Genomic DNA, 57671 nt, shown 5'->3' on the forward strand with positions numbered 1-57671 from the left:
CGGCCCAAATCATCGCGTCCATCGGCAATTTACGCCGTCTTAACGTCGCAACGCCCTGAGAGTCTAGACAAGATTGAATTAACTCAGGTTCTAACACATCTGCTAAGCAGGTGAATTCGGTTAGGCGGGTAATATGAGTACGGGCGAGTGCTTCTGAGAGTTGCATAAAAAATCCGATGACATGAGGTCATCGGATTTTGATCTTTTCAGCGAGATCGTCAAGCGATCTGTCTTAACTGATCGGCATTACAACAAGTGCGTCTATTTTTAATCACCAAATAAGATATTAACCCGCTTCAGAATGCGCAGAAATATTATGTTTATCTGCAGGAATTGCATCCCAACCTTCTTTGATAGTACGTAAAATATCACATACATCATCAATCGCTTTCACATCATTATTTAAGTTAGCTTCAGAAATTCTACGCAACATAAAGTCATATAAATCACTCAAATTCCTAGCTATCTGGCCACCAGCGTCCATATCTAAGCTATTGTTTAAACCAGTAATAATCCCAATAGCTTTGCCAATGTACATACCTTTATTAGACAAGTCATTTTGTTCAATCGCAAGGCGACTTTGTGCTAAACGTTGTAGTGCCCCCGCAAACATAAGCTGAATAATACGATGTGGTGACGCAACAGTAATTTCACTCTCTAAAGACACCTTACGATACGATTGCAGTGATCCTCTCATAAAAACCTACCTGTTTAAATCTATAGTCTCATAAACACTAATCTGGCGCTTATTCTTATTACCTGCATGTAATAATGCTTGCCTATCTGCCATAACAACACTTGCTTTACTTGTGTACTCTTGAGTAAGTTCAAGCTGATGTTGAAGATAATCAACATCTGTCATATTAGCATCAGCCACTAATACGTTGAGTAAAATTTGACGCTCTCCAACCAGTACCTGCAAGTTCGACACCAACTCGTCAGATTGAGGAGCTTCAGCAGGAAGCTGAGTCAGTTTATTTAAAATTTCACTCAAAAGGACATTAAGCTCATCGAGTTGTTTCACTTATACTTCCCTTACTCATTTATAAATTCACTATCGTTTTTTAACAGCTCCAGGAAGCGAATTCAAACGATCAACAAGACCACTGCTCTGTTGATTGAGTTGACCAACGACAAGATCCATCGCATTAAATTGCTTCGTTAAACGCGCGGTTAACTGATCCATTTTAAGCGTAAAGGCTTCTCTTTGATCTGCGATTTGGCTTTGCTGATTGGTATATCCGGTTTGACGAGAAGCAATCAATCCTCGAGACTTGACATAGCTATCTGCAAGATCATTAAAGCGATTAGCAAGCCCTTTATCTGGTGTCGAGAATAATGCCTCAACACTGGCCATATCTTCAGAGATGACTTTATTAAGTTTAGTGTCATCGACAGATAACTTACCATATCTATCTGTTTTTATACCTATATCATATAATGCTATCGAACTGCCGCTATCAGTTGGCACTCGTTCACTCGATATACTTCGGAGTTGCGATTCTATAGAACGGATCATAGAGTCGCCCTGTAATGCAGCTGCTGTTTTTTTCTCTTTATCATAGGACGACATTTTATCAACTGCTGTCGCTAAACTATTGTAGGCATCGACAAAAGCTTTCACATTTGTCTTTACTGCATCATCATCTTGTTCAATTTTTAACGTAGTCGTCTTAGAAACATCAGCATCAGTTAAGTTTAACGTCACACCTGCAATAGCATTTTTAACTTCATTAGTTTGTGAGGTAACTTTCTGATTATCGATATAAACAACCGCATTTTTAGCATCTTGAAGCGTGGAGATATTTCCAGCACCGAACATATCATTTAGTCCAGTTCCAGTCGTGTCATTAGCTATAATACTAATTTGATTGTCTTCACCTGACTTATCTGAACTAAAAACCAAACGACTGCCTGCATCACTGGTAATAACAGTTGCAGTTACGCCCGCATTATCTGGTGATTCATTAACTTTTTTAGCAATCGCAGCAAGCGAATCGGTAGCCGAAACATCAATGGAAAAATTCTTACCATTGATACCAAAATCAAGGCTCCCTTCACCTACAGGTAATGCAGGATCAGCAACGTTTTTTCCAGCAATTTTATGATTTACGGCAAGTTGCTCAACTTTGATACCATAGCTACCGGCTTGTGCAGTTTTGTCTGTTGTTGCTGACAAATAAGTTTGATTACTAACAGATACCTTACGCAGATTGAGGGCATCGCCAGTTTGAAGTTTTTTTAAGGCATCTTGAAACGTAGACAACGCACTTTTTAAGGTTCCCATTGCAGAAACTTTTGCTTTGATGCTATCTTCCGTTTTATTAAACATCGCTTCTTTCGGTGTTTTTTCGGCATCGACTAACACTTTAACAATGTTGCCAATATCCAAACCAGAACCGATACCCATCGCTGTTAATGCCATATAAACCTCTTACTCTTCAACTATCACTACTAGTAATGTGGATATCTACGCCTCTGTTTTCATCAAAAGCCCAGTGACTTCAGATAATTTCTCAGCTAAGGCTAATGCTTCTTCACTCGGCATTTGCCTAATGACATCGCCAGTATCTCGGTCAAGTACAGTCACAACAGCTTGTCCAGAGTTCTCATCAACCTTAAATGCTAAACCTTTACGCATCATAGACATCATATCAGACAACTCTGTGGCAACTTGAGCCAGCTTACTTGGATTCTGTTCATTTTTCGTCACATCTTGTTCCGCAGCCTGTTCAATCGCCGTATTTCGCTTTAATTCTGCATCTGGAGAAGATACTTTTAGCGGCGTTTGAGCTAAATCAACCTTACTGTGAAGCATAGAAGGTGAACTTGCTATATTGATATCCATAGCCATACCTCAGCAAATTTAGTAATAACTTTAAATAGTTACATTAAAATTACCCTATAAAACTACATTAACCTTTAAAGTGGCAAAGGGAGATCCGTCACCGAACCTCCCTTATCACATTCTCACTATTCTGCTTTAAACTACAGCAGTGACAAGGCCACTTGAGGTAACTGGTTGGCTTGGGCCAACATTGCAGAACCCGTTTGCTGTAAAACTTGATTCTTAGTCATTTGCGATGTTTCTTTCGCGAAATCCACATCAACAATTCGGCTCTTCGCATCAGCAACGTTTGCTTGCGTATTCGCACTGTTACTAATGTTATAGGCTAAACGGTTTTGAATCGCACCCAATTTTGCTCTTTGGTTATCGATTGTTTTTATTGCTGCATCAATATTTGTTAGTGATGTACTTCTCTGAGCCGCTGTAGATACTTTAATATCTGATGCCTGTACTTTTATCGCACTGGCAGTTACTTTACCTACCGAAATTGCAATATCCTCACCATTTTGATGACCAACTTGGAACGATTTCCCAGCAGAAAAACTACCATCTAATAATTTGGTATTACCGAATGCAGTAGTATTAGCGATTGCAGTGATTTCAGTAGCAAGTGCATCCAACTCTGACTTAATAGCTGATACGTCAGATGTTGAATTTGAACCATTTTCTGCCTGAATGGTTAAATCACGCATACGTTGCAGCATGTTAGTTTGCTCTTGCATCGCACCTTCAGAAATCTGGGCGATTGAGATTGCATCGTTGGCGTTACGCATTCCCACATCCAAACCGCGCACTTGGCTGTTTAGACGGTTAGAAATAGCTAAACCCGCTGCGTCGTCTTTGGCACTATTGATACGTAACCCACTTGATAGACGTTCCATTGAGGAGGCTAATCCAGTGGCAGAAGAGTTTAAATTTTTCTGTGCTTTTAAAGATGTGACGTTAGTGTTTACTGTAATGGCCATGATTCTTTCCTCTTTATACCTGGCTTGTTAACTTGCCTGTCTACTTAAGCCAGGCGGGTCTTAGTGGTTACAGTATATTTAACGGCAGTATCTTTTTTATCTTTAGATTTTTTTTGATAAAAATTATTTTTTTAAAAAAAAGTTTAATTTTCATTAAGTTAATAATAAGTAAATTTCTCAATAAACACTTTGCCTACTTTCTTAGATGATTCTAGAACAAGTAGGCAAAAGTACTGCACAATCTCTTCACTTATGTAAAATTACCCTAATAGGGATAATGCTACTTGAGGCAATTGATTCGCCTGTGCCAACATAGCTGAACCAGTTTGTTGCAGTACTTGGTTCTTCGTCATAGTTGCAGTTTCTTTTGCAAAATCAACGTCAACAATACGGCTCTTTGCATCTGCAACGTTAGCTTGGGTATTTGCACTATTGCTAATATTGTACGCAAGTCGATTCTGAATAGCACCTAAGTTTGATCGTTGAGTATCAATAAGTTTGATTGCTGCATCAATATTTGTTAATGATGTACTTCTCTGAGCAGCAGTAGAGACCTTCACATCAGATGCCTGAACTTTCAAAGCACTTGCAGTGACTTTAGATACAGTAACAGTGATATCTTCTGTATTTTGATGCCCTACTTGGAAACTTTTTCCCGTAGAAAATGAGCCATCAAGTAATTTTGTGTTACCGAACGCAGTGGAGTTTGCGATAGCAGATATTTCAGATGCTAGCGCATCAATTTCTGATTTGATAGCATCTACATCAGAGGTTGAGTTCGCACCATTTTCGGCTTGTATGGTCAAGTCACGCATACGTTGCAGCATATTGGTTTGCTCTTGCATCGCACCTTCTGAGATTTGAGCAATTGAAATCGCATCATTTGCGTTACGCATACCCACATCTAAACCGCGCACTTGGCTGTTCAAGCGGTTAGAAATGGCTAGACCAGCGGCATCGTCTTTTGCACTGTTAATGCGTAGACCACTGGATAAACGTTCCATTGAGGTCGCTAAACCGCTACTGGAAGTATTTAAATTCTTTTGTGCCTTCATTGAAGTCACGTTGGTATTTACTGTAATAGCCATGTTGAGTTCCTCTTCCTAGTTATACCGCCAAGGCTTGGAGCTTGGCTAAATTTTTAACAATTTATCTTACAGATGGATAGGTACTTGCTTTCTGTTAAATAAAGTCGAACAGGGAAACAGAACCCACCTTACTAAACACGCTAGAGACTGCGTTCAATGCAAGCTGTTGCTTTTCAAATTCCGTAATCGCTGATGCATAATCGAGATCTTCCAAGAGTGATAGCGCTGATGAGTTCACCACTTTCTCCTCGGTATGAGTCTCTTTGTAACTCTCGACAACTTTCAGATTATTCCCCGCCACACTTCTGGCAGAACTAATTTGATTGACGCCACTATCGATGTTATTCAATATCTGTGCCAACTGAGCTCGACCTTGGGGAGTGTTGGCAGAATTAGGGTCTTCAATTAATGCAATCGCATTACTGATCGTATCGAAAATACTGACTTCGGCCTGCGGCTCCATGGTGAAACTATCGCCAGCGCTGGGTTTTCCATCAATTTTAACTTCTATACCATTAAAACTAACTGGATTAGTGGCATCGAAGTTAGCTACGTTTGCGACAGGATTACTTGCAGAATCGAGCACTTGCAAGTTAGTACCGCCAGCACCATTATCAGTGAAGTTAAATGTATATGTATCAGCAACATAAGTTGTAGCATCAGCAATTTTTGCTGTTTTAACGCTAAACTCCCCCTGCTGGCTGGCCAAATAATTGACGCTATAATCACCAAGTCCATTGGGTGCTTTCATAAACGCGCTATCGCCAGGGATGTTTGTCCCCATGGCAACACCCGTTTGTACTAAACTATTTTTGACGCCAGAGTCGCCGCTATACACTATTTTAGGCGGCGTCGAGTTATCAAAAGCAAAAGGTTCTTTATCGGTACTGAAACCAGAGAACATATAATTGCCAGATTCATCCTTACTATTGGCAATAGAGAGCAATTCTTCTAAGCTGCCTTTCATCTCTTCGGCAATCATTTGCCGCTCAGTTCCTGAGAGTGTGCCGTTTATCGCTCGCATAACTTGCTCACGCATAGAGCCAGTTAAATCTTCAGCACTACCGAGTTTGCTTTCTGCCACAGCAAGACGATTTGTCGCATAGTCAATATTTTTCATAAACTGATCGACGAGTGCATTTTTCTGATTCAGATTATCGATACCCTGTGACGCCACAGGATCATCACCAGCAGTATTGACTTTCTTACCACTGCTCAATTGGTCAAGAATTTTGCTGGTCGCCGTTTGCTTTTGCAGCACACTGGTAATGCTTTGATTAAAAATCTGCGCGGATGATAATCGCATAGTTAAATCTCCTAACGCACTGAGGATAATAAGGTGTCAAAAATCTGCTGTGCAGTCGTCATGATCCGCGCAGAGGCTTGATAGGCTTGCTGAAAACGCATTAAATTTGCTGCTTCTTCATCTAAGTTCACGCCCGACTCACTCTCTACTCGCGCATAAGCTTGTTGATACACGGCCTCTGCCGAACCAACACGCACTTCAGCCGCTTTCGTTTTACTGCCTACCTCGAGCTTAGTGTTCTCGAACACATCAGCTAGGGTCGACTTTCCCCCATTCATCACCTTACTTTCGCTCAACTTAGCCATAGCAACAGCATTAGAGTTATCCCCCTCTGCGAAGGATAAATCGAAGGTAAATCTGTCATTGCCTGCAGCCGCTTTGCTGTCAACTTCAAAGGTAAAACCAAAAGCGCTAATACTCGGAGGCGTATAAGGGGCTGCAGCCCCAAGGGATGTTCCCGCGGCGTCGAATGCTTCATAGGTTGGAGGCACAACTGTGGTATCGAGCTTTATCGTCAACTCACTGCCCGTTACAGGGAAATTTGCGGCATTACGATTGCTAATTTGAGTCAACTTCACTTGGGTATTGCCCGAGTTAGCGGCATCTGCAGTAATCTTTGGTGATGCGGCGGCAATGCCTTTAGGGTCTTTCATGACCACTTCAATGCCATTTGAAGCACCTGCTGTCGGGCGAATGGCAAAACGATCGCCAGACGCCATAGCGCCCGCTTTTATATCAATTGAAAATCCAGATCCACCCGATAAAGTCGAGCCAGTTAACGTCAGTGGCGTAATTGCCCCCGTTTTCGAATCTCTAAGCTCATAAGTTGCAGGCGCGGTAAATGACAGTTCGTAGGCACCACCAGTTAATAAACTGGTGTCATCTATGGTGACGCCTAACGTTGCATTACCTGTATTACCAGAAAAACCTGCTGCACGGCCCAAAGACATCATAGGATCGTTGATATCTTTGAAGATATTGGTACCAACTTGCCCATTGAGGTCAATACCTTGTGCTTGCATTTTATTGAAGTTATCAGCCACGCCCAAGGCTAATTGATCGAGCTCATGACCCGCGGGAATTAACGTTTGATCACGATAATCAAAAATGGCCCCTAACTGACCGCCAAGTTTACTCGGATCAACAGTGACACTTTGCGAACCAATACTTGAAGTCAATTGGAGCTCATTCGGAAATGGATCACCCGCTTGGACTCCCATCGTCATAGCAATTTCGCCAGAAACCAACATCACTGAGCCACCGAGCATTACGCTCTTAGCACCATTTTCTAATGGAATAACATTCACTTGAGCGTACTGGCTTAACTCTTGAACAAGTGCATCTTGCTTATCAAGCAACTGCGCATCCTGATTCGGCGACTTCATTAACTCTAGGTTTAAATTTGCCAGTTCTGTACTGATCTCATTGATACGCTTAGTCATACCAGTGATCTGGTCATTGGTCTGATTAAGCTGGCCATTCAAATACGACTGCATCTGATTAAGACTGCTGGCAACTTGCTGTGCGTTTGTTAGGGTCGAACTCCGAATACCCAAATCTGCAGGCAAATCAGCCACACTATTCAGCCCCGAAAACAGGTCATTCAAGCTTTGTGGCACAACTTTACCTACCTGTGAAAACAGCTGATCTAGCTCACTCAATTTACCGTAGCTGGCTTCGGCGGCACTTAACGTTGTTTGGCCAATGCGTAACTCTCTTGCGGCATAGTCATTGTAGATACGCTTAACGTCATTAACGTAAGTTCCTGTGCCATAAAAACTACTACCAAAACGCTGCGATTCAAGAGTCGACTGGGTTGCCACTTGTCTGTGGTAACCAGCGGTATTGGCGTTAGCTATGTTATTACTGGTAACACCCAGTTGCGACTGGGAGGCAAGCACCCCAGTTCGCGCTATATTCAGTAGATCAACGGCCATTAGTTGACACTCCTATGAACAAACAGGGTTGTAAGATTCATCATTTGTCTTCTCCTGGCAGAATTGATTTCAGTTCTTCACTGATCGACTGCATCACTTTAATCACTTTTTCAGCGTATCGAGGATCAGTGGCATAACCCGCATCCTGCAAAGCTCGGATGAATTGAGTAGGGGAAGCGGCCACTTTTTTCGCATCTTGATAACGTTCACCTTCGGCAATGAAGGACACAAAATCGTTAAAGCTATGCTCGAAATCACTATAAACTCGGAAGTCAGCTTTTTGCTGGACAGCAACACCGTGCTCAAATTCTAAGGTACTGACGTTAGCCTTATCACCTAACCAACGACGATCAGCTTTAATGTTGAATAGGTTATGACTCGGCGCACCGTTATTGCCGCGGACGATTTTTTGTCCCCAGCCAGTTTCCAGTGCCGATTGCGCCAACAATACTTCTGGTTGAGTACCTAATGTTTTTGCGGCTTTTTCAGCATGTGGATATAAGGTCGCTAAAAATTCTTCTCGACTACCGAACCTGACAATTTTTTGGGTTTCCCTAAATGCTGCCGTCGGCAAAACTTGGCCGCTAATCACAGGTTCTACCACTGAAAGTGATTGTTCACTCCAGCTCGGCTTAGGCGTATCGATAGCCAGTGAACGATTAGGCGCATCAATGTCCATTGATGAATTTGCATCTTCAGCTCTATCCGGTTCAAATACAGGCCGAGCGATAGCAGCCGGCACACCATGATTTACAACTGTGGGTTCAACCACAGGAGCGGCTGAACTCTGCATAGGCACATTAAGCGCTTTATCGTCGTGGAGCATTTTCATTCCACCATCGTCACGCAATACCGATGCAGGCGTGAAATGACTTGTTTCGGGAGAGAGTTGCTGCACCATCATATCGGCAAGGCCCAATACACCTTTGTCAGATAAATCGACCGATAACTGCTGATCGCGCATCTGCTCGTAAAACTGAGTGTATTGGCTATTGAGTGGACTATCAGACTGAAAAACCGCATTGGCATCGCGCATACTTTTCATCAGCATTTGCACGAAAATACCTTCAAATTGTTGGGCAACCTTTTTCAAGGCGCCCTTCTCATCTTTCTGAGCCTGGGCGCGGAGTGAATCTAGCCCGCCCAAATCAAGAAAATGTGATGAACTTGAAAGCTTTTCCATGATTTTCCCGACAGAAATTAGATGATGATAAGTTCACCATGCAAAGCTCCTGCCACTTTTAATGCTTCAAGTATTGCTAACACATCTGAAGGGGCTGCACCGACTAAGTTAACCGCTCTAACCAGCTCATCCAGCGTAGTGCCTGGATTAAACATAAACATACGGCGGTCACTTTCTGTTGCTGTAATCGTACTATTACTCGTGACGGTTGTTTGACCATTTGCCAACGCGTTAGGCTGCGAAACCTGTGTCGCCTCCGCAATAGTGACAGTCATGCCGCCATGGGTAATCGCCGCAGGGAGTAAGCGTACGTTTTGCCCAACCACTATGGTTCCAGTACGTGAATTAACGATCACTTTGGCAGATTCCTCTGCGGGAACAACATCGAGGTTTTCAAGCGTTGCTAAAAAGGAAACCCGTTGTGATACATCACGTGGAGCTGTTACCTGAACAGACGTCGCATCTAAAGGACGCGCCATATCAGGACCTAATAGATCATTGATCGCATCGGCCATGCGCTGCGCAGTAGAGAAGTCCGAACGACGTAGGTTAAACGTCAAATAATCGCCAGTTGAAAATGGGGTCGCTACACTACGCTCAACAATTGCGCCATTCGGTATACGACCTACAGTTGGCGTATTTTGAATCACCTTTGAACCATCTAAACCATCGGCACTAAAACCACTCACCACTAAACTACCTTGGGCGATCGCATACACATTACCGTCGACCCCTTTCAAAAAGGTCTGTAATAAGGTGCCACCGCGTAAGCTTTTGGCTTCGCCTAAGCTAGATACCGTCACGTCAAGATCTTGACCAGGTTTGATAAAGGCAGGCATATCCGCGTGTACGGCTACCACTGCAACGTTTTTAATTTTCGGTTTGACGTTGTCAGGAAGATTAATCCCAAAGTTTTTGAGCATAGTCATAAAGGTCTGCTCGGTATAACTGGTTTTTTCCCCCGTTCCCGGCAAACCGACCACTAAGCCATAACCAATCAACTGGTTACTACGCACACCTTGCACATTGGCAATATCTTTAATTCGTTCAGCCTGACTAGGTAGAGAAAACACTAGCATGGCAACGGCTAACACCAGTTTATATTTCATGATACGACTCCTTAGAAGGGCCACCAGTCGCTCATAAAGAACTGGCTTAACCAGCCCACTTTTTGAGCATCTGCGAAAGTGCCTGTGCCACTGTATTGGATACGGGCATTAGCCATTCGCGTTGAATCGACAGTGTTATCGGGTTTAATGTCCTGCGAGCGAACGAGACCAGTGACACGAATAAACTCATCACCATTATTGATTGAAATCCATTTTTCACCACGGATCACTAAGCTGCCGTTGTTCAGCACTTGCATCACGTTTGCCGAGATACTGCCATCTAGACTATTGCTCTGATCCGCATCCGATTCACGCTTAGTGTTCATGCTATCTTTGTAACGCAAATCAATTGGCACTCCGCCAATGGACACATTACTACCACCAGCAAAGATGGGATCTAAGCTCATGTCTGAGCCTTTTTTGATCTGATTGCCTGCACTCTTCTTCGCCTGAGTCGATTCCTTCAATACGATAGTGATAATGTCACCGACTTTATGGGCGCGTATATCCGAATACAAGCTAGATGCTTGGCTGTCTTGATAAATAGAGCCAGTTGCGGCAATTTTTGTCGGCGGCGCCTCTGGGTATACCGGCGCGTAAAAGGGATCATCCGCAAGGGGTTTCTTTTGCGTCGAGCTACAGGCTGCAAGCAATAACGCGACGGCCAACACAAGATATCTAGCCATGATGTTTGCCTCTATAAATTCTGAGTCACATAAGACAGCATCTGATCTACCGCTGAAATCACTTTGGAGTTCATCTCGTAAATGCGCTGACTTTCGATAAGGTTCACCAGTTCCTCGGTCACGTTCACGTTAGAGGTTTCTAAGGCGCCTTGACGAATAGCACCCATGCCATCTAACGAAGCGGTACCTTGAATTGGCGTGCCGCTCGCACCAGTTTCCGTATATAAGTTTTGTCCCATAGGATCTAGACCCGATGGATTAATAAAATCCGTCATAGTCAACTGACCCACGACTTGGTTCTCAGCGGTACCCGGCGTTTTTACTGAAACTTCACCCTCTGCTGAAACGGTAATACTGGTCGCATTATCAGGAATAGTGATCGCGGGTTGTAGCAAATAGCCAGAACCTGGAGTCACAATCTGACCCGTATCGTCTAAGGTAAACTGACCATTTCGAGTATAAGCAGTGGTTCCATCAGGGAGCTGGATTTCAAAAAATCCAGGACCTTCAATCATAAGATCCAGCGAGTTATCCGTCGTCAGCATGTTACCCTGAGTAAACATTTTTTGAGTGGCGACGACTTTCGTACCCGCACCTATGTTTAATCCGTTGGGTAGCTTAGTGTTAGATGCACTAACACCACCCGCTTGGTTAACTGTTTGATAGAGTAAATCTTCAAATACTGCGCGGCTTTTTTTGTAGCCCACAGTGCTAGCGTTCGCTACGTTGTTTGAAATCACTGAAATATCAGTTTGCTGTGCGTCTAAGCCAGTTTTACTAATCCATAACGCCGGATGCATAATCTATCTCCTAACTAATACGCATTAATGAAGATGAAGCGCGATCATTCTCTTCCGCGGTTTTCATCATCTTGACTTGCAATTCAAACTGGCGCTGAAGATCAATCAAAGACACCATTTCATCAACAGGGTTAACGTTACTGCCCTCTACGGCACCACTTTCAACTGTGACGAAAGGGTCAGCTGGTGCAGGTTCGCCTGACATTTGTCGAAATAATCCATCTTCACCACGCATCATCTGCGCATTGCCGGGATTAACTAACTTCAATCTCGCCACTTCTTCTATCACTTCAGCAGTCGCCCCTTGAGGGCGAACAGACACTATGCCATCCTGTGAAATTGACACTTTATCAATAGGTAATGGCAGCACTATCGGGCCAGCATCCCCCATCACGGGATTGCCTCTGTCGTTATACAACATGCCCGTCGCATCGAAACTGAGACTACCGGAACGGGTATAAGCTTCACTGCCATCTTTCGCCTGAACGGCAAACCAGCCATCGCCTTTAATGGCAACATCGAGATCCCGTCCAGTGGTTTTTATCGGACCAGAGCGAAAATTAGCTGACGGAGATTCTGTCATCGCAAACACCCTTGAAGGCAACCCTTCACCGAAGGCTTGCATCGATCTGGCCTGCGCCATATCTGATTTAAAACCATCGGTATTAGCATTGGCTAAGTTGTTCGCACGGAGTGCCAGCTCATTCATATTTTGCTTAGCGCCACTCATGGCGACATAAAGGAATTTGTCCACAGACTGCTCCGTCAAATTTTCTACATGACAATATCCAAGCAAGCATCATGCCAAAAAAAATAACGTTTAATTTACTGATAGAATTGAAAAATATGAAAATGAAGTGATTTGACGGCAGGATAAAGGCTAAGTGTTGCCACTGGCGGCAACACTTAGTTAAATAAAGTAATGATTAGCGGATTTGTAATACGGTTTGTTGCAGCGTGTTATTCACTTCAAGGGTACGAGAGTTCGCTTGGAAGTTACGCTGTGCCGAAATTAAATCGACCAGTTCAGTAGTTAAATCGATGTTCGATTGCTCTAACGCCGATGAACTGATGCTACCAAAAGTTCCACTATTTGCCTCACCCGCTAACGCTGGACCTGAAGCTAAACTGGCTTTCCACGACGTATTACCCACTTGCGTTAAACCTTGTTCATTAGCAAAACGAACTAAAGCAACCCGTGCTAAAGGCACGGTTGAACCATTAGAATAACTCGCGGTCACTAAACCATCTTCGCCGATTTCAACGTTAGTTAAGCGGCCTACAGTCGTACCATCTTGCGTCAACTCAGTTGCACCAAAAGGAGCAGCATATTGCGTTGGGGCATTAAACTTCACAGTCAACTCTTGAGTACCATCGGCACCTGGCCCTAAAACACCTGCACCACTGACGCCCAAAGCCTCAGTCTTGACTATAGCAGGATCACTACCAGTGTAGACACCAACAGAATTGAACTTGAGTACAGAGCCTTTCCAACCACCAGCAGTTTGAGCTGTGCCCGTTGCATCAGGCGTACCATCGCCGGTGGTATCTGTTTGATAAGTACCAGCAGGACCGGCTAAATCGACTTGCTTTCCATCAACAGCATAGTAAGCCACCCAATTGTTCTCACCATTGTACGAACCATCTTTGGGCTTAACAAAATAAGTGGTCATAATATGTGGCTCACCGAGTGAGTCATAAATTGTCATTGATGTAACGTTATTGTAGGTTTTTGCATCTAGAGGATCGAATGCCGCGGGGTCGAGTGCACTTTCCTTAGCATTTAAGTTCATTTGTAAAGTAACATTCTCAGTCTTTACAGGGCTACCTGCAGTGTCTGGTATTTGTACCGGCTTAGCCGTCGTTAAACTCACTGATGTCGAGTTCCCATCTTTATCCACAGGGAAAGTTTGCAAATAATTACCAGCAGAATCAACCATGTAATTATTTTTATCGACCTTAAATGCTCCAGCACGGGTAAACGAGTGGTCTAATGTACCCAGTTCAGAGGCAGTAACGAAAAAGCCACCCCCTTTAATCGCCATATCAAGGGAGTTATTCGTCAACTGTAAGCTACCTTGATGGAATTGCTGTGCCACTTGGCTCGTCGCAACACCACCACCGACAGCAGTTTTAGCATTTGAAAAAATAGAATTAGCGTAAACATCCGCAAATTCAGCACGGGACTCTTTAAAGCCAATGGTGTTCGCATTAGCAATGTTATTCGCCGTAGTGTTTAAATCTTTCTGCGCGGCAGAAATGCCACTCAATGCAATGTTAAACGACATAATTCACCTCTACACTTGACTCAATTCATTTATGAGCGACTTACGCCCAATTCGGATACTGCAAAAATTCTTTTAGGCAAACTTAGGTTTCAGACACAGCTAACACATCGGTTAACTTGATGCCCATACCGCCTCTCAAGTTAAGAATCGCGCCAGTACTGGCCGTACCGAGAGAAACGCTGGTCACATGAGCATAGGTCGAGACTGGCAATTCTTGGGATTTCCCATCCACTAAACCACTCGCCTTGATCGTATAGTTACCTGCGGTTACAGGGTTTCCGTCTTTATCGAGGCCATCCCAGTTAACATCGACATTGCCCCCCTTACTGCCATCAACTTTAAAGGTGGTCACAACTTGGCCTTTCTCATCCTCAACACGTACAGTAACTTCAGGAATTTTAGCTGGCGTGCTAATCACACCTTTTATTGTTGGGCTTTCAGCTGAAATGTTACCTGTATCAGTTGGGATCAACACCTTGCGACCAACAAGTCCTGATGCCTGTAATGCTTGGCTTGATGTCATAACATCGTTTAAATTAACGATTTCCTTATTCAACTTAGTAATACCATCAACCGTCGAGAATGATGCCATCTGCGCAATCATTTGGTCGTTGTCGACGGGCTTAAAGGGATCTTGCATCGATAACTGTTGGCTTAATAACGAGAAAAAGTCATCTTGAGTTAACTGCTGGCTTTTTGCTTCCGGTACTATTGACTCTTTTGGCAAACGTATGCCATCAAGAAACGGATTACCCGTTGAGCTGGTTGATGAATTCGTCGTAACGGCATTTGGCTGACTCTTATTTTGAGCCGTCTGCGCCGACGCTTGGTTAATTTGATTAATGAGGCTCACAGCTTACCTCCTAAGTAACACATGTTATTTACCCATCCCAAGTGTTTGTTGCAGCATAGACTTAGCTGCTTCAGCGACTTGAACATTCATTTGATATGAGCGCGAAGCAGAAATCATATCTGCCATTTCTTCCATGACATTAACATTCGGTTTATAAATAAAGCCGTCCGCATCCGCCATAGGATGATCGGGCGAGTATTCTTTCAGTAGTGGTTTATCACTTTCTACAATGCCTTTTACTGCAACGCCTTGAGAAGCTTGTTGCTGACTTTGGGCTTTAGCCATTTCGGCTTCAAAAATGGGATGACGGGAACGATAGGTCTTATCTACACTACTCGAGACGGAATCCGCGTTGGCTATGTTGCTCGCGGTGGTGTTTAGCCTGACCGATTGAGCAGACATTCCCGAACCAGCAACATCAAATATGCTAAATAAACTCATGATTAATCCCCTCTCAACGCTTTCTTCATGCCACTAAACTTACTGTCTAAAAAACCTAGCGACATTTGATATTCAAGTGCATTTTGCATGAATGCCGATTGTTCCTGTTGGATATCAACAGTATTACCATCACCGGTATCGGGTTGATTTGGCACACGGAACTTAACAAATTGCCCAGTCAACTCCGCAAGCCCAAAATGCTTATCTGGCTCTTGCATTTCAAGACTATTTCGCTGCTGCTGTTGGCCTCGAGCGGCCTGCATTGCCGCAGAAAAATCAACATCGCGGGCTTTGTAATGTGGCGTATCTGCGTTAGCGATATTGCTTGAAATAACTTCAGCCCGCTGCGCTCTAATACCGAGAGTGTATTGATGCACACCCAGTGCATTATCAAAATTGATCGCCATAAAATTGCCTCCTCGTGTTCTCACGAAAATAAAGCAATTCATGTGCCAACATCAGGAAAATTTTGAGAATAACAACAAGGATGAGCAAGTGATGGGTAAAAAATTACCGACAATTGTCGGTAATTTTCTTTAGAGCGGCTGAGTTAAGTCTTTTTCTGGTAATAAATGCCAGGGTTACAACGAACCATATCAAACTCGTCCGTTAAACCAGCGATAGATTCTGATGCACCGAGAAATAAAATCCCTTTGGGATTGAGAGCGGCAGCGAATTGCCGCAAAATTTTTGCCTTTGCCTCTGGTGCAAAATAAATCAGCACATTGCGGCAAAAGATAATGTCGAACTTGCCAAGCAGACTATAACTCTCAAGCAAATTATGCGCTCTAAAGTTCACCAACCGCTTCACATTATCCTTTAACTTCATATTACCTGAAGGTAATGCATCAAAAAACTGACGCTTACGTTCTTCAGATAAACCACGCGCTAATGCCAAACTATCGTACTCGGCATTTTTGCAGCGTTCCAACATGGAAGGAGATAAATCCGTTGCTTGAATCGAAGCACTACCAGCCAAGGCACCAGGCTTCTTCTGTTGATACTCAAGAATAGTCATAGCCAATGAGTATGGCTCTTGGCCTGACGAGCAAGCCGCAGACCAAATTTTAAGCGGACGCCCCAGACGACTGTATTCTGGTAGTAGGACATTATTCAACAACTCAAATGGATAACGATCACGGAACCAAAGGGTTTCATTGGTCGTCATAGCATCGATCACTTCAGCTCTGAGCGCACGCTCAGTAGGCTTCATCGAATGCTTAACCACATCAGATAAGGATGGCAGGTTATATTTGCCCATCAAAGGAGCAAGACGACTGCGCACAAGATATTGCTTATTTTCACCCAGTACGATGCCGCTGTGTTGCTCTAAGAACAACCTAAATTGATTATATTCAGCCTCAGCGAGTGATTTATTTGGCACATTCACATCCTAAATCCTATAGCAAGCACCAAAATCAGTGCGAAACCATCATGTTATAAAGTCGAGATTATAGCGTAAAGCGTATCTAGGTACTAACCTACAGCAATTACAAACTTAAATGCTTATTCACAGCAGCGGCCAGTTCGTCAGGATTAAACTTAGCGATAAAGTCATTAGCCCCCACTTTTTGAACCATTGCCTGATTGAATACACCACTTAACGAAGTATGCAGTACCACTTTAATATGCTTAAGCTTAGGATCATCTCGGATTTCAGCGGTCAGGGTGTAGCCATCCATTTCAGGCATCTCAATATCAGAGATGATGAGGGGGATCTCATCGGCCACATTATCCATCTCTTTGGCGATTTCTTTAAGCTTGTCTAATGCTTCGCGACCATCTTTTGCGGTATCAATTTGTAAATTCAATGACTCAAGTGAACGAATAATTTGCTTACGCGCCACGGCAGAATCATCAATAACCATAATATGGTAATGCTGAGTTCTGTCGAGGGTCAGTTTTTCATTGGCTTCTTCACTGATAGCCGTTTTAACCGGTGAAATCTCATCTAAGATTTTTTCCACATCGAGAATTTCAACTAATTCACCTTCAATTTCAGTCACAGCTGTCAGATAAGAATAACGACCAGCACCTTGCGGCGGAGGCATAATCGCTTCCCAATTCATGTTGATGATCCGCTCAACAGAACTGACCAAGAAGCCTTGAACACTGCGGTTATATTCAGAAATAATGATGAAACAGTTTTCAGTGCTCGCTAAAGGTTTTCCCCCTGTTGCCGCACTCAAATCAATCACTGAAATGGTTGTTCCACGAATATGAGCAACCCCCTTCACATAAGGATTAAGTTTAGGCAAAGTGGTCAGTGGTGGACACTGCAGTACTTCTTTCACCTTAAACACGTTAATCCCAAACCGTTGACGACCGTTTAATTTAAAAAGCAGCAATTCTAAACGGTTTTGTCCAACGAGCTGGGTTCGTTTGTTGACTGAATCAAGAATACTCGACATAACTCTGCCTTGTTGTTCTGTTTATGTTCGGCCCTATAACTCAGTTGAGTATAGGCATATTAATTGCTTACGTCTTATCTATCGATAAACATAGTCGAAACTGAGTCAATCTTCTGACAGTGATGCAAATTATTACAGTGGTCAGCTTCGAACTTAATAAAAGTATAGGTGCATTCTGGCGTTACAAGCTAGTCTCTTCATTATGAAAGTAAATTTAGTCTGTTTTTTTAGTCTTTTCACCCTCTTCATGCCCGCTTTAGCGAGTGCAGAGCCTATTGTCCCCACCGTATCGGCAATCTCAGAATTAGCTAAAGCGCTTATTTCAGAAAAAATATCCGTTCCAGAAAATGCCAAAGTAAATATTTCGCCACAGATGGTTGACGCAAGAATGCTGCCGTCACAATGTTCGTCTCCAATGAAAGTTGAACTGGCTAGCGATAGGGAAATTAGCCGTAATAACACCTTAAAAGTCAGCTGTGATACGCAAGACTTAGCTTACCCTTGGCAAATCTATATCTCGGTTCGGGTGGATATCTTATTCCCCGTTGTTGTCTCAACCGAAATCTTAGCACCAGGCGAACTCATCTCTCCTAGTCAAGTAGAAGTCCGTTACATTGAACAAAATAGCTTGAGAGGTGCCGAATTCGATGATCCGAGTAAATTGGCTGGCGTGCGAGTAAAACGACGAGTAGCAAAAGATAATCCCATATTAAGCAACAACTTATGCTTCGTTTGTAAAAATGATTCGATCTCTATCTACGTTCGTTCTGGCTCATTCGAGCTCAAAACAGCGGGCGAAGCCCTACAAGATGGCAATAAAGGTGATCGGATCAGAGTCAAAAATAGCAGTTCAAACAAAGAACTAGATGCTATAGTCACAGGCATTGGCGAAGTTGAAGTAAGAATGTAAAATAATCTAAAGCTTTTTTGTAAGCTGCCGATACCCCAGTTAAGAAATCCCGTACACACGACGCTGGAGCCTAAAATGGCAATTGATATTAGCAAACTCAACACTGCAACGACTGCGCAAGTTCGTTCAGGCGCAACGAAAACGAGCAGCGATCAATCTGCTCAAGTTGCTACAAAATCGACAACACCACAGAGAAGCGATTCAGTGGTCATTACGGCCCAGGCACAACAACTTCAAGGAGCTCAGACTAAAATGGCTAGCCTTCCTGAAGTTGATCAAAAGAAAGTAGCCGAAATCAAACAAGCTATTGCCGAAGGTCGCTATAAAATTGACCCTGAAAAGTTGGCTGCCAATATTGCAAGTTTTGAAGCCGAACTTAATGACTTAAATAAAGAGTAACTATGACTGAAATAGCTAAACTGGTAGATCTACAACACGCCCATTTGGCTGTTCTTAAGCAAATCATACTCAAGGAAAAAGGCGCTTTGGTTGACCAAAACGCCGATTTACTGCTTTCCCTTGCTAACGAAAAATCGCAATGTCTGAAAGAACTAAAGACTAATGATGATATTCTGGCAAAACACAGTGATAAATCGCTACTCACTCAGCAAGTCGAACTCGTGCATAAAATGGCCGAGATCAAAGACGCATTGACTGAATGCAAAGAATTAAACGAACAAAATGCCAGTTTAATTGAGATGAATTTAGCGAGTTTAAATCGCTTTGCTCAAGCTTTACAAGCCAGCAGAAACGCCTCCAGCCTCACCTATAACGATAAAGGCAAGACCTCGACTATCTCAAGTTTAGGCAATGATTTAAAGGCCTAACAAGCGCATCACTCCCACTTAGCATTCCCTTTTCTAAGCTCTGATTAGATATTAATGTCTTGTACAAAAAGAAAAGCCGCGTAAATACGCGGCTCAATACATGCTGTTGAACATACATTCAATAACGCTAGAAATACGTCACTTCCTTCACTCGTTGTGGACGGTTCTGTTGTTGATAAAGCGCCCAAACCTGTGAAAAATCAAGTTCTAACTCAGTGACATAATGCTCGCCTGCTGGATAACTCTTAACGACTCGTGCGCCGCGGATCACACCAGAAACTGACGCTTTGACATTATCGTCCGTCAACATCCAATCACTGACACTGCTGTTTGCCGTTATTTTCTGCCCATAAACTTGTTCTGCTAATTCACGATAAGCCACAATTTTTGATGCCTGCATAGCCATCAACACTCTTTGTGATTGCTCTTTAGCCGGTTGAGTCGCTAACGGCGCATATCCTATAGCCGTTAACTTAGGAAAACTCGGCGGCGGCACATCTTCCCATTGCACATATCTATCTTTAGCAGCGCAGCCAGTTAGCATTAGCGCCACAATAACAAAAAGGTAGCGTTTCATTTTCCATCTCCTAAAACACGTACTTCATTCATACCTGGACTCGCCTGACGATATAAGATGCCATTTTGTGAGACAATTTGCTCCGAAGGCTGCATGTAGTTTGCCAACTCTTTTTGAGTCACAAAAGTTTGAGATGCCGATACCACGCGATTGTTACTAATGTTCACAATCCGAGTATTGATCGCCATACCATTGGTTACTACGCTCATAGTCGAAACGACAAGATGCTCAACAGGAAGATCTTTCGACAATTTTTGCCAATCTCGCGTCAAAATAAAATCCCCGTCAGATGTGACTCTCAAGCCATCAGCTAAGTTTAAATCCACCACATTAAACTGAAAGCTATGGAGCGACGTCATTAATCCTTGCTGTAACTGTTGCGCTAACGCATTAGTGCCATTCAAATCGCCCACTAATACTGGTGTTGCAACTACGATAGGTTGATCAGAACGCAAAGCATCATTTTGCTTAACGAGCTCAGTCACTATTCGCTGTGCTAAATGGTTAATCACTGCCGTTGGCGGCAACCCATTGCCATCCACTAAACTCGGTTTGGGCGGCGTAACCGGTTTAGCTACACATCCACCTAACATTATCAATGTTAAGGGAATAATCACACGCTTTAGCATTGGATTTACCTCATCTATGGGTGCATTGGCAGTCAAGTGACTCACTTTCTAAGCTTCAAATTTTTAATGAGTAACAAAAACCAGCAATCTTTGGACCAATATTAACCTCAGTCCGACAATATTCTTCTATTACGCAGTATATCGACTGTAACGCTGGAAACTTTATCAAAAGTTCTCATACTCAGGCACGAAATTTGCTTTATTGACATATTAGATTAAGAGTCAGAAAACTGGCTCGATTGGTAATATCGCCATTAGCTTAGCGATAAGGATTGAATTGATGCACATACCAGGTTCAGCTTCGCTCATCATTTTGAGCCTTTTACTACTTTCTTTGCCCACCAGAGCCGAATGGATAGAAGCCAGCGGAGAAGCAACTATTATCAATGGTAATACAGCTCAAGCAAGGGAAGAAGCAATTAATCAAGCTGTTAGCTATGCGACTTTAAGCACAGGTATTCAAATATCCAGCGAGCAACAAACCTCTAATGGTAACCTCACACAAAATAACTTTGCGATAAATCGTAACGCCCAAGCCATAAACATCCAACTCGTAAGCGAGCAAATTCAGGGAAATAAAATATATGTATCCCTACGCCTCGATCTAAATGATGATCCAACACAACAGTGTCCTAATGGCCAATTAAAGGCCGCTATTTTAATACCTCAAACACAAATAAAAGATCGTTCTCAGCTTAGATATGGACAACTTTCAGGCTTTGAAGAGGTCATTTCAGAGGCGTTAGGGAACACTATAGAAGATTACTCTTCAACTGGCTTTAGTCACATCCATGCTAACGAGCGACTCGATATTGAACAAGACCTAGTGGATATTCGCGGTTATCGACTCCCAAGCTGGCTCAGTGAAATTACCGACAGCCAATATATTCTTCAACCGCAGATCATTGATATATCGATAGAGCCTGTACAACCCACCTTCTTAGGATTTTGGGATGAAGCTCCGCTAAGGCAATTTCAATTCAAACTCAGCCTCTATCATGGGATCAGTGGCGAAGAGGTCTGGAGCAAAAGCTACAGCACATCGGCCCCATGGGAATTTGAAGAACAGGCTATCATTGCTCCCAACAGTAATAGATTCTGGCGTTCCTCCTATGGAAAAAGTATTACTCAATTAATATTGCAAGCTACCCGAGATTTAGACAGCACACTTAATTGCAGGCCATTACTTGGCCAAGTCGTTAGCCGACAAGCAGACAGGATTATATTAAATCTAGGCCGCAAACATGGCATTCGTGTCGGTGATAAATTCCAAGTAGTATTACAACAAAACTTACCCGATAGACTCAATGAAATGCGCGCCGTCGCGACCAAAAGTCGTGCAACGGTAAAAATTGAGCAAGTAAGCGAAGAAAGTGCCACCGCAGTACTTGTAGACCAAAATGCCGCCTACAATGTACAGATAAACGACATAGCGCTTAAGATTTAAGCAACTAAATCATAAGCCTTTTAATCAAAGATAAAACCAGTATAATCACTGTCGTCTCTTCATAGCTCAACAGGATAGAGCAGCCGCCTCCTAAGCGGCCGATCGGGGTTCGAGTCCCTGTGGAGAGACCAGATAGTGACCTTGGTGATATCAAACTCCCAGAAATCTTCCGGAGAAACGGAATGACTCAGCTATTTGCGTCTAATCTCAATATTATCGTCAAGCGTTGGCCTATCGTAGCAGCTGCAATAAAATCAAGTCCATTTGATCACCTTAAAGCTCACTTAGTTATTGGAAGTAATCAAACAATCAGTGTTAATGGTATTCAATTAAGCAGCCGACACGATCGTATTGCAGAAGCCAAACTGTATATCAATACCCTTCCAAAAGATGTAAATAGTGTGACAGTTTATGGTGTGGGTATGGGAGATGTTCCAACACTATTAATTGAAAAAAACTCGATTAATACGATTAAAGTCTGCTTGCTTAATACATCACTATTCTCATTATTGATCACCTATACAGATCAATCAGAATGGCTTAGTCATCCCAAAGTTCAACTACTCGAGCCCCAAAAACAAAATCGCCTTGATCCGGTCTATATTGCCATCACCCCAGACTTAAGTTTAGTCTCAAATGAAAATGCCAGTTTACGTGATTTGCTGGTTTACGAAAATAATATAGAATTTGTGAATAGCAAACATAAATTAGATGACCCTGTAATTAAAGCAAGATTCTCAGAGAATCTCTCTTTTCTCAAATTAGATCCTGATGCCGCAATGTTAAAATTAATACACAAGCAGCACACAGCTTTTGTCATAGGATCTGGCCCTACACTCGAGGAACATTACGGTTATCTAAAATCACAGCGTGAGCGGCCTAGCAATGATAGGCCATTGCTGATAGCAGTAGATACATCGTTCAAAGCATTAATGGGACAAGGTATTATTCCTGATATTCTCGTTAGTATCGAGCATAATATTACACAAGAGCATCTACCAGAAAGTATTCCTGAAACAGTAACGCTAGTCTATTTCCCTAGAATACCCGCGAAAGTAATTGGTTCTTGGCCTGGTCCTCGTTTTAATGCGTATTCAAAAGGGAAAATTTACGATCAGCTTCATAAAACATATCCAAAATTACGTTTATTTACTAATGGCAGCGTGATTCATCCAGCCATAGATCTTGCAGTACACTTAAATATCTGGGAAATTACATTATTCGGATGTGATTTTAGCTATCCAAATAATAAAACCCATGCTTTTTGGAAGGATGGTGAAATTGGCCCTAAGGCGGGGAATGCAAAACACTGGATAATCAATGGTAGAGGCGAGCGAGTTTCAACTGATCTTAACTTTAGAGCCTACCTTAGAAACTTGGAACATTATATAGCAACTAAACCTCGTATAAAGTTTTATCAATCAAACCTATCTGGTGCGAAAATCAAAGGAACTCAATTCAAGGATTGCAAATAATGCTGCATAATAATCAAGCCTTAGACGTTCAACTAATTAATACAGCCCAACAATTCCGTTTGGGAAAAGAGGCCGAAGCCTCTAAAAGATTAAGAAATTGCATAGATTTACTTGAGTCAGAACTGAAAAAATTAAAGGATACATCAGCCATTTCTAACATAATACCATTAATGTTAGCCGCTCAAGAACGACAAGACTGGCTTGGACTTGCAGATTATTTAGAGTATGAATTAGCTTATATTCTAAACAACTAAAATCACTTTATTTTTATATATCTAACTTTGGATTAATCAACCTAATTAATTGATACCTCTTTCGCCTAATCCATTCAATCGCTCCTGCAAAAATTTTGCAGATAACTGAAGGAATTAGGCACAAAAAAAACATATAACAAAAAATAACTTTACCGCAAAGTTTTAAAACACTATTTTTATTTTCCCCCAACAATTTAAAGTTTAACCCATTTGCCCCTCGAATGTGTAACAAACTTCTCCAGCTTAATAAACCAGAGTGAGTTACTAATAATTTTTTTGCAATATCTTTACTTCTATCCGAATATACATCCGGTAAATTAGCAACGAAAGATGGCCAATTATAAAACATTATTTCAAAAAATCTTGAGGGCCATCCAACTTTTCTGACTGGCGTTTTGAGAGTTACTACACTTAACTCTCTACAAAAAAGTAAACTAAAATGATTACTTGCAATATAATCAAGCACAAAGCCGACAATACCAAAATCAGTACCTCTATACTTTTCAAATCTAGGATGAGAAATCAACTTCCTATTAATAATGTTGCAACTAATACACGCAATGATTGGTGTCAATTCATCAATGACTAAATTTTTATCATTATAAACAATTTCAGTATTATGTCTATAACGTCCAACCAAGTTAGTTAAGATAAAGTCGTACTCGTTAGACCCAACTAATTTCCCTAAAATCCCATCTAAAACTGATGGTAATATTTCATAAGAATCACCTAGTATCCAAATATATTTTGAATTCGGCATAAAAACTGCATTTTCAATATTCTCATCTGAGGTCACTGTTTTAGCCAGAGATTTAACAAAAATAAATTCGTATTTATTTTTCCAATAAGCAATTACCTCAAGCGTATTATCTGTAGATGCATTATTAGAAATATAAAGCCCTATATTAAATAACTTAAGTCGTTCAATATGCTTTTTTAAAAAAAAATCTACAAACTCAGCCCTATTATAAGTTGGCATAACAATAGCCAAAGTTGTATTTAAACCCGGATGCATTTTCATTATTTCTCAGAACTTTTCCAAATATTTTCAGCCATTTCATTTTGAGATAAAAAAGGAGACATATCTTCTAGTGATGGCGATACTATACTTCCATCTGAAAGCTGTTTTGACGCTAGCTTAGGAGAGAAAACCTGAGTATCATCAAGAATAAGCTCACAGATAACTGGACCAGAATGAACCATCACTTGTTTAATAGTACTCTCCATAGAAGCATGATTATCACATTTAAAATAAGGTAAACCGAAACCCTTACTCAATGACTCAAATTTTGGAAATGTAACACCAGAGTTTCTACTCGCACCAACTTCAACACCATCAAAAAAGTTCTTTTGTGTTTGATAAATTGATGAGTAACCTGCATTATTTAAAATGAATATCTTAATTGGCAATTTATTACCAACGATAGTTTCAAGTTCTTGGAGATTCATCATAATACTACCATCGCCAGCAAAACAGACAATAGGCATAGCTGGAGCCCCATAAGAGGCTCCTATTGCAGCTGGTAACTCATACCCCATAGATGCGGAGCCAGAATTTGTCCATAAACGAGTTTTAGATTTAATTACTGCTGCTTGGAAGCCAATCACGCAAGCAGATCCATTTGCGGCAACGACTATTTGGTCATCAGATAGCATCTTGAAAAACGTATCCATAAAGCAATATGGATTCACTTTAGATGAATTCCAATACTCTTTTAATACCACAGGATATCGCTTCAATCTACCTTTACACCAATCCAACCAAACTCGATGTTTAGGTTGGGCAGCAATATTCTGCTGTAAAAGAAAAGGTATCAGATCAGCTAGGTCTGCTTGTATAGGTTTATCGATAATTAAACTTGGCTTTTGCATTTCCAACTCATCAATATCAACCATAATCTTATAAGCTTTAGGTGCAAATGCAGTCCAATTATAACTAATTTGCCGAATATTTAATCGGCACCCTAATATAAGAATTAAATCTGCATTTTGAATGACAAAATTACCTGAGCGATTTCCGACTGTTCCTGGTCTACCTACATATAAAGAATGTTCGTCGGGTAATAAATCATGAGCGTTCCAACCTGTAACTACAGGGACTTGAAATCTATCGATTAACTGAAGAAATGGCTCGTATGAGCGGCTAATCCTAACTCCAGAACCGGCTAAAATAACAGGCCTTTCAGACAATTCGATTGCACTAATAATTTCTGCTGACTCACTTAACAAATCCAAACTAAGCCATGGGTGCTCTAATTCTTCCGGATTAAAACCTACAAGTTCATCTGGATTAATGAATGAGCTTTGAACATCAATCGGTACATCTAACCAACAAGGGCCAGGACGTCCATGCGTTGCAAGATAAAATGCCTTTTCAAGGTGATAGCGAATTGAAGATGGATCGCTAATCATCTGTGAGTATTTAGTAATAGAGTGAACTATCTTACAAATATCAATCTCTTGATCACCATATTGTCGCAATGACATCCCAGTACTTTGAATCGTTGTTTGATACTTAACTTGCCCTGATATGACTAACATACTCAGAGAGTCTGTCCAAGCACCATGAACACCAGTAATTGCATTTGTTCCACCAGGACCAGTAGTCACATTAACAAGGGCTGGGCGATGAGTTAAGCGACTATATGACTCTGCAGCCATAGCGCAGGCTTGTTCATGATGATTAAAGATACAGTTCAAACCATTATGCCTACCAAGTGATTGATTAAGGTGCATAGCACCTCCACCAGTCACCATAAAAACCTGCTCAATTCCTAATTCAACTAATCGCTGTGCAATATAGTCCGATAATTTGATATTCATTTATATAAACTCTTTAGTAAGCGACTATTTTATTTCCTTCGAGAAGATAAGTGTTAAATTTTCGCTTGAAATTCTTTACGATGTTTAAAACTTCTTGAGGGTAAATTCCCGGCACCATTACAATCACTGCATCTACATCTGAATATTCTAATGTCTCTGGTGAAACTATTTTAGTCAACATAACAGGACTGAATAGCCCTTGCTTAAATGGAGCTGAATCAATAATAAACTCAATATTATTCAACTTACTAATAGCAAGTAAAGCTAATGTTCTGTGCCCAGCTCCCCAGACAGCAACTTTTTTCCCAACAGAGACATATTTATCGACTAGTGTATTTAATTCGGCACTTAAAGAGTTTACTTCTTCCATATACGAGTCTAATCTTAATGAACTTCGTTTTCTTACAATTGCTAAAATATCATTACTATTATTAATTTCCTGACACTCGAGCACATCGAACCCATTAAATTCAAATGCTCTACGTAAAGTACTAACTGTAAAGTATACTAAATGATCAGCAACGAACTCATATAGACACTTTGATTCGAGAAGGTATGACAAATTAGGTACTGTAATATATCCTACAGCATTATCTGTTGAGTTAGTGTAAATCGAATCTATAAATTGTTTTATGTTTGGTTGATGTTCCAAATAGTTAAATGAGAAAAATACTTCTGCTTTCTTAGTTATTTTCTGATCTGGTAGATAACCACAAATCATACTTCTCTCAAAAAGAACACCCTCTTCTACGGAACTCTCTGAATATTCTATACCTTCAGCACGAAGACCTGCATCAACTATAACATCTAACATACCACCTTTACCGCAACCTATTTCAAGCGCAGTTTTTCCTAGTAAATTGTATTTCTTAACAAAAGTTGTAATCTCATTTAACCGCGTAGTTCTAGAATGCGGTGACAAAACAGCAGCAGTAATAACTTCTCTGAAATAACTCACTGGAGCAGCTTTAAGCTGTACTAAATCACATTTATTACATTGAAAAACTGCAAGTTCGATTGGTGATTCGTTATCTAACTGCTTGCTAGTTAAAAAATGCTGCGCGGCTTTTGGAAATGGGAAAAGGGTAATTAACGCATTACCTGGAAGCTCTGCGCGACACAAACGACAGTGTTCTATTTGTTCAAAATACGTCATAACTTGGTCCTATCAAATATCTAGCTATTGATGGTCAAGACTAATCTTGGTCGATGCAATTTCTTTCCATTTTTGCTGATTCAAACCCATATTATAGGCAGGCAAACCATATTTAATACATTTACCACAAATCTTAGCACTATTTTTATTTGAGTTAATTTGCTCCAATGTAGATTCAAGATAGTTATCAGAAACAGTAATGCCATCTCGATTAAAAACAGTACAGCAAACTGGTACCTTTAAATCCCAGTTAATATTTATCTGATTTTCTTTAAATGGACAAATTTTAGAACGATACTTAGAACTTGCCTCTAATCCCTCTTCAATATTTACTAATAGCATTGAATTCAATTTTTCTGTCTGTGGGTCATGAATTCCATCTAGATAGTCTAAGCAACGCTCAAGAGGCATAACAAGTGAGTAAGTAGTTGAAAGAGAGAATTTTAACTCTTCACAAAGCATCCGCATTTTTTCTAAATTTAATCCATTATTATCATTGTACAAATGATAATTTACATCAACAAAGGTTTTAGATTTAAACTTATCTAAATAATATCTCAAACGATACATATTTGATTTTACTAAATCAATATTTCCACCCGTATGAGTTTTTTCATATGTGTCTGGATAATAACCAGACAACGATACTTTGAGATATTCAGGTGACTGTCGAATAACGTTACCCAATAATTCATCTGAGTCGATAGATAAATTACTGGATAGTGCTACAGCTATGCCGTTTACATGTAAATATGAAATAATTTCAGGTAAATTTTTATGTAAAAATGGCTCACCCCAGCTATACAAGCTAACGTGAGTTACGATTTCGTTCTCACCAATAATCTTATCAACCACTTTTTTAAGGTGATTCAATGACATGCGACCAATTGGCGTTTTGTCGCCATCTATACTGTGTGCGCAAGATGGACACTTAAGATTACACGATCCCATAATATCAATGGTATAGAAAGACTCGCAATAATCAGAATACAAAATGTAATCATGGGCAGAAAATCCCATATCCATTAGCACTGAAATAATTTCAGACTCTTTTAATGATACAGCAATAACAATAGCTAAATTTTCATACTCTTTTTTCATCGTAGCCAAAACATCTGGTGAGCTAACTAATACGTCATTGACTAATTTATTCTGCAATGCAAGATCTGAGTCAATAAACCGGACAACATTAAGTGAGTTTGCAAGAGAAAAACGTAAGAACCCCATACCCGTCATTCTAGCGCCCCATATCACGATTGGACGTTTTTCTAACTGAACCAGTAAACTCACTTTTGATTTTATCATTTGAGCTGTTCCATCTCGATGATTTTTTGACAAATTTGATTTTTTTGAGGATGCTTTTCATACCATTTATAAAGGTTTGAAATTGAATCTTTAAATGGAGTAATTTCTAAGGGGCCAAATTCACTCACATAACGTGAGTTGTTTCCTGAATATTCACCTCTGCTCCCCTCCTGCTTTACAAATACTGCAGAATCTGTATTACCGACTTCATTAATGATTTCGGCGAGCTTGAACAAAGATATCGAATAACCGCTACATATATTGTAATTCCTATAAACAAATTCTGATTTAAAAAATATTTCAGCAGCCAACAAAAAATCATCTACATAAAGATAATCAAAAAACATATCTTGATTAATAGAAACTTCTAATCCAGAAAGTATTCTACAGATATTGTTAGAAATAAACCTACGAGAATAATCCTCATACTTACCAAATATTCCAAACACTCGCAAATTAACAATGTTATTAGAAAACTTTTCAACATCATTTGAAATAACAAATTTTGATAACCCATATGTATCTGATGGGATATGCTTACCAAAATATTCCTCACTCATCATAGGTTCGTAATTTTTCATATCATATTCTGCACCTGAACCTATTGTAATCATCCGACCATAAAGATGTGAACATCGGGCTAAGTTAAAATATAAAATCAAATTTTCATTTAATGAGTTGATATTTACAGCACTCATTAAGACAACATCTGGATATAAATTCGCTAGATATTTTTCTACAGCACACGTATCGAGTAAATTCAACTCATGTCTTTTTGGTGAGTATACTTCATAACCTTTTGTAGAATAATATTCCACTGCGTTTTTACCAATAAAACCATTGGATCCCAACACCAGTAATTTTATACCAACAGACATTTCACTCACCTATAGTTAATTATGATATTTCTTTTATTTTCCACTCATTAGACTGTATCCACTCATTATCATCAAGTGATTCATCTAATGCATTTAACGCTGCTAAAACTTTTTCCTTATGTGGGTCAAGATCCTCATCAACACAAACCATAGGAGCAGAACAGTTATTACAAAAATTAATCTGCTCTCTTCGTCCTTTTAGCATAGCAACTCGTAATTGATGCAGAGACTTTCCTTCCCATATTTCTTTTACACTTTGTTCATTTACATTGCCAATGACAACCTTTCTTGGCCAATCCAAAGTGCAAGGACTAGTTTGACCATCACAATTAAAATGCAAATACATGAATGTGAACGGACAAATATCTTTATATTTTTTTATTTTTTGATTATACATCCCCGTTTTAGCAACTTCATTTTGCTTATCGAGTTGTGTTTCGGCCCATTGAGGTACTATTTTCTCTATGAAAATTTCATCGCAAATACCACCAAAAGTATCAAAAAAATATTGACGTTCTGTTTCATCTAGAATGAATGTTGTGTTATTACCTTTATCAAGAGCACTTGTTTGGTCCGCGATTTTCACATAAATAGTAAGTTCAGGCCCTTTAATGCTATGAAGATGTCTTACACCTTCAACTATCTCATTAAAATTCTGCTTTACACCGGCAACCTGCATGTATCTTTCATCACTTAAACCTTCAATTGATACATTAATACGTTGTAATCCAGCATCCACTAGTGCACGGTTTAACTCAGGTGTTAACTTCGAACCATTAGTAAAAACTTCGATAATTTCTGCAACATTTTTTTCTTTAGCATACTTAATCATTTCAGGAAGATCTTGGTGTAATGTAGGTTCCCCATGATTACCAATTTTAATTTTTTTAATCTTTTCAGGGAATTCAGCAAGATCATTAACAATCTTCTTGAACATTTCCACGCTCATTTTCCCACGCTTCAAGTCAACCTTTTTCATTGCTCTATTGTCGGCTTGAAAACAAAAACTACAGCGGTAATTGCAAATACTTGACACATCTATATGAACTGAAAATGGTGTTTTTAAAGGTACTCTATCTTCAATGGGTACTTTTACCGCTGAATATATTCGCGGTTGTACTTTGGCGACAATCTCATCGTTAGTCATAGTTGGGTCCTATATACACGAAATAGTTTTAAAGCTAAACGGACGCATAGCTAAGAGCTGCGACATATCATTGATATCACAATATATATCTCCTCTTGCTACACCATCATCATAGCCCGAGCTGAAAAAAATAAAGGGCACATTGGCCGCCTTAGCCGCTTTTTGATCAATGGTGGTATCCCCAACTAATAATGCACTAGCAGGTTCTAGGCCAAGTTGTTGTAACACTCTTAAGACAGGTTCAGCATTCGGTTTCGCTATATGATCAGGCCTACCTGATATAACAACGTCAAAATACTCTGCAATTTCAGTTTCAAGTAAAACTTTATCACAGAGCGCTGAAGGTTTATTTGTGCATACAGCTAACTTAAAACCAATTTTTTTCAAAAACTTGAGTGTTGCTTCTACATTTGGATAGAGAGAAGATTTCGGTGTTGATATCAATTTATAACGGTCCCGAAACTCTGCAACAAGGCATGTAACGGGTTCAATTGACTGAGGAAGTGCCAAGGATAAAATCCTATCGGCTCCATGACCCATCTCCTGCAATAGACTATCTTGGTTTAAAGGCTTAAGATCACGAACTCGACGCATTTCATTAATAACTTGCGTCACTTCTCTGGCACTATCAACCAAAGTTCCATCAAGATCGAAAATAACTAACTGAATAGACATCTAATTAGCCAACTTCTTGCCGAAGTTGTAATACTCGAGTAGATAGCAATTCCAGCCGAGTTTCATCTTCTTTAGCAATACATGCATAGTAATTATGCTTATTCTGAAGCCATAGCAGTTCAAACTCAACAGCTAATAGCAACCCCTTTCTGAGCTTAGCCATGGACAAAGCATCTGCATTGAAAATGATTTTCCTTGTTTCAAAACGAGTTAGATACGTTGCCTTTAGAGCTTGCAAAAAATCGATTGCATCTAATGACACACCACCACCAACTACAAACTCAATACCTGCTAACTTACATTGTCGAGCAACCTCGAGACAATATTCAAGAATTTTGTCAGAATTAACATCACCACGCTTCATTCCATTTGATTGAGTAAAATCAACACGGCCAAAGACAATTCCAGGTTTAGTCGCAGATGAAACTATCACATCAATAATTTGCGCTAGGTTGTTAAATGTTGTCTTTGTCTCAACATTGAACAAGAATGAAGTATCCTCGAGTTCGTCCTTTGTAAACGCAGTTTCATATGCTCCTATATATTTGCTTAATGCATAAGGCGTTTCAACCATAGGCGCAACAACGTAATCAGCTCCGAATTGTTTTGCTTCAAATAAATCGCGAATTGCCTCAGCGCCACCAATTTTTAGTGCTACATCTAAGCCTGCTCTGCGAGTGATCTCTAACAAACGTAAAAACTCATCACTTCGAGTACCTTCTGCCTCAAATTCTGCTTTAACGGCAACGACACCATGGTTATCTTTGAGTTGCTTAAGAATATTAAGCATTTCTCTTTCTAAAGTATTAATAGTCCTTCTCCTTTCTCAAGCTACCCTATAAATCAGCACGCAAGCATTAACACACTTGTATCGACCTGATTACAAAAAAACTAAAGTCTTTTTTCTTTTAAGAAAAAATCTTCAAAAGATTCAATTACATAATCTAGCATTTCCGTTGTTAACGCTGGTTGGACACCAATCCAAAATGAGCTTTCCATCACTAAATCAGTCGTATTAAGACGACCTGAGACTCGATATTTTTTATCTTTCATGTAGGGCTGACGAGTTACATTGCCAGCAAATAAAAGTCTGGTACCTATTCGCCGAGATTCCAAAAACTGAAGTAATGTTAAGCGTTCGATGCCCTTATCACGTTTTAATGTTAATGGAAAACCAAACCAAGAGGGTGATGACTTCGGCGTTGCTTCAGGTAAGATAAGGTATTCTTCACAAGATTTTAAGCCCGTCTTTAGATACTCAAAATTGCGTTTTCTAGCCATAATAAACTCAGCTAAATGACCTAATTGTGCTAAACCACAGGCCGCTTGCATATCAGTAATCTTTAGGTTGTAACCTACGTGGCTATAAATATACTTGTGGTCATAACCTTGAGGTAAACTCCCTAGCTTCCAACAGTAACGTTTATTGCAGGTATTATCTTTTCCTGGAGCACAATAACAATCCCGTCCCCAATCGCGAAATGACTCTACAGTACTCTTTAGAAGCGCACTATCCGTAAATACAGCCCCACCTTCACCCATTGTAATATGATGTGCAGGATAAAAACTCAATGTCCCCAAATCACCAAAAGTGCCAACCAAACGCTCCACGCCAGATTCAATACGTGTATTACGTCCTTTAGAATAAGCCAATGATGGTTGATAAGTCGATCCTAATGCATCGCAGCAATCTTCAATTACCCATAGATTATATTTTTTAGCCAAATGCATAATCACATCAATATCAAATGGATTACCTAAAGTATGAGCTAACATAATGGCTTTGGTTTTTTTACTGATAGCTTCTTCGATTAAATCAGGATTAATATTATATGTTGGCAGCATAACATCAACGAACACTGGTATTAATCCATATTGAATTAATGGATTAACCGTTGTAGGAAAGCCTGCAGCAACTGTAATAACTTCATCACCAGGTAATAATGCTCTGTCACCTAAGCGTGATGAAGTTAATGCTGCTAACGCTAATAAATTTGCTGAAGAACCTGAATTAGTCGTTAAGACATTTTTTATATCTAGTATTGATGACAAATCAGTTTCAAAAGTGTCATTAAATCTGCCTGTTGTTAACCATCCATCAAGTGATGCTTCAACCATGTTGGAGTATTCATCAACCCCAATAAGCTTTCCAGAAGGTGGAATAGGCGTATCACCACCATAAAATTTTTGGGGTATGGCTTTAATTGCAGCATACTCTTTGACCAAATCAGCGATATCTTTTCTAATTTTTGTCAATTTTTTAGAAGTATCAGTCAAGCTAATCACCTTTATCATTCAAATATTCATGAATCTGTGTTTGGGTTATTGATGCCATATTCTTACCTTGATAAAACCCACTGTACCACTCTATCGTTTTCTCAATGGCCAGTTCAATTTCCCACTTAGATTGCCAATTTAAAATACTGCGTGACTTAGATGTATCTAACTTAAGAAAATGAGCTTCGTGTGGAGCATTAATTTGAGGTTCACTCTTGACATATGCACCATCTCCCCAGTTTTTTGCTAGCTGTTGCGCTACCCATTCAACAGTTTTTGCATCGGTTTCTGCTGGACCAAAATTCCAAGCGTAAGAAGTTTCATCAGGATTCCCATCACGACTCAAAAGGTAATTGATCAGTTCTAAGTAACCAGATAAAGGTTCCAAAACATGTTGCCACGGACGGATAGCACTCGGATTTCGAATACTTGCTATCTGTTGTAAACTGAAAGCTTGAACTAGATCTGGCACTAATCGATCTTCAGACCAATCACCACCACCAATAACGTTTCCCGCTCTTGCTGAAGCCACGATCACTCCAGATTGACTTAAATAAGAATTACGGTAACAACTGGTAACTAACTCTGAACATGCTTTGCTACTACTGTAAGGATCTAATCCACCAAGGGAATCACTTTCTCGATATCCCCAATGCCATTCCCTGTTTTGATAGCACTTATCGGAAGTTACATTGAGGACACATTTAACACTCTCTGTTAATCGTATTGCTTCAAAAACATTAATAAGACCCATTACATTAGTGCTATAAGTTTCAACAGGATGGTCATAACTATGACGAACTAATGCTTGCGCTGCCATGTGAATGACAATCTCAGGTTGATGATCGATTAACACTCTTTTTATAGTATCAAAGTCTCGGATGTCACCAATAATAGACTCAATATTCGCATTGATATTTAACAAGGTAAACATATTAGGCTGGGTTAAAGGGGCAAGAGAGAAACCAATGACTTCTGCACCATAATGTTTAAGCAGACAACAAAGCCAACTCCCCTTAAACCCAGTATGTCCTGTGATTAAGATTTTTTTTCCCTTAAAAAATTGCTGATTTGTTACCATATCTTCCACGGTGCCTGATTATTCTGCCACATTTCCTGAAGGTATTTCTGATCTCTAAGTGTGTCCATGGGTTGCCAGAAACCATTATGTTTAAACACTGCGAGATTATTTTCCTCTGCAAGCATTTGTACAGGTCCCTCTTCCCAACTAGTGTTATCACCCTCAATATAATTTAATACTTCAGGAGATAAAACAAAAAAACCACCATTAATCAGAGAACTATCATCCTTTGGTTTTTCTTTAAAGGTCGTTACAAGGTCACCAGAAATATTGAGCGCTCCAAAACGGCCTGGGGCTTGAGTTGCAGTTAAAGTCGCTTTCACTTTTTTAGCCATATGAAAATCAATTACATTCTGGATATTAACATCGCAGAGCCCATCACCATATGTAAAACAAAAAGCTGATTCTCCTTCAATATATTCGGCTACTCGTTTTAATCGTCCTCCAGTCATAGTCTCTTGACCTGTATCGACTAAGGTTACCCTCCAAGGCTCAACCATCTGATGATGTACTTCCATCTTATTATTTCGCATATCAAAGGTCACATCGGACATATGAAGAAAATAATTTGCAAAATACTCTTTAATTACATATCCCTTGTACCCACAACAAATTATAAAGTCATTAATACCATAAGCGGAATATAGCTTCATTATATGCCATAAAATCGGTTTACCACCAATTTCAATCATCGGTTTTGGTTTGAACAAAGTTTCTTCAGAAATACGTGTTCCATATCCACCAGCCAAAATAACCGCTTTCATAACTTAATTCCTTATTTCACTAACCTAATTTTGACAAGGCTTATGTATATTAACTTCTTTTGTAAAGTCGTAATTCTGAATGAAATTTATCAATTGTTTGAAAACCAAAAGGTAATACGTTTGTGGCAATAAGCTCGTACTCAGGTAGGAATTTATCATAATCATCTCCCAAGATAGGCACTTTAACACCAACATGAGAGTGGTCTTTTGCGACCTGTTTTCCTTCGCGAAGATTACGCAATAGCACGTATTTACTTTTTAACCGTGTTACATGTTGCAGATAATTTTGTACTATTTCAGGCTCCATTTCTTGGAAGGAGATAAAATTCACAAAAAGATCAATTTCGCCAGTGAGTTCAGGTAACTGCCAAGGACACATGACTACGGCACTAAACTCAGTACGTAGTGTATCAATATTCAAATCTGGGTAAATTTGTAACTGGGCATAATCTGCCACAAGATGTGCACCCAATACCTGTTTTAAATAATAACTGGAAAAGAGACAGGTCGGAGGAATATCTACGTTTATATAAAAAGTCTCATTTCTGCTATCACTTAGTAGAATCTCACCGAGTGAACCGAAACCACCACCGATTTCTAAGACAGTTTTGACCGAAATATCTTGTATATGTTGCTTAAGAAAATTTAATCCTAGTAGATAATTTAAACTAGAGCGACTATAAAAATGTCCATCAAACTCAAACTGTTCTAATGGGTTACCTACATGGCTTTCACTGAAATTTTGTGTAAACGGGGCACGTAACTGCTCACTCGCTTTATACACTCGATAGTCACTTTTAGCATGAGTTTCACCCGATAAAAACTCCGTCATTGACATCATGGCGCGCCGGTCATTTTGAAGGGCGCCATCACAAACAGTTAACATATTTTGATAACGTTCTGGCTGTAAAACCCAGCCATGAAATAAATATGTTGGAACGAAATAGCCTAGGGCGCTATTTAGCGTTCGAAAATTTTCAATCCCGTAATCGGCTAGATCCTGCTGCAAGCTCTTTGCACCATGTTGCCAGAAGTGACTTGGCTGATAACTGGGATCCGCATTACGCATGTCTGATATCATGGCGTTAACTTGCTCTTTCCACATATATTTATTATTCCTTATCGGGTCCAACATTTTCACTGCGTTTTTTTGGGATACAATACAGCACAGTTTCCAATAACATATCACCATAGACTCTAATGTACATGTCATAGTCTGGAACCATATCGTTGATCATCAAAGGAATATCCCATAAATCGCTAGGATTGTGATAGAGACAAATTGCCAAAACAGGGCGATATGTTTGAATAATATTCTTTGCCCCTAAAAGAGCCGCCTTTTCAGCCCCTTCTATGTCCATTTTGATAAAGTTGGGTGATCCTCCAAAAACCACGTCATCGAGTGCCACACAACTCACCAAATTATCTTGTGATCCCGTGGTTCCGGTTAATCGGCTTGAAGTACTGTGTTCAGCATCAAAAGCTAACAAACAGCACTTACTCCATACGCCAGCAGGGTAAATAAATACTCGCCCCTGATGTTCAAACCCCAAGGCTTTAACTCTACAGTTTAATTTATATAGATTACTGGGGTCAGGCTCAAAACTAGCGCAGTATTCCACCGGTAGTGCATGTAATTGCGCAGCGGTAAATAATGAGGTTAACGTATCGCCATTGTATGCACCCGCATCAATAAAACGCAGTGCTGACAAATGGTTAAAAACAGGTATATCTTCAGCAAAATATTGAATATGAGGATCGGGGATTGGATAATCTTCAACTCGATGATGTTGACGAAAACGAACTATTTGATCTAATAATTGCCGACTCTTATCATCAAATAACAGACCCCTTACTTTTGCCAATTGCTCGAGTTCCACCATTTCATCAATCACGGCTGAATACCAAAGACTGTGGGGAATTAATTGTTGGATAATAGCAGGACAAGCAAAAATGGACTCTGTAAAGTCATATACTCTAGTAAAGCCCTGTGCCACAAGTTCAGACTTGATACGTCGACTTAATAACCCTACTGATATATATATTTCGGCGTCTTTGTTCTCGATATCTTCTTGGCGTATTATCGGCAAGTCATATAGATGAGTCTGTTGACTATAGGCATCAATAAAACCATCAAGTGTGATCGATGACAATTGAAAACTTTGGAAAAAAATTTCACCTTGAATGCCTGCACCAAAAATATACCTTTCACTCATTAGCCTTTCCTCCCGTACAACATCGTTTCAAGTACGGCTGTCCAACCATTATTTAAGGAATTATACTGTTCCCTCAACAATTTCTTAGACAGTTTTCCCGTTGCCGTTAATGGCAATTTTTCTGGGAAAAAATATTTTAGAGGACGCTGAAAAGGCGCTAATGAACGGTTCGTTAAGGCTCGAAGCTGAGGCTCTAAACGATCTGCATCTTTTACAATACAGATGGCGACGATAACTTCACCTAGCAACTGATCATCTACACCGATAACAGCCACTTCTAACACTCTTTCATGCGTGGAGAGTACAGCCTCAATATCCTTCGGATATATATTGATCCCCCCCGAAATAATAACGTCTTTTTTGCGACCAACGTAAGTTAAAAAACCTTCGCTATCGAGTTTACCGAGATCGCCAGTTAGAAAATAATCTCCATGCCACGCAGCCAATGTTAATTCAGGTTTATGGTAATAACCGCTAAACGCTAGTGGAGACCTTACTGCTATTTCCCCAACCTCATTGATCCCACAGACGCATAGATTTGAATTGAGTATTTGAACATCGATCGCTTCACATGGGTAGCCGACAGTATTAAATTTAAATTTTGCATCACAGGGGGCTAAATTGGTTGCGACGGCAATTTCTGTCGCGCCATAAATTTCGTGAAAATCACAGCCAATTGCGTCAAAAATTTTCTCTTTAAAAGCCGCATCTATAGGAGCTGATGACGTCACTATAGTTTTCAGTGACTTTAATGCTATCGCGTTATCGAGTAGTTCATCTTTTAAGGCATACAGGTGCGACGAGACACTGATCACAAAACTCACCGCATGTTGCTCAACTAACACTAACCACTGTTTTGGCGTAAAGGGGGCCAATCTCACTAAAGTGGCTCCCAATAATAAGGGTACAAAACTAAGTCGCTGACCTAAAGAATGAAAAAATGGTGAAGCACATAGCACTACATCGTCAGACGTTAAATGATACAGATCCCAAGTCTGTTGCGCTCTTGCAAGTTTGACACTTTGTGACACCACAATAGGTTTAGGATCACCGGTTGAGCCAGATGAAAGGGTGATCAAAAAGTCGTTATCTATGGCATCTTGGACCAACGAATTAAACGCTTCTGACGCATGGCAATCATCTTGAGTAAATTCAATATTATTAACGTAAGTATTGTGATTGGCAGGAATATTCCCCGTAGGTATCGTCAATGCATCAGTGGCTATAATACCAAACGGCAAGGCTAAAGAATGCACTTTTGCGCTAACGCTACGATCGTAAACCACAAGATTAACATCTGTCGCGTTCCATCCGGCCAACAACTGTGGTGCCAGCATTTGAGCATTCGTAGGTATACATGCACCATCTAATTTTGCGATCGCAACAGAGACAGTAAAAGAATGTAATAGAGAGTCAGTTAACAGCGCTACTCGCGGTCTTTGAGTTTGGCAAATCAGTAAAATCTGCTTGCACCATAATTCAACGAGTGACAACAGCTGGCCATAGGTATAACACTCATCGCCATCGATCAACGCAGTTTTATCATGAAACTGCTGAGCAATTAGCCTAAATCTCTCATATAAGCAAGACATCAGTCTCTACCCGCAATTTTATTCATCACCACTTGCGCTAAATTACCTATGACTTGAAGCTCAGACTCTGCGAGTTCACTTGGCGCGAACTTAATCTCATATTGACTTTCTAATGTCATGATAAGACTCAAAATAGCAAATGAGTCTAAGTAGCCTGTTGCAACAAAATTGCAATTTTCATCAATAATCTGACTGCCATCTTCTAAATGTTGCCGCACATAATCGATGATAAAATTTGTCACGTCATTTATTGTCATTACTACTCACCCATTTTTAAATGAAACATTTCAGACTATTGAATAACATCCCAGCTTAATCTGTCGCCAACGATGAGATCTTTACCCGCTTTACGTCCCAAAATTAGTGACTTATATTGTGGGTCAAGACCGAAACCTGGCCGCACAGATTTAACATTCAGCTCAGTAAAAATATCGCCCTGCTGCATCGGTGCCGAAATATACAGTGAGCGTCGTCCATTTCGATTCTTATTCGCACCGGGCGTTAAGCTGTAATCTACTTTGCCAACCGCCAATTCCGCTCGACGGATCTCTGCCAGCATCTTTTGAAATTCAGCGACTGTGAGTGAAAAGAAGCTATCAACAGTCTCTTCTCCATCATCCAATTTTATATGTTTTTCAATTACATTTGCACCTAAAGCAACAGCTGCAATCGATACGCCTATACCAACTGTATGGTCAGAAAGCCCTGCAGGACATTGGAATGTGTCTTTTAAATGCTGTATCGTTTTCAGGTTAACTTCTGCTGGAGGTGTGGGATAGGCCGTTGTGCATTTGAGTAAAATTATTTGTTCACAACCGTGTTGCTTAAGACAAGTTACCGAGCGGCAAATATCTTCTAAGCTTGCCAGCCCAGTAGAGACTATGACTGGCTTACCTGTCTTTGCGACTTTTTCTAACAATGCTAGATCGACAATTTCGGGAGACGCTATTTTATAAGCCTTTACCGCAAATTTTTCTAGCTCGTCGACTGACGTCTCGTCGAAGACAGAACCAAATAACTCAACCCCAAGTTTCGCGGCCTCGGCAAATAATTCAGGAAGCCATTCCCAAGGAGTATGAGCATATTCATATAATTCATAAAGGTTTTTATAAGCTGCCCATGCATTATCCATTGGGATAACAAAATCACCATGATCCACATTTAGCGTAATAGTATCAGGACGATATACTTGCAGTTTAATGGCATCGGCCCCCGCATCAGCTGCGGCTTTAAGTAAGGCGACTGCTTTACGGATATCTCCGCCATGATTTCCCGATAACTCAGCAATCACATAACAGGGTTCTTCACCACCAATTGCGCGCTCACCAATATTAATCTTCATTTGCACATAACCTTTAATTTATCTCAACCCATGTCTCAGTTTTATTTGACTGTACAGCAGCGTCTAACATAACGAGACCATCATGGGCATGCTGCCAACCAAATACATAAGGCGACTGAAATTGCCCCTTTTTACGGAACATAACTAGTGCATCGGCAATATCGTTATAAAGATTAGCAAATGCTTCAACAAAGCCAGCGGGATGTCCAGGTTTAAAGCGTTCGCGGACTTCCTCTTTAAAATAACAATTGCCTCTATCATAGGTCATCCGCACAGAGTCTTTACCGTAGATATGCAGACGTTCCGGCTCTTCCTGATACCACTCTGCACTCGCCTGTTCACCAAACAATCTGACTCTAAGCCCATTACGATGGCCTAAAGCTGTCTTACTAACCCAATAGGAAGCCCGCATCCCCTTTTCAAATTTTGCCCACAAATAGGCGTCATCGACTATGCCATCAAAAATCGAGAAATGATGAAAATCGGCATTTACGCTCAAGGGAATTTGTCCAGTAATAAACTCACTCAGATGCTGCACATGCACGGCAAGATCTAATAAAATCGTAGGGATTGCACCATCCACCAAACGCCAAGCTTGAGGATGCATTTTTTCTGGTGCTTGAATAAAACCATCTGAGTGAAACTCAATTTGGATCTGTTTAAGCTCCCCAAAAGTGCCTTCTTGTACATGCCTGCGTAACACTCGCACCATAGGATAACCGCTGTAGTTAAAGGTCACAGCGAGGAATCCTTTAGTATCATCGAGGGCTTTTTGGATAGCTATCGATTGCTGTAAATCCGCCGCCATTGCTTTTTCACATATAACAGCGACTCCTGCTTGCAGCAAGGCACATACGACATCAACGTGACTTGGTGTCGGAGTTAGCACGACAACGGCATCGAGCAACGCCGCCTCTTTGGCAATATATTGCTGCCAATCGGAATACACACGATCTGCTGGAAGATGCCATGTCGCGCCAGTTTTTAAACTGGTATCTATATCGCGTGAAAAGCACCCAGAAACTAATTGCCAACGCCCGTCCAACTGACAAGCTGCACCATGGGCGTAACCCACGGCCGAAGTATAAGAACCACCAATAAATCCCAACTTCAACGGTTGTGGGGTTACTTCCATCGCGATCATTTTGCCACCACCTGTATATTGTGTAGCTGCGGATCTGGCTTAGTCGTCCGAGTTACAAAGAAAAACTGACTATAATGTGCATCAGCAAATACCGTGCCAATGGCTGAAGCATAAGGATGCATTTCGTCTATTGTCTCAAAGCCAAGATAATCATTCATCAGCTTCACATACTTGTTCTCACGATGAATAACCGCAATCCAAGGAATACCAGAATACTTTTTATCACAATGAGTTAACTGCCAATTAAGTGCAAGTAGCGCATCTTGGAATCCTGTATCATCGTCACAAACAAACCAACCGCCAATTAAAAAATGCAGTTGTGCAACTTGTCTCACTTGATGCCAAATATACAGGCAAGCTTGTCCGTTTTTTGACAGTAAATAAGACTCACGTTGTGTGTTGAACCACCATGCATAGTGCGCTAAACGCGGAATGGGCTGCACATTAATCATATTTTGCGCATTAGCTGCTAAGTTACGGCTATCAAGGTAATGATTAATATCTCGATCGCTAACAGGACGTAAACTATGATGTTTCGAGAGGATCAACTCAATACACTGTGCAGAATGTTTCACTTTCTCCTCAGGTGTAAATTCACCCATCATGGCTTTGACGACTCTTTGGGCCCCTAGCCCATCTAAATGAAATCGAGATGAATTAAGTAAACCTTGGACTCGGCCATTATGCCTTATAACCGCATCCACAAATTCAGGAAGACAAGCAACATCTTGCTCACACCATTGGTCAACATGGAAGAAGTGGCCGATATCTTCTAACTGCTCTATTGGCGTGACTTGGTTTTCTGCCGTTGAAAAGGTCAATGCTGGTTTATTGAGCGCAAGCAATTGATATAAAATTCCGCCTGCTGCACCTATATATAAATCGCACGCCTTTAGATGAGGGTACAATTCTTTAATACCAATGAGCGGCTCAACCCAAGGAGTGTCCGCACATTCAGCGATAAAAGTTAGAGAGTCATCAAACAGGGGCCCAAGGATAACCTGAATCTTTATCTGATTTCGTTTCGCTAAAGGTTCTAAATTCGCCACTAACTTACGAATAGTAACAATATCTCCGCCACCACCAAGACCAACTAAGAGAGTAAAAGGCTGTTCTGCAGGCTGCGAATGTATAACGGCTTGTTGATAATGTTCAGATAACAGCACAAACTCTGGGCCAAGTAAGGCCATACAGTGTGAAGGCAATTTATCTTGGTAATAAAGAGACGTATTGTCCCCACGCCAACGTACATCTAACAAGATGTCACACTCATGGGGGCGACAAAGATCATCAATAGACAATACTTGATAGCCATGTGCTTTAATCAATAACTCCCAATCTCGACCCAAATAATAGTCATCCACGACAACCCAGTCTGCGTAAAAGTTATTCGCCACGCTCAGAAATAATGCAGCATCATGTGACTCATCTTGGTAAGTTGGCGATACTAAATTGAGTGAAATATAATCGAGTCCTTCAACAAATGCGGATAACTCCTGCTCGACCGCTCCCAATACCAAAAGGCATTTATGACCTTGTTGAATCAATTCTCTTGCAAGCACAGCACAACGGACTAAGTGACCAATCCCGATCCCCTGCCCAGCATTTACTCTAAAAACGATCCTCTTCATCTTAGGCACTTTGCTTGAGCATCACTTGATATAGTGCCTCGGCTCTTGCCCAATCTTCTGGAGTGTCAATATCTTGAACTTGGTGGCGAGGTAATGGATAAGGTATAGAATCACTCGAAAACATCCCCTTACTCTCCAAGAAGCCTTCTGTCGTACCCCAATAGAACTGACCTGCATCGTGGTAAGCTTTTTCAAGATCTTGAGAGCGAGTATTAAAATACTCTGGTTGAAACATCTCAACATCTCCGTGAGTCGTTATTTTAAAGGCACGTTGAATTGAAGAGGGAAATTCTGTTACGCCAAAGCAAAACTTTTTATGCTTGTTTTGCTTTAATGTCGCAAATGCGTCATTTAATATTTCCGCTCGAATAAAGGGGGCCGTGGCATACATAACGCAAGCAAACGAAGGCTTAGAGTGAGACTCTATTAACCAGTTAAGCGCATGCGTTACCACCACACCTGTCGTCGCAAAATCATCGGCTAATGCTAAGGGACGGACAAAGGGAACTTCAGCGCCATATTGCAGCGCAACAGCGGCAATTTCATCATCGTCAGTTGATACTATAACACGATCGAAACAACCGCTAATTAATGCAGCTTCAATTGTATAAGCAATAATGGGTTTGCCATTAAATGCCTTAATATTTTTTCTCGGTATACGTTTACTGCCACCACGGGCGGGAATTATTGCCACGTTCACTACAATAATCCTTTTAATGTTTCAGTAATAAAAACTAACTGTTCGTCCCTAAGATCGGGATAAAGCGGCAAGGTTAAACAATGGCGATAAAAGTGCTCAGCTTGAGGGAAATCATGCTCAGCAAAACCTAGATTTAAATAATACGGCTGTAAATGCACAGGGAAATAGTGAACATGTACACAAATACCTGCCGCTCTCATCGCATCAAAAACCACTTTACGGGCAATATTCTCAGGCAATAAAATCATCATAAGATGATAAGCACTAAGTGTATTATCTAACGGAGAGACAAATTCAACCCCAGTGTCTTTCAATAGGAAATGATATTGACGAGCTAATTGATTACGTTTAGCTACAAACTCATCTAGACGTGTAATTTGGCTGTTTCCTAACGCAGCTTGTAAGTCCGTCATGCGATAATTTAAGCCCAAAAAATGCTGCTCATAATACCAATCCCCTTCATCAGGTCTTAGCATCATCTCTTTATCCCGTGTCACACCGTGGCTGCGATAAAAAACCATTGCCTTAGCAAGTTCTGCACAATTAGTTGTAGCGACACCTCCTTCAGCAGTAGTGATAATTTTAACAGGATGAAAACTAAATACCGTAATGTCACTATACTGACACTGACCAATATATTGCTCCTGATATTGCCCACCTATAGCATGTGAGGCATCTTCTATAACCCTTACACCATACTGCTTTGCAAGCGTTCCTATCACATCCATGTTGCAACTATGGCCACATAAATGAACGGGTATGATGACCTTCGGAAGACAACCTTGCTTTTTGGCTTCTTGTAGCTTGTTAGCGAGAGCAACTGCACTCATGTTACCCGTGAGGGGATCAACATCAACAAAATCAACCTTAGCACCACAATAAAGAGCACAATTAGCTGATGCTACAAAAGTGATGGGAGAAGTCCAAACAATATCTTGTTGTAAAACACCCAGTGCTAAACAGGCCACATGTAACATAGAGGTCGCACTGTTACCCGCTACGGCATACTCTGCCCGAGTTACAGTTGCAACTGCCGATTCGAACATGGGTACTTGGGGACCTTGGGTCAGATAGTCAGAAGTCAATACTGTCGTAACTGCATCGATGTCTGATTGACTTATTGATTGATGTCCATAAGGAATCATTATGCTTCCTCATCGAGTAACTTTATTTGCTCAATAGATAAGAAATGAGGATTATTACCCGAATGATACTCAAATCCTTGTTCGACTAAGGTGCCTGTTTCACCTAACATATTAGTAGAATAGTTATTATTCTTACCAAAAAATGAAATGCTCGGTGTAATAACAAAATGGTCATCGAACTCAAGTGTATGATGCGAATCATCCCCAGGACACATAATTTCATGCATTTTCTCACCGGGGCGTATACCTACAATTTCATGCTTTAATCCTGCCCCATAGGCATCAGCTAAGTCGGTGATGCGAACAGACGGAATTTTGGGGACAAAAATCTCACCACCTTGCATCCGGGAAAAATTCTTAAGCACAAAGTCCACCCCATCTTGCAAGGTAATCCAAAAGCGAGTCATATCGGGATGAGTGATAGGTAAAGAAACGGCACCGTTATTCACTAATGATTTGAAAAAAGGTACTACTGAACCACGAGAACCAACAACATTACCGTATCGCACTACTGAAAACCGAGTATTACCTTCACCCACAATATTATTTCCAGCAACAAACAATTTGTCAGAAGCCAACTTAGTCGCTCCATATAAATTGATCGGATTCGCAGCTTTATCTGTCGATAATGCGATAACCCGCCTGACTTTATTCGCGATTGCTGCTTTGATCACATTCTCAGCACCATGAATGTTGGTTTTAATACACTCCATAGGATTGTACTCTGCGGCAGGTACTTGTTTTAACGCAGCGGCATGAATCACGTAATCAACATCTTTCAACGCTTGGACAAGTCTATCAGCATCACGAACATCACCAATGAAATAACGCATACAAGACGCGTTATAAACTTGCTGCATTTCGTATTGTTTTAGCTCATCACGTGAAAAAATAATCAACCGTTTTGGTTTATATTTCGCCAATATCATTTTGGTATATTTTTGACCAAAAGAACCTGTTCCACCTGTTATGAGAATCGATTTATTGTCAAACATATACGCTCCGAATTATCACTGTAGTGCCAACACTATCTGACTAGGTATATCACAACCTACTAAGGTTGGAACATTAGTTATAAAGCAAAAAACATACCAAAATTCACTAACGGTAAGACCCAAACGATGATTACCATAGGCAAAAACATGAAAACTACTAAACCACAACCATGCATAAATTTATATAATTTTAGTAACTTAATTTGAATTGTCGACCGTTTTTAGATTTTTTACGACAATCTATTCCAAACTGTGGTTTTAATCATCAATATGACTACAGTAAAAGTCTAATTGTACTGGTCAACCCAAATTGGACACTTTTAGTTGAGAATTAGCAAAATCATCAAAAGCAAATATTGAACGTTTTTCGTACAAAACTTGATATTAAGTCCCAGAGATACAATAACTATGTGTGAGGCAATTGTGCTAAATTTTACAAAATCAATTTGATTTCATTATGTTATCAGCATAGAAATATGCGAAAATTGTCCATACATATTCAATCTTTGCCAAAAATTTGACTCTAACGGGATAACAAGGTGCACAACAGATGATGACAGTAAACGAACCCATTCTCTCCGCTGTTTTCTCGGTTAGTCAATTCAATGAGTACTATCTACCAAGCATTAATCGCAACACCTTTGAGCAATGCGACTCGAAAACGCTATTTAATAATAGGTATAAGGCCGAGTTTTCCCATAAAGATACCCTACACATAGTCATAGGTCTGGATTCTGGTTTACTTGCTAACTATGTCATGGAGCTATCTATTCCCGATGGCAGTAAATTTATTTTTGTTGACTTTAATGCAGTACTCAACTTACTAACAATTGAAGTCCCAGACGAACTATCTGAATCAATTGAAATATGTTCGCCAGAAATGTTAGATGCATTATTAAAAGAAACTCGTAATAATATCTTTATTGCTAAACAGCAATTTAAAGTTCATCGTTCAATTGCAGTTTCAGGGAACTACATTGATGAATATGCACAATTAAATTATTTCGTTGAAAAAAAAATAGAACACGAGTACTTCGAAAGTAACATCGGATTTTCCCAGAAAATTTTTATTAAAAAACAACTAATTAATTTAAGTGAAACTCTTCAGCCCGCATCCATACTAAAACAGAAATTCATTGGTAAAACCTGCATAGTTTTAGGCGGAGGCCCTTCTTTAGATGAACATATCGACTGGATAAAAAACAATCGAGAACAGCTAGTTATTTTCGCTGTATCAAGAGTAGCGTATAAACTGACTATTGCAGGGATTCCTGTAGACATCATAGTTTCGGTCGACCCCCAAGATCATGCATTGACAGTAAATAAAGAAATGATGGCCTTGTATGAAAATAGTCTATTTATTTGCTCATATCATGTTAGCCCCCTATTACTCGGACAGTGGGCTGGCAGTGTGCTATACACTGGTCCACGAATACCTTGGGATTCTCGAGATAGCGATAATATTTTGCCAAAAGGCCCTACAGTCACGAATGCCGCTGTGCAAATTGCCGAAGAAATGGGATTTGAACAAATATTACTTTGTGGCTCTGATTTTTGTCATTCTCAGTCTGGTGCAACCCATGCAAAAAATACATTCGGCGCCGATATTGGCCCTAATTTAGGAGTCATGTTCGAATGGGTAGAAACCTATTCTGGTGAAATGGCAGAAACTCCAATACAACTTCTCCAAGCCATGCAATCTTTACAAGAAGAAGTGATTTGTTACCATGCAAAGTGTATCAATTTATCGGCAAATGCTGCAAGAATTGAGGGTATACAACAACTTTCACCTGAACAACTGGTGCTAGCAACAATTACACCTGAAGATAGAGCTATACTTCAACCAAGTAAGCACAAACTATCTATCGAACAAAGACGTAAGCTATTAGCAAACACCCTCGCTGATCTCTCTTTAGCCTCAAGCACTTTTAATACCTTAATAAAATTGCTCAAAAAAGCCCTGCATTATTCAAATACCATGCTAAAAATAGAGGGCACCACACAGACTGTCGTCGAGCTACATAGAAAAATAGACAAGATTGAAAAAACACTCAATCAAAAATACCACCATTTTGGAGACTTAATTAAATTTTACGGCTACTATGAGTTCTCACATTTTCTATCGACAAAACAGAGCCAACATTGGTCACAACTAGATCTCAGTACAAATAACAATATTTACTATAAGGCATATTTAAATGTAGCAACTGAACTTAGCGTCTTAATCAATGATGCCGCATCCAGAGTGAAAATAAGATTAACTGAACTCGCTGTGCCAACAGATATACCGACGATTGCTAAACAGTGGCGGCAGGATAATCAGCTAGGTCGAGCATTAATTTGGAAAAAAGACTATATGTCCGCCCATCTGATGTTGAATAATGCAGATATAGCTCTACTCGACGAGATTGAACAAGAATACTTACTATATCTTAACCAACAGAGTCACAGTACTAGTGCAGAAGAGGCTACTGTCAATAATGTGGAAGATGCATTTAAAAAGCTGGCGATTTTAATGCAAAATCAGCACTTACTTGGGATCAGTAAAATGATTCAATACATCAGTCCATTTATCACTGATAACCCAGAGTTAACCCGTTTATATTATTTAGCCTCAAGCTATCAATTTTTACTTCTGCACAAAGAGACAGCAGCACTAGAATCTATACTTAATATTTCGGAAGAGTATCGTACGGAAACAGAACTAAAACAAATTATATTACTCGCTCTGAAACTCAAGGATATTACGTTGGCTGAAAATACTTATAGAAAAATTATTGCATTTAGTGATGATTACCTACCTCACTATGCTCAGATACTTAAGCTTCAAGGTAAGTACCAACAAGCGTTAGACTATTATCTAAACTATTTAGAAAAATACCCAACTGATATTCCAGTGCTTCTCAAATTTGGGATTTTTTGGAAGGATATAGGCCAACCAGAACAAGCAGTGAGCGTATTGACAGAAATATTAACCTTAGATCCGAACAACTTTGCAGCACAAACACATTTACAACAGCTTCACCGTAATTTAGAACTGAAGACAAATTGACAAATTATGTAAGCTTAAGATCCACAAGCCCGTGAACCTTAGGTATAATCGGGCATAATTAACTATGTAATAAAGAGCTAATGTGGCTAACACTTATATACCGCTAGATCAATACCGCCGTAAGTGGATTTTCAACCACAAAGACTTGCCTGTCACCGACGAGGACAAGGCGCATATCCTGCCGTTAACAGATAAAAGTGCGATGGAAATCTGGAACCAATGGATCAGCAACAAGAGTAGTCGTGCGGAGCAATTTACTAAGGGAGACTGGGCGGCGAAGGCTGATGCTTGGGTGGAAACAGATCATTGGCAGAGCGCTTGGGATAGTGAAGATAGCAGTTTACCCACCATGTTAGCTGAGTTTATACAATGGCCCGATGAGACGCCGGTGTATTTTTGCTATGAAAAATATCAGATTATTGAAACTCGTTGGGATGTGTTCGTCCGCAATTGGAAGTGTTTTCTTTTCTTTGACGACGGTCCCATTTTGATCTCGCCAAAACAGAAACAAGCGGTGATGTTCGAACAGAGTGGTCAATACAAGCTAGGCACTCGCGGATAATTTATACAGGGCGCTTAACGCTGATGATTTCCCATCGATAGCTTTACGCCAACACTTTTACGCAATAGTTTAGCGCGAGGAGTCATCTTGTTGGCATGCTCATACTTAATGATGAGTATGCCATACTCGAAAGATACTTAAGCACAATTAGCCTATCTCTCCCCTCTTCTTTAGATTAACATCCATTTTCGGTGCCGAGTATTTGAGAAGTTGGGGTCAACTTTTTGCTGTAAATACTCATAAAAATCTGCTTTATACCAATCGAATTAAATATCTGTTCATTCAGCGGGAGTTCAACGCGCTTTAGACAAGGCGAAGGCTTGAAGGCATAGTGGTGCTCTGTCGAAAGCCTTGAACGCAGTATGAAGCGCGTTGAACCCGCCCTTCGGGAGCCTCACAGGCATCCGACTCCGGTGTTGCATTGACTTAAAAGGGAATAACCATTTCTACGTCAATGCACCTTGGATTGGGATGCCTGTGAGGCTCTGAACTGATTAGATATTTATTGTGATTGGTATGAAACCCAATAATTAAAATAGAAAAATGAGGTGTATTATGAAGTTACTCTCCACTCTTACCCTAGCAAGCGCGCTGTTATTACCCCACACATTAATGGCCAAAGAAGTCTCAGGAGTGCAAGTCGCCGAGACAGTGACATTAGATAGCCAAACATTACAGCTCAATGGTGCGGGCGTTCGCAGTAAGTTCTTTATGGATTTGTATGTAGGCAGTTTGTATTTGCCAGCAGCATTGAGTAGCACAGCAGCGGTTATTGATGCACCAGTTGCAGCGATACGTCTTAACATTACCTCAGGCATGATCACCTCAGAAAAAATGCGCGATGCGATCACTGAAGGTTTTGAGCAAGCGACGGCAGAAAACACCGCCGATATTCAACCGCAAATAGATACCTTTATGGCGCTGTTTAAGGAAGAAATTAAAGAAGGTGACCAATTTACCTTAGTCGCCAATAAAGCCCGTGGCGTGACTGCCTATAAAAATGGTCAGGAACAAGCCACCATCGAAGGTGAAATGTTCCGTCAAGCACTGTTAAAAATTTGGCTAGGTGATAAGCCAGCCCAGAAAAGCCTCAAAGAGGCCATGCTGGGCAAATAACTGACATTAACGTTAGAATTTGAATTCGATATCCAAGGCCGCTGCGCCTTGGTTATCCATTTCAAGCGCAGCTTGATTTGTCACTTCTAACTCACCATCAAAGTAATAACCAGCATAGAGATTTACGGTTAAAGCAGGCGTTGCTCGCCAACCACCACGCAGATAGCTCACCCATTCGTTCGTTTCTACAGCAATATCATCATCCTCAATAAGGAATCGCTCAGTACGACGTGAACTCCCCAAACCAATATTCCAATCAGGATTGAATTGATAACTGAGCTCTAGTCCTGCTGGACCACTAAAACCGGCTTGGAATGGGTTAGCCAGAGCCCAATGTTCATCTATCTGCCAACGCATGGCAAGATAAGGCACAGTGCGAACTTCATCGATATCATTAAGATACGCGACGCCAAAACCAATCATGTTTCCCGAATCAAATGCATACATGGCCGATACCACAATACCGTAACTCTGAGCTTGGCTAGCCGATGCTGTATCGGCGTAGGCATATTGGATCTGCGGCGCTAAAAAGAAGGCCCAATGTTTATCCATGCGATAATTTAACGACACTCCGGCACGGTAACGATTAATATGATCCCAATTCTGTCCGTCGGTGCCAAACAGCGGTGCGACATTGTTTGCGCCAGTAAGCATGATGTTACGCCAGTCATAATCAAGTCTGTCATAGCCCACACGAAAGCCTAGCGACCATTGCTTATCCAGCGATACATTCATCCCAGCATTCAGTAATAAGCTGTCCCTTTGTAGCTCAGTATTGCCATTGGCCACCTCGGCGCTTTGGGTACTGATCTGCGTGACACTTAATCTAAAAGGTTTGTATTCCTGCGAAGGTTTATCCGCTGCAATAGCGGCACAGCTCATTAACGGTAACAATAACAAACTGCCTTTCAGCAACCGCTGTTTTACGCTTAATGGTGCGAGTTCTCGATTAGCCACGCTAGCTCCTTGCATTTAAAATAATGAATAAATTTTTGTGCATAATACGCGCTATTGAATAAAAAGGTTCACGCTTTCAAAATGAAGATACAAACTAATACATTTGAAACAAACAAGCCTTCACTCTACCCGATGCGCCCTCAAGAACATGTCAGCACAACCCAATATATAATGATTTCTGTCGTCAAAAAGTTCATCGGCCGCTAACCCCAATTCTAATTTAAGTTTTAGCTCACCAAACAACATTAAACATAAACGCACTGCACTATGGTGAGCATTACCAAATCGATATTGCCCTAACGCCTCTACAGCGACTAAATAATCCGCCAATAAGCCCACTATGTGTTTAGGGCCTGCGTCAAAGAACAATCGCGACACTTCAGGATGACTTTCGGATTGCGCCACACAGGCTTTGAATACAGTAATAGCTTCAGGACTGACAATCATCTCCCCAAATTGCAAGGCAAATTGGGTTAATGCCGATTCCGGCTTAGTGGGATCACTTAACAAATCATCATTAAGATTATGGCCAACACACTTAGATTCAATTGCCGCAACAAATAATTCATCTTTGCTGCCGTAATGGGAATATACGGTTTGTTTCGACACGCCCGCAAGCTTTGCAACCTCATCCATACTGGTATGAGGGAAACCTTGACGACAAAACAAATCAATAGCAGCCACAAGGACTTGCTGACGTTTTTGTTCACTACGGCTCAAAGGTAATTGCGTCTCAGAGGAATGCGTCATATCAACTCTCAAATAGATAGACATAATTAATTGGCATTAGTTAAGCACAAAATAGACTAGACAGTCTAGTTTCGTACAACTAGACTAGCAAGTCTAGTTACATAACATTAACGTTTAACTTACAGCGGAAGCCTTTAAAATGGATCGAACTGCCCGACTTTCTTGGCGCACTCTTATCGTCTGCGTGTTTGCTTTAGCCACATTATCCGCCTGTCAAAAGGAAATCACCGAACACGCTACGACAGCCACGCTACCCACAGTCACAAGCCAAGCGTTGATCCAGACCCCAAGTTATGAACACTTTCAGACCTTCACTGGCACTATCCGTGCAGGTAACACCACAGGTGTAGGCTTTGAACTAGCAGGAAAGTTAAACAATTTACAGGTCGATTCTGGGAGTAAAGTTAAGCAAGGACAAATACTTGCAGTTCTAGATACCCGGCTACTCGAAGCCGAGCGTCAAGAGATCCAAGCAAGTCTGGCACAAACCCAAGCCGATGTAGATCTGGCCACCAGCACTCTAAAACGTAATCAAGAATTGAAAAAATCGGGCTATGTCTCTGAGCAGCTATTAGATGAAAACCGCTCACAATTAAATAGCTTAGCCGCAGCGAAAAACCGTCTACTTGCCTCGCAGCATGCCAACCAACTTAAGCTCGACAAATCCATTTTAATGGCTCCCTTTGACGGTACCATAAGCCAAAGACTACATAACTTAGGCGAAGTGGTTGCCGCGGGCAGTCCTATCTTCACCTTAGTGGGTAACATCAATCCTGAAGCTTATATTGGTGTTCCTGTTGCGCTAGCAGAACAATTTAACACCAAACAGCAAGTGCAAGTCAGCGTGCAAGATCAAACCTTTACTGCTGAAATTGCCGGTATCAGCGCAGAAGTCAATCCCATCAGTCGTACCCTGCAACTGAGAATAAGCCTGCCCCGAGATGCACATGTAATCAATGGCGAAATTGCGTATCTGCATCAACAACAGCAAATCCCGCAACCGGGCTATTGGGTACCCATTTCCGCACTGACGGATGGTATTCGCGGATTATGGAATCTCTATGTCATCGCAAACGATGAACAGCAATCCATCATAGAGCGCCGCGATGTGGAAATCCTCTACACCACCCAAGACATGGCCTACATTCAAGGCGCGATTCAGCCTAATGAAATCTATGTCAGCCAAGGGCTGCATAAGCTGGTCGTAGGCCAAACTGTATCTCCCATTGCTGCAGCCACGAGGTAATTATGATTAAAGCCTTTGTTGAAAACGGCCGCTTAGTCAGCCTCGTTATTGCACTATTACTTGTCGCAGGCTTTGGTGCAATATCGAGCCTACCGCGTACTGAAGATCCCCACATAACTAACCGTTTCGCCTCTGTGATCACCCCTTATCCTGGCGCCTCAGCCGAGCGGGTCGAAGCCTTAGTGACTGAAGTCATTGAAAACCAGCTCAGACGTTTGGAAGAAATTAAGTTGATCCAATCAACCTCTCGACCAGGGATTTCAGTTATACAGTTAGAATTGAAAGACACAGTTAAAGAAACGGCTCCCGTATGGTCTCGAGCACGGGATTTATTGGCCGATGCGAAAATTAATTTACCTGAGGGCATACAATCTCCCACACTCGATGATCAAATTGGTTATGCCTACACCGCCATCTTAAGTTTAGTGTGGAATAGTAATACGCCCGTACAAGTCGACATGCTAAACCGCTACGCAAAAGAATTACAGAGTCGGCTCAGGCTGTTATCGGGCACGGATTTTGTCAAACTTTACGGCGCACCGACCGAAGAAATGCTAGTGCAGCTTGATGGTAACAAGATGAGCCAGTTACAGCTCTCTCCTGCTTCAATCGCCCATATTCTCAGTGGCGCCGATAGTAAAATTGCTGCCGGTGAAATCAACAACCGTGAATTTCGTGCCTTAGTTGAAGTCTCCGGCGAGCTTGATTCTTTAACCCGTATTCGCCAAGTGCCGCTTAAAATTGATAGCCAAGGGCAAATTATTCGCCTCGGCGACATAGCCACTGTGACTCGCCAAGCTCAAACCCCAGCGGATAGCATAGCGTTAGTCGATGGTGAACAAGGCGTAATGGTTGCAGTACGAATGATCGATAATACCCGTGTTGATCTTTGGCAAGCGCAAGTCAATAACGTCGTTGACGAACTCAATCGCGAAGTGCCCGCTAATATCCAGATCCAATGGCTATTCGAGCAAAACAGTTACACCAGCGAACGACTTGGCGGGCTAGTGGTTAACCTGCTGCAAGGATTTGTCATCATCTTGCTGGTATTACTCCTCACCCTAGGTTTAAGAAACGCCATCATAGTGGCGATTTCATTGCCGCTCACAGCGCTATTTACCTTGGCGTGCATGAAATATATCGGCCTGCCGATACATCAAATGTCGGTAACAGGACTCGTCGTCGCCCTTGGGATCATGGTGGACAATGCGATAGTGATTGTCGATGCCATATCACAAAGACGTCAGCAAGGAATGAGCCGTTTAGCCGCAGTGAGCGAAACCTTACACCACCTTTGGCTGCCCTTAGCGGGATCGACTATCACCACTATTTTGGCTTTTGCGCCGATAGTACTCATGCCCGGTGCTGCGGGGGAATTTGTCGGTGGCATTGCCATGTCAGTGATGTTTGCGCTGCTGGGCTCTTACGTGATTTCCCATACGCTAATTGCAGGGCTCGCGGGACGTTTTAGTCATGAAGGTAAACAGGATGTCTGGTATCAACACGGGATCAACCTCCCGCTAGTGAGCCAATATTTTCAAGCGAGCCTGAGAATTGCCCTTAAACGCCCTATCGTCAGCGCGCTGCTTATCGGCATTACACCAGTATTAGGTTTTTTCGCCTCGGGTAAAATGACAGAGCAATTCTTTCCGCCATCGGACAGGGACATGTTCCAAATTGAAATTTATCTTGCGCCCCATGTAAGTTTAGAAAACACCTTGAACCAAGTGCAGTTGATGGATAAAAAACTCCACGCAGTCACAGGGATCACTCAAGTCGATTGGGTGGTCGGCGGTAATACGCCCTCATTTTATTACAACCTGACGCAGCGCCAACAAGGGGCGACTAACTATGCACAGGCCATGGTAAAAGTGACTGACTTTGAGCGTGCCAATGAGTTAATCCCCGAATTACAACAGCAATTTGATAGCGCTTTTCCCGAAGCGCAAGTACTAGTACGAAAACTCGAGCAAGGCCCGCCCTTTAATGCACCAGTGGAGTTAATGATCTTCGGCCCGAATCTAGATACTTTGCGATCATTGGGCGACGAAGTTCGTAATATTCTCGCGCAAACGCCGGACGTACTTCACACACGTGCAACCTTAAGTGCCGGTGCGCCTAAGCTGTGGCTACAGGTAAATGAAGATGCCAGTCTAATGAGTGGGTTAAGCCTGACGGACATTGCCAAACAGATCCAAATGTCAACCACAGGCGTTATCGGTGGCAGCGTGCTTGAGCAAACAGAATCCTTACCCGTACGAGTTCGCCTTGCTGATGACAGTCGCGAGCAGGTGAGCCGCCTTTCTGAAATTCAATTAATCACACCTTCGGGTGAGTCTGTTGCATTATCCGCCCTCACCCACAACGAAGTGCAAGTGAGCCGCGGCGCCATTCCAAGGCGTAACGGCCAAAGGGTTAATACCATAGAAGCCTACATTGTCAGTGGGGTATTACCTGCTCAAGTACTTAATGATGTTAAAGATAAAGTGGCTCAATTACCGTTGCCATCGGGTTATCGCATTGAAATCGGTGGGGAAAGCGCTAAGCGTAACGAAGCAGTCGGTAATTTACTGTCCAATATGATATTGGTCGTCACCTTGTTATTAGCCACTGTAGTGCTGTCGTTTAACTCCTTTCGGCTCACAGCGATTATTCTATTGAGCGCGATACAATCAGCAGGACTTGGCCTATTAGCCGTGTTTGTATTTGGTTATCCCTTTGGATTCCCGGTCATCATAGGGCTACTTGGATTAATGGGACTTGCCATTAACGCTGCGATTGTGATCTTGGCCGAACTAGAAGATATGCCGAGCGCTCGGCTCGGCGATATGGAAACCATAGTCTCTACCGTCAACAGCTGTGGTCGTCATATCAGCTCAACGACCATTACCACCGTGGGCGGTTTTATTCCGCTCATCATTGCTGGCGGCGGGTTTTGGCCTCCCTTTGCCATTGCTATCGCGGGTGGCACCCTGCTGACGACTTTACTTTCTCTGGTATGGGTTCCAACTATGTATTTGCTGCTGATGAAAACCCGTACGGCGAACACCCCATCCGCGATTCAAGCTCAAATCGCATCATGA

General features: G+C 41.1%; 58 protein-coding genes and 1 tRNA gene (1 of these 59 running past the window's edge). 12 read left to right on the top strand and 47 right to left on the bottom strand.

The window, feature by feature from the left end; translation table 11 throughout:
• The 20 genes from L5M18_RS04580 to L5M18_RS04675 form a co-directional block, all read right to left on the bottom strand.
• The coding region (locus L5M18_RS04580; protein WP_263149190.1) for a transposase domain-containing protein at positions 1-166 on the bottom strand (166 nt) is incomplete at its 3' end.
• A 120-nt stretch (positions 167-286) separates the two neighbouring features.
• Positions 287-697 carry a flagellar export chaperone FliS gene (gene fliS, locus L5M18_RS04585; RefSeq protein WP_212600932.1) on the bottom strand — a complete coding sequence of 137 codons (411 nt, stop codon included), beginning with the start codon at positions 695-697 and terminating at the stop codon, positions 287-289.
• Between the two features lie 6 nt (positions 698-703).
• Positions 704-1024 carry a flagella biosynthesis chaperone for FliD, FliT gene (locus tag L5M18_RS04590; RefSeq protein ID WP_131523083.1) on the bottom strand — a complete coding sequence of 107 codons (321 nt, stop codon included), beginning with the start codon at positions 1022-1024 and terminating at the stop codon, positions 704-706.
• Between the two features lie 30 nt (positions 1025-1054).
• Entirely contained in the window at positions 1055-2425 is a 1371-nt protein-coding gene (gene fliD / locus L5M18_RS04595; protein ID WP_263168853.1) for a flagellar filament capping protein FliD, read from the bottom strand.
• A 45-nt stretch (positions 2426-2470) separates the two neighbouring features.
• Positions 2471-2848 carry a flagellar protein FlaG gene (locus L5M18_RS04600; protein ID WP_263196058.1) on the bottom strand — a complete coding sequence of 126 codons (378 nt, stop codon included), beginning with the start codon at positions 2846-2848 and terminating at the stop codon, positions 2471-2473.
• A 140-nt stretch (positions 2849-2988) separates the two neighbouring features.
• A complete protein-coding gene (locus L5M18_RS04605) occupies positions 2989-3813 on the bottom strand; it encodes a flagellin (protein WP_263196059.1) in 825 nt (274 codons plus the stop codon).
• 260 nt (positions 3814-4073) lie between these two features.
• Positions 4074-4901 (bottom strand): flagellin, encoded by an 828-nt coding sequence (locus L5M18_RS04610; RefSeq protein ID WP_263196060.1) that lies wholly within the window; start codon positions 4899-4901, stop codon positions 4074-4076.
• Between the two features lie 94 nt (positions 4902-4995).
• Positions 4996-6207, bottom strand: a complete 1212-nt coding sequence (flgL, locus tag L5M18_RS04615; RefSeq protein ID WP_263196061.1) for a flagellar hook-associated protein FlgL — start codon at positions 6205-6207, stop codon at positions 4996-4998.
• 11 nt (positions 6208-6218) lie between these two features.
• Positions 6219-8144, bottom strand: coding sequence for a flagellar hook-associated protein FlgK (gene flgK / locus L5M18_RS04620; protein WP_263196062.1), 1926 nt, complete (start codon positions 8142-8144; stop codon positions 6219-6221).
• A gap of 40 nt (positions 8145-8184) precedes the next feature.
• Positions 8185-9327 (bottom strand): flagellar assembly peptidoglycan hydrolase FlgJ, encoded by a 1143-nt coding sequence (flgJ, locus tag L5M18_RS04625; RefSeq protein WP_028761202.1) that lies wholly within the window; start codon positions 9325-9327, stop codon positions 8185-8187.
• Positions 9328-9344: 17 nt separating this feature from the next.
• Entirely contained in the window at positions 9345-10436 is a 1092-nt protein-coding gene (locus L5M18_RS04630; protein ID WP_028761203.1) for a flagellar basal body P-ring protein FlgI, read from the bottom strand.
• Positions 10437-10447: 11 nt separating this feature from the next.
• On the bottom strand, positions 10448-11122 hold the full coding sequence (gene flgH / locus L5M18_RS04635; RefSeq protein WP_028761204.1) for a flagellar basal body L-ring protein FlgH: 675 nt from the start codon (positions 11120-11122) through the stop codon (positions 10448-10450).
• Between the two features lie 11 nt (positions 11123-11133).
• Entirely contained in the window at positions 11134-11922 is a 789-nt protein-coding gene (gene flgG / locus L5M18_RS04640; protein WP_028761205.1) for a flagellar basal-body rod protein FlgG, read from the bottom strand.
• A 10-nt stretch (positions 11923-11932) separates the two neighbouring features.
• Positions 11933-12676, bottom strand: coding sequence for a flagellar basal-body rod protein FlgF (flgF, locus tag L5M18_RS04645; RefSeq protein ID WP_113939456.1), 744 nt, complete (start codon positions 12674-12676; stop codon positions 11933-11935).
• Between the two features lie 172 nt (positions 12677-12848).
• Positions 12849-14210, bottom strand: a complete 1362-nt coding sequence (flgE, locus tag L5M18_RS04650; RefSeq protein WP_028761207.1) for a flagellar hook protein FlgE — start codon at positions 14208-14210, stop codon at positions 12849-12851.
• Positions 14211-14292: 82 nt separating this feature from the next.
• Positions 14293-15063, bottom strand: coding sequence for a flagellar hook assembly protein FlgD (gene flgD, locus L5M18_RS04655; protein ID WP_263196063.1), 771 nt, complete (start codon positions 15061-15063; stop codon positions 14293-14295).
• Between the two features lie 24 nt (positions 15064-15087).
• Complete coding sequence (gene flgC / locus L5M18_RS04660; RefSeq protein ID WP_006085646.1) at positions 15088-15504, bottom strand: flagellar basal body rod protein FlgC; 417 nt, start codon at positions 15502-15504, stop codon at positions 15088-15090.
• Positions 15505-15506: 2 nt separating this feature from the next.
• Complete coding sequence (flgB, locus tag L5M18_RS04665; RefSeq protein WP_113939454.1) at positions 15507-15911, bottom strand: flagellar basal body rod protein FlgB; 405 nt, start codon at positions 15909-15911, stop codon at positions 15507-15509.
• 143 nt (positions 15912-16054) lie between these two features.
• Positions 16055-16894 (bottom strand): CheR family methyltransferase, encoded by an 840-nt coding sequence (locus L5M18_RS04670; RefSeq protein ID WP_168824478.1) that lies wholly within the window; start codon positions 16892-16894, stop codon positions 16055-16057.
• Positions 16895-16994: 100 nt separating this feature from the next.
• Entirely contained in the window at positions 16995-17915 is a 921-nt protein-coding gene (locus L5M18_RS04675) for a chemotaxis protein CheV (RefSeq protein ID WP_028761211.1), read from the bottom strand.
• 202 nt (positions 17916-18117) lie between these two features.
• On the opposite strand from L5M18_RS04675, the gene flgA reads away from it, so the two are divergent.
• The 3 genes from flgA (at position 18118) to L5M18_RS04690 (ending at position 19652) form a co-directional block, all read left to right on the top strand.
• Positions 18118-18825, top strand: a complete 708-nt coding sequence (flgA, locus tag L5M18_RS04680) for a flagellar basal body P-ring formation chaperone FlgA (RefSeq protein WP_263196064.1) — start codon at positions 18118-18120, stop codon at positions 18823-18825.
• A gap of 75 nt (positions 18826-18900) precedes the next feature.
• Positions 18901-19224: a flagellar biosynthesis anti-sigma factor FlgM gene (gene flgM / locus L5M18_RS04685; RefSeq protein ID WP_107948432.1), complete on the top strand. Its 324-nt coding sequence runs from the start codon at positions 18901-18903 to the stop codon at positions 19222-19224.
• A gap of 2 nt (positions 19225-19226) precedes the next feature.
• Positions 19227-19652: a flagella synthesis protein FlgN gene (locus L5M18_RS04690; RefSeq protein WP_131523073.1), complete on the top strand. Its 426-nt coding sequence runs from the start codon at positions 19227-19229 to the stop codon at positions 19650-19652.
• A gap of 127 nt (positions 19653-19779) precedes the next feature.
• Here L5M18_RS04690 and L5M18_RS04695 read toward each other — a convergent pair whose 3' ends face one another.
• Positions 19780-20229, bottom strand: a complete 450-nt coding sequence (locus tag L5M18_RS04695) for an LPP20 family lipoprotein (RefSeq protein WP_263196065.1) — start codon at positions 20227-20229, stop codon at positions 19780-19782.
• Positions 20226-20858 (bottom strand): FlgO family outer membrane protein, encoded by a 633-nt coding sequence (locus tag L5M18_RS04700; protein ID WP_028761216.1) that lies wholly within the window; start codon positions 20856-20858, stop codon positions 20226-20228. Before L5M18_RS04700 ends, L5M18_RS04695 begins: the two co-directional genes overlap by 4 nt.
• A gap of 280 nt (positions 20859-21138) precedes the next feature.
• Here L5M18_RS04700 and L5M18_RS04705 point away from each other — a divergent pair, with 280 nt between their 5' ends.
• The 4 genes from L5M18_RS04705 to L5M18_RS04720 all read left to right on the top strand — a co-directional run bounded on the left by L5M18_RS04705 (position 21139) and on the right by L5M18_RS04720 (position 24034).
• A complete protein-coding gene (locus L5M18_RS04705) occupies positions 21139-22305 on the top strand; it encodes a flagellar assembly protein FlgT (RefSeq protein ID WP_131523072.1) in 1167 nt (388 codons plus the stop codon).
• Between the two features lie 55 nt (positions 22306-22360).
• Positions 22361-22436: transfer RNA gene (locus L5M18_RS04710), tRNA-Arg, on the top strand.
• A gap of 51 nt (positions 22437-22487) precedes the next feature.
• Positions 22488-23780, top strand: a complete 1293-nt coding sequence (locus tag L5M18_RS04715; protein WP_263196066.1) for a motility associated factor glycosyltransferase family protein — start codon at positions 22488-22490, stop codon at positions 23778-23780.
• Entirely contained in the window at positions 23780-24034 is a 255-nt protein-coding gene (locus tag L5M18_RS04720) for a hypothetical protein (RefSeq protein ID WP_263196067.1), read from the top strand. The genes L5M18_RS04715 and L5M18_RS04720 overlap by 1 nt, the downstream gene beginning before the upstream one ends.
• Before the next feature lie 13 nt (positions 24035-24047).
• Here L5M18_RS04720 and L5M18_RS04725 read toward each other — a convergent pair whose 3' ends face one another.
• The 21 genes from L5M18_RS04725 to pseB all read right to left on the bottom strand — a co-directional run bounded on the left by L5M18_RS04725 (position 24048) and on the right by pseB (position 46905).
• Positions 24048-25055, bottom strand: a complete 1008-nt coding sequence (locus L5M18_RS04725) for a glycosyltransferase (RefSeq protein WP_263196068.1) — start codon at positions 25053-25055, stop codon at positions 24048-24050.
• Complete coding sequence (locus L5M18_RS04730) at positions 25055-26857, bottom strand: thiamine pyrophosphate-binding protein (protein ID WP_263196069.1); 1803 nt, start codon at positions 26855-26857, stop codon at positions 25055-25057. Before L5M18_RS04730 ends, L5M18_RS04725 begins: the two co-directional genes overlap by 1 nt.
• A gap of 13 nt (positions 26858-26870) precedes the next feature.
• Positions 26871-28013 (bottom strand): class I SAM-dependent methyltransferase, encoded by a 1143-nt coding sequence (locus L5M18_RS04735; RefSeq protein WP_263196070.1) that lies wholly within the window; start codon positions 28011-28013, stop codon positions 26871-26873.
• Between the two features lie 24 nt (positions 28014-28037).
• Positions 28038-29318: a radical SAM protein gene (locus L5M18_RS04740; RefSeq protein ID WP_263196071.1), complete on the bottom strand. Its 1281-nt coding sequence runs from the start codon at positions 29316-29318 to the stop codon at positions 28038-28040.
• Positions 29315-30196 (bottom strand): NAD-dependent epimerase/dehydratase family protein, encoded by an 882-nt coding sequence (locus L5M18_RS04745; RefSeq protein WP_263196072.1) that lies wholly within the window; start codon positions 30194-30196, stop codon positions 29315-29317. Before L5M18_RS04745 ends, L5M18_RS04740 begins: the two co-directional genes overlap by 4 nt.
• 19 nt (positions 30197-30215) lie before the next feature.
• Positions 30216-31343, bottom strand: a complete 1128-nt coding sequence (locus L5M18_RS04750; protein WP_263196073.1) for a radical SAM/SPASM domain-containing protein — start codon at positions 31341-31343, stop codon at positions 30216-30218.
• 9 nt (positions 31344-31352) lie between these two features.
• Complete coding sequence (locus tag L5M18_RS04755; protein ID WP_263196074.1) at positions 31353-32018, bottom strand: HAD family hydrolase; 666 nt, start codon at positions 32016-32018, stop codon at positions 31353-31355.
• A gap of 4 nt (positions 32019-32022) precedes the next feature.
• A complete protein-coding gene (locus L5M18_RS04760; protein ID WP_263196075.1) occupies positions 32023-32808 on the bottom strand; it encodes an aldolase/citrate lyase family protein in 786 nt (261 codons plus the stop codon).
• Between the two features lie 101 nt (positions 32809-32909).
• The gene (rfbH, locus tag L5M18_RS04765; protein ID WP_263196076.1) at positions 32910-34295 is read right to left on the bottom strand and encodes a lipopolysaccharide biosynthesis protein RfbH; all 1386 of its coding nucleotides are present in this window, start codon (positions 34293-34295) and stop codon (positions 32910-32912) included.
• 1 nt (position 34296) lies between these two features.
• Entirely contained in the window at positions 34297-35376 is a 1080-nt protein-coding gene (rfbG, locus tag L5M18_RS04770) for a CDP-glucose 4,6-dehydratase (RefSeq protein WP_263196119.1), read from the bottom strand.
• Entirely contained in the window at positions 35370-36140 is a 771-nt protein-coding gene (rfbF, locus tag L5M18_RS04775) for a glucose-1-phosphate cytidylyltransferase (RefSeq protein WP_263196077.1), read from the bottom strand. Before rfbF ends, rfbG begins: the two co-directional genes overlap by 7 nt.
• A 49-nt stretch (positions 36141-36189) precedes the next feature.
• Positions 36190-37245, bottom strand: a complete 1056-nt coding sequence (locus L5M18_RS04780; RefSeq protein ID WP_263196078.1) for a putative sugar O-methyltransferase — start codon at positions 37243-37245, stop codon at positions 36190-36192.
• Positions 37246-37252: 7 nt separating this feature from the next.
• Complete coding sequence (locus L5M18_RS04785; RefSeq protein ID WP_263196079.1) at positions 37253-38356, bottom strand: FkbM family methyltransferase; 1104 nt, start codon at positions 38354-38356, stop codon at positions 37253-37255.
• Positions 38356-39948, bottom strand: a complete 1593-nt coding sequence (locus L5M18_RS04790; protein ID WP_263196080.1) for a class I adenylate-forming enzyme family protein — start codon at positions 39946-39948, stop codon at positions 38356-38358. The genes L5M18_RS04785 and L5M18_RS04790 overlap by 1 nt, the downstream gene beginning before the upstream one ends.
• A complete protein-coding gene (locus L5M18_RS04795) occupies positions 39948-40205 on the bottom strand; it encodes an acyl carrier protein (protein WP_263196081.1) in 258 nt (85 codons plus the stop codon). The genes L5M18_RS04790 and L5M18_RS04795 overlap by 1 nt, the downstream gene beginning before the upstream one ends.
• A gap of 35 nt (positions 40206-40240) precedes the next feature.
• Positions 40241-41290: a pseudaminic acid synthase gene (gene pseI / locus L5M18_RS04800; RefSeq protein ID WP_263196082.1), complete on the bottom strand. Its 1050-nt coding sequence runs from the start codon at positions 41288-41290 to the stop codon at positions 40241-40243.
• A gap of 13 nt (positions 41291-41303) precedes the next feature.
• The gene (locus L5M18_RS04805) at positions 41304-42425 is read right to left on the bottom strand and encodes a Gfo/Idh/MocA family protein (protein WP_263196083.1); all 1122 of its coding nucleotides are present in this window, start codon (positions 42423-42425) and stop codon (positions 41304-41306) included.
• Positions 42426-42430: 5 nt separating this feature from the next.
• Positions 42431-44065: a UDP-2,4-diacetamido-2,4,6-trideoxy-beta-L-altropyranose hydrolase gene (gene pseG, locus L5M18_RS04810; RefSeq protein ID WP_263196084.1), complete on the bottom strand. Its 1635-nt coding sequence runs from the start codon at positions 44063-44065 to the stop codon at positions 42431-42433.
• A 1-nt stretch (position 44066) separates the two neighbouring features.
• On the bottom strand, positions 44067-44765 hold the full coding sequence (gene pseF, locus L5M18_RS04815; protein WP_263196085.1) for a pseudaminic acid cytidylyltransferase: 699 nt from the start codon (positions 44763-44765) through the stop codon (positions 44067-44069).
• Positions 44765-45910 (bottom strand): UDP-4-amino-4,6-dideoxy-N-acetyl-beta-L-altrosamine transaminase, encoded by a 1146-nt coding sequence (gene pseC, locus L5M18_RS04820; RefSeq protein ID WP_263196086.1) that lies wholly within the window; start codon positions 45908-45910, stop codon positions 44765-44767. Before pseC ends, pseF begins: the two co-directional genes overlap by 1 nt.
• On the bottom strand, positions 45910-46905 hold the full coding sequence (gene pseB / locus L5M18_RS04825) for a UDP-N-acetylglucosamine 4,6-dehydratase (inverting) (RefSeq protein WP_263196087.1): 996 nt from the start codon (positions 46903-46905) through the stop codon (positions 45910-45912). Before pseB ends, pseC begins: the two co-directional genes overlap by 1 nt.
• A 550-nt stretch (positions 46906-47455) precedes the next feature.
• Here pseB and L5M18_RS04830 point away from each other — a divergent pair.
• Complete coding sequence (locus L5M18_RS04830; RefSeq protein ID WP_263196088.1) at positions 47456-49957, top strand: 6-hydroxymethylpterin diphosphokinase MptE-like protein; 2502 nt, start codon at positions 47456-47458, stop codon at positions 49955-49957.
• Between the two features lie 82 nt (positions 49958-50039).
• The gene (locus L5M18_RS04835) at positions 50040-50519 is read left to right on the top strand and encodes a DUF2947 domain-containing protein (protein WP_113939450.1); all 480 of its coding nucleotides are present in this window, start codon (positions 50040-50042) and stop codon (positions 50517-50519) included.
• Between the two features lie 175 nt (positions 50520-50694).
• On the opposite strand, the gene L5M18_RS04840 is transcribed toward L5M18_RS04835, so the two are convergent.
• Positions 50695-50883: a hypothetical protein gene (locus L5M18_RS04840; RefSeq protein ID WP_263196120.1), complete on the bottom strand. Its 189-nt coding sequence runs from the start codon at positions 50881-50883 to the stop codon at positions 50695-50697.
• A gap of 191 nt (positions 50884-51074) precedes the next feature.
• Between L5M18_RS04840 and L5M18_RS04845 the strand changes: the two genes are divergently transcribed.
• Positions 51075-51635, top strand: coding sequence for a chalcone isomerase family protein (locus L5M18_RS04845; protein ID WP_105251908.1), 561 nt, complete (start codon positions 51075-51077; stop codon positions 51633-51635).
• 12 nt (positions 51636-51647) lie between these two features.
• Here the strand turns inward: L5M18_RS04845 and L5M18_RS04850 are convergent, their stop codons facing one another.
• Both L5M18_RS04850 and L5M18_RS04855 read right to left on the bottom strand, forming a co-directional pair.
• Positions 51648-52592 carry an autotransporter outer membrane beta-barrel domain-containing protein gene (locus tag L5M18_RS04850; protein WP_263196089.1) on the bottom strand — a complete coding sequence of 315 codons (945 nt, stop codon included), beginning with the start codon at positions 52590-52592 and terminating at the stop codon, positions 51648-51650.
• Between the two features lie 120 nt (positions 52593-52712).
• Positions 52713-53342 (bottom strand): TetR/AcrR family transcriptional regulator, encoded by a 630-nt coding sequence (locus tag L5M18_RS04855; protein WP_131523683.1) that lies wholly within the window; start codon positions 53340-53342, stop codon positions 52713-52715.
• Between the two features lie 139 nt (positions 53343-53481).
• Here L5M18_RS04855 and L5M18_RS04860 point away from each other — a divergent pair, with 139 nt between their 5' ends.
• Positions 53482-54588 carry an efflux RND transporter periplasmic adaptor subunit gene (locus L5M18_RS04860; protein ID WP_263196091.1) on the top strand — a complete coding sequence of 369 codons (1107 nt, stop codon included), beginning with the start codon at positions 53482-53484 and terminating at the stop codon, positions 54586-54588.
• A 2-nt stretch (positions 54589-54590) separates the two neighbouring features.
• Complete coding sequence (locus tag L5M18_RS04865; protein ID WP_263196092.1) at positions 54591-57671, top strand: efflux RND transporter permease subunit; 3081 nt, start codon at positions 54591-54593, stop codon at positions 57669-57671.
• Positions 57656-57671, bottom strand: partial view of a YdcH family protein gene (locus L5M18_RS04870; protein WP_105251903.1) — the 3' portion only. It continues 230 nt past the right edge of the window; the window shows 16 of its 246 coding nt (coding positions 231-246); its start codon lies beyond the right edge, outside the window; the stop codon is at positions 57656-57658. The two genes, L5M18_RS04865 and L5M18_RS04870, sit on opposite strands and share 16 nt — an antisense overlap.

Source organism: Shewanella sp. SM20 (assembly GCF_025654545.1).
Classification (GTDB): domain Bacteria; phylum Pseudomonadota; class Gammaproteobacteria; order Enterobacterales; family Shewanellaceae; genus Shewanella; species Shewanella oncorhynchi.

Excerpts from the sequence above, each read along its gene's own strand:
- L5M18_RS04750 (WP_263196073.1), bottom strand. The coding sequence starts at position 31,343 with ATGACTAACGATGAGATTGTCGCCAAAGTACAACCGCGAATATATTCA.
- L5M18_RS04605 (WP_263196059.1), bottom strand. The coding sequence starts at position 3,813 with ATGGCCATTACAGTAAACACTAACGTCACATCTTTAAAAGCACAGAAA.
- flgM (WP_107948432.1), top strand. The coding sequence starts at position 18,901 with ATGGCAATTGATATTAGCAAACTCAACACTGCAACGACTGCGCAAGTT.
- L5M18_RS04795 (WP_263196081.1), bottom strand. The coding sequence starts at position 40,205 with ATGACAATAAATGACGTGACAAATTTTATCATCGATTATGTGCGGCAA.
- L5M18_RS04705 (WP_131523072.1), top strand. The coding sequence starts at position 21,139 with ATGCACATACCAGGTTCAGCTTCGCTCATCATTTTGAGCCTTTTACTA.
- L5M18_RS04830 (WP_263196088.1), top strand. The coding sequence starts at position 47,456 with ATGATGACAGTAAACGAACCCATTCTCTCCGCTGTTTTCTCGGTTAGT.
- flgH (WP_028761204.1), bottom strand. The coding sequence starts at position 11,122 with ATGGCTAGATATCTTGTGTTGGCCGTCGCGTTATTGCTTGCAGCCTGT.
- fliD (WP_263168853.1), bottom strand. The coding sequence starts at position 2,425 with ATGGCATTAACAGCGATGGGTATCGGTTCTGGTTTGGATATTGGCAAC.
- L5M18_RS04720 (WP_263196067.1), top strand. The coding sequence starts at position 23,780 with ATGCTGCATAATAATCAAGCCTTAGACGTTCAACTAATTAATACAGCC.
- L5M18_RS04790 (WP_263196080.1), bottom strand. The coding sequence starts at position 39,948 with ATGTCTTGCTTATATGAGAGATTTAGGCTAATTGCTCAGCAGTTTCAT.
- flgE (WP_028761207.1), bottom strand. The coding sequence starts at position 14,210 with ATGTCGTTTAACATTGCATTGAGTGGCATTTCTGCCGCGCAGAAAGAT.
- L5M18_RS04600 (WP_263196058.1), bottom strand. The coding sequence starts at position 2,848 with ATGGATATCAATATAGCAAGTTCACCTTCTATGCTTCACAGTAAGGTT.
- L5M18_RS04700 (WP_028761216.1), bottom strand. The coding sequence starts at position 20,858 with ATGCTAAAGCGTGTGATTATTCCCTTAACATTGATAATGTTAGGTGGA.
- L5M18_RS04805 (WP_263196083.1), bottom strand. The coding sequence starts at position 42,425 with ATGGAAGTAACCCCACAACCGTTGAAGTTGGGATTTATTGGTGGTTCT.
- L5M18_RS04780 (WP_263196078.1), bottom strand. The coding sequence starts at position 37,245 with ATGTGGAAAGAGCAAGTTAACGCCATGATATCAGACATGCGTAATGCG.
- L5M18_RS04785 (WP_263196079.1), bottom strand. The coding sequence starts at position 38,356 with ATGAGTGAAAGGTATATTTTTGGTGCAGGCATTCAAGGTGAAATTTTT.
- L5M18_RS04760 (WP_263196075.1), bottom strand. The coding sequence starts at position 32,808 with ATGCTTAATATTCTTAAGCAACTCAAAGATAACCATGGTGTCGTTGCC.
- pseC (WP_263196086.1), bottom strand. The coding sequence starts at position 45,910 with ATGATTCCTTATGGACATCAATCAATAAGTCAATCAGACATCGATGCA.
- flgK (WP_263196062.1), bottom strand. The coding sequence starts at position 8,144 with ATGGCCGTTGATCTACTGAATATAGCGCGAACTGGGGTGCTTGCCTCC.
- L5M18_RS04740 (WP_263196071.1), bottom strand. The coding sequence starts at position 29,318 with ATGATAAAATCAAAAGTGAGTTTACTGGTTCAGTTAGAAAAACGTCCA.
- L5M18_RS04855 (WP_131523683.1), bottom strand. The coding sequence starts at position 53,342 with ATGACGCATTCCTCTGAGACGCAATTACCTTTGAGCCGTAGTGAACAA.
- L5M18_RS04865 (WP_263196092.1), top strand. The coding sequence starts at position 54,591 with ATGATTAAAGCCTTTGTTGAAAACGGCCGCTTAGTCAGCCTCGTTATT.
- flgC (WP_006085646.1), bottom strand. The coding sequence starts at position 15,504 with ATGAGTTTATTTAGCATATTTGATGTTGCTGGTTCGGGAATGTCTGCT.
- L5M18_RS04675 (WP_028761211.1), bottom strand. The coding sequence starts at position 17,915 with ATGTCGAGTATTCTTGATTCAGTCAACAAACGAACCCAGCTCGTTGGA.
- L5M18_RS04735 (WP_263196070.1), bottom strand. The coding sequence starts at position 28,013 with ATGACGTATTTTGAACAAATAGAACACTGTCGTTTGTGTCGCGCAGAG.
- flgG (WP_028761205.1), bottom strand. The coding sequence starts at position 11,922 with ATGCATCCGGCGTTATGGATTAGTAAAACTGGCTTAGACGCACAGCAA.
- rfbG (WP_263196119.1), bottom strand. The coding sequence starts at position 35,376 with ATGGTAACAAATCAGCAATTTTTTAAGGGAAAAAAAATCTTAATCACA.
- L5M18_RS04725 (WP_263196068.1), bottom strand. The coding sequence starts at position 25,055 with ATGAAAATGCATCCGGGTTTAAATACAACTTTGGCTATTGTTATGCCA.
- pseB (WP_263196087.1), bottom strand. The coding sequence starts at position 46,905 with ATGTTTGACAATAAATCGATTCTCATAACAGGTGGAACAGGTTCTTTT.
- L5M18_RS04690 (WP_131523073.1), top strand. The coding sequence starts at position 19,227 with ATGACTGAAATAGCTAAACTGGTAGATCTACAACACGCCCATTTGGCT.
- L5M18_RS04860 (WP_263196091.1), top strand. The coding sequence starts at position 53,482 with ATGGATCGAACTGCCCGACTTTCTTGGCGCACTCTTATCGTCTGCGTG.
- L5M18_RS04845 (WP_105251908.1), top strand. The coding sequence starts at position 51,075 with ATGAAGTTACTCTCCACTCTTACCCTAGCAAGCGCGCTGTTATTACCC.
- L5M18_RS04715 (WP_263196066.1), top strand. The coding sequence starts at position 22,488 with ATGACTCAGCTATTTGCGTCTAATCTCAATATTATCGTCAAGCGTTGG.
- L5M18_RS04745 (WP_263196072.1), bottom strand. The coding sequence starts at position 30,196 with ATGTCTGTTGGTATAAAATTACTGGTGTTGGGATCCAATGGTTTTATT.
- flgB (WP_113939454.1), bottom strand. The coding sequence starts at position 15,911 with ATGGCGATCAATTTTGATAATGCACTGGGTGTGCATCAATACACTCTC.
- flgA (WP_263196064.1), top strand. The coding sequence starts at position 18,118 with ATGAAAGTAAATTTAGTCTGTTTTTTTAGTCTTTTCACCCTCTTCATG.
- L5M18_RS04610 (WP_263196060.1), bottom strand. The coding sequence starts at position 4,901 with ATGGCTATTACAGTAAATACCAACGTGACTTCAATGAAGGCACAAAAG.
- fliS (WP_212600932.1), bottom strand. The coding sequence starts at position 697 with ATGAGAGGATCACTGCAATCGTATCGTAAGGTGTCTTTAGAGAGTGAA.
- flgJ (WP_028761202.1), bottom strand. The coding sequence starts at position 9,327 with ATGGAAAAGCTTTCAAGTTCATCACATTTTCTTGATTTGGGCGGGCTA.
- L5M18_RS04730 (WP_263196069.1), bottom strand. The coding sequence starts at position 26,857 with ATGAATATCAAATTATCGGACTATATTGCACAGCGATTAGTTGAATTA.
- flgL (WP_263196061.1), bottom strand. The coding sequence starts at position 6,207 with ATGCGATTATCATCCGCGCAGATTTTTAATCAAAGCATTACCAGTGTG.
- L5M18_RS04695 (WP_263196065.1), bottom strand. The coding sequence starts at position 20,229 with ATGAAACGCTACCTTTTTGTTATTGTGGCGCTAATGCTAACTGGCTGC.
- rfbF (WP_263196077.1), bottom strand. The coding sequence starts at position 36,140 with ATGAAAGCGGTTATTTTGGCTGGTGGATATGGAACACGTATTTCTGAA.
- L5M18_RS04630 (WP_028761203.1), bottom strand. The coding sequence starts at position 10,436 with ATGAAATATAAACTGGTGTTAGCCGTTGCCATGCTAGTGTTTTCTCTA.
- pseG (WP_263196084.1), bottom strand. The coding sequence starts at position 44,065 with ATGAAGAGGATCGTTTTTAGAGTAAATGCTGGGCAGGGGATCGGGATT.
- pseI (WP_263196082.1), bottom strand. The coding sequence starts at position 41,290 with ATGAAGATTAATATTGGTGAGCGCGCAATTGGTGGTGAAGAACCCTGT.
- L5M18_RS04755 (WP_263196074.1), bottom strand. The coding sequence starts at position 32,018 with ATGTCTATTCAGTTAGTTATTTTCGATCTTGATGGAACTTTGGTTGAT.